This window comes from Nodosilinea sp. AN01ver1, assembly GCF_050565655.1.
In the GTDB taxonomy this organism is placed as follows: domain Bacteria; phylum Cyanobacteriota; class Cyanobacteriia; order Phormidesmidales; family Phormidesmidaceae; genus Nodosilinea.
Genome location: NZ_JBNXVS010000030.1, coordinates 1 through 57,671 on the forward strand (window position 1 = coordinate 1; position 57,671 = coordinate 57,671).

Genomic DNA, 57,671 nt, shown 5'->3' on the forward strand with positions numbered 1-57,671 from the left:
CGACTCAGGGTGGGTTTGGGGAACCGTAGCAGGGGATGGAGGAGAAAGATGCATAGAGCCTAAGGAAAAGATGAATCAGCCTGAAACTCTAGCATCTTCAGCCTTCCTTGAGAATGAAATGGCCCTGATTACCTTCTAAGAGCCAAAACCATCAAGAACTAAGCCACCCTTGTGCTTTAAGGTGGTTCCAGGCCATTACCAAATGCTGGCGCTTGAAGAGGTTTTTCTTACGATCGCTCCATTCCCGCACCCGCTCGATCGCCACCTCGCAATCGACAGCAGCTTGAGGATCTTCTTGGGCTACCCAGTGCAGGGTCGCCAGCATTTCCATGCCGTAGGGGGTTTCAAACCCTTCGATGAGCTGACTGACTCGTTCTAAATAGGGGTCAGCATTTTGGCCCTCAGCCAAGAAGCTTTGGGCCGCCTCATGTCCTGCGGGCAAAACCTGAATCTGGGCGCGATCGCTACCGTCACCGTAGCCATGAATGTAGTGACCTTCCATGCCTTGCAGGGCGTGACCTAGGTTATGGGCATAGGGGCCATAGTGAAAGCGCTGGTAGGCTAGGGTTTGCAGCGTGGGCTCTCCGGCCACTTTGAGAAAGTACGCCAGCTTTTGAATTTCGATGCGGCTGGCGCTATACCCCGGTAGCCCATAGAGTTCTAAGATCCGAATCAGGGAGGCTCTAAAGGCTGTCATGGGTGGCTTTGAGGTGGCGATCGCCATTGCTTCGACCGGGGGTGCCCCGGCAGGTTCAAACACAATTACCTCAATATGGGGCAGTGGTTTGAATGCCTCTAAAATCAGCGGTTTGACCTCGGCCCAGTCTAACCCTCCATTGCCGCAGCCCAGGGGGGGAATAGCAATCGATCGAATCTCCAACCGTTGGACTTCTTCTACTAAAGCGGCTAGCCCGGCTTTGATATCGTCAAGCTGGGAGGGTTGCCGCCAGTGGCGTTTGGTAGGGAAGTTGATGATATACCGGGGGTTCAGCAGCGAGTCGGTGGCGACGGTAAACATGCGGCCTGGCTCGACCTCATTGTTTTTGCACGCCTTTTGATACTGCTTAAAGTTGTCTGGAAACGCCCGCTTAAATTGCAGCGCCACTCCTTTGCCCATGACACCTACGCAGTTGACGGTGTTCACCAGGGCTTCTGTTTTTTCGTCTAGGAGGTTGCCACGCTTTAGCTTGAGCATTGTGCCGTCATATTGTTAGTTCAATTGTACTGAATAGAATGGTTAGGTTCAAGATCCTTCAGGGGTAGCCGAGCCGCCTGCATTTTACGTGTAATACCACTGGGGGCGCAGGCGGGCGGTCATCGTTTGCCCAAATTGTCGCAAAATTTGGTTCACCTCGGCCGCGATCGCATCATCCATCACCCCGATGCCGCGAATCAAGGGCCAGGGCACCGCTTGGTGTACCAAAAACTCGGCCTGGCGGCGGCGCTTGCGATCGCCGTCCTCATCGGTATCTCGCCAATACTTGGTTTGCATGATCTCCCAGTCGATGGCGGTGTCGATTTCGTTGAGGTCGTCGTAGAAGCTGGTGTAGCCCATGACGGCATGGCCATCGCTGAATACAAACCCTAGACCGGCCTCTGCGATCGCTTCGGCGGTGGTGACCAGGTGCAAGATAGACTGCTGGCCGCTGGTGTAGCCGGTGACGTTGCCAATGTGGATCGCCCCCAGCATGGGCGAGCGGGGGGCAAAGTAGAAGGGCACGTAGTCGTGCAGCACGCCGCCAGGGCCACAGGGCACTGTTTTGGAGTAACGCCTGTCTTGAATGTGCTCGTAGGCAATGGAGGTGTAGTCGGCCTCGCTGGCTTGCAGCCTATTTTTGGCCAGCAGGGTACCGGCCTGCACAATGGTGGCCAGGTTGCTGATGGGGGTAATGTGGTAAAGCCAAACAGGCATTCTACACAGGGCGGTGATGAGTGCTCCTTAGCGTAGCAATGGGTGGGGCCGGGCGATCGGGCTGGGGCCAGGGCTGTTAAGCAATACCGGCTAAGTCCGGGCAGTTTTTTTTCGCTTCGTACAATGGGATGAGCCATGGAGCCTAGCATGACCGAACCAAAACCCACCCGCCCTGCTGTGTTCATCGAGAAGATCTTTCCGGTGACGCTGCTGAATAAGCAGGTGTATTACGAGCATGGGGGCAACCCGTTTAAGGGGCTGCATCGGTGGTATTCGCGGAAGCCGCTGTCGTTTAGCCGGGCGAGTGTGTTGGGCTCGCTGCTGCCGGATACGGTAACGATGGAGGAGTTTGAGTATCTGCTGGGGCTAAACCGGCGGGTGGCGGGGCACCCGGACAGCACAACAAAGCTGTATAAGACGCCGCCGAGCCCGGAGCGGATTAAGCAGGTGCATGACCTGTGTGAGCAGACCTGGGGCACGCGCACGCCGACGGTGCTGGATGCGTTTGCGGGGGGTGGCAGCATACCGTTTGAGGCGGTGCGGTATGGGTTGAATGTGCTGGCGAGTGACCTGAACCCGGTGGCGGTGGTGACGATGAAGGCGGCGATGGAGTATCCGCTAAAGTTTGGGCCAGATTTGCAGCATGAGATTGACAAGTGGGTGAAGTGGGTTGGTGATGAGGCGGAAAAGCGGTTAGGGGAGTTTTTTCCGTCGCAGGAGGGGGAGACAGTTCAGAACTATTTGTGGGCGCATACGGTGGTGTGCCCGAGTTGTGATTCGGTGGTGCCGTTGAGTCCGAATTGGTGGTTAAGTAAGGCTAGTAATTATTCCGGAAAAGGACAAGTCCGCAAAGTTACAAGTGACTGGTATGCAGTAAAACCTGTTCCAAATCTAGAAAAGAAACGTGTTGATTTTGAGCTTGTAAAGGGGCGAAAGAATACTGCCAGTACAATTAAAACTCCTGAGGGAGATTTCAATCCTAATGACCATAACACAATTAACCGTGGCATAGGAAAGTGTCCCAACTGCAGCTACATTATAGAAACCGAATTATTTTATAAAGCTGCCGAGGAGAATACGTTAGGACACCAGCTATATGCTGTCTGTTTTCGCAAAGGCGAAGGAGGGTTTGAATTTAGAATCCCTCAAGAAAAAGATATTCTAGCCTTAAAAATTTCGGAATTAGAAATTCAAAGCAAAATTCAGAACAATAGCTCCACAAGATCTATACCGACTGAAGATATTCCTCCCGGCGAAAAGACAGAGCAAAATTACATTCGCACTTATGCAAAAAGCTGGGCTGGCATGTTCAATTCACGTCAGCTTTTAACCTTGACAACTTATGTTGAAATTCTCCATGAAGTAAAAGAGAAAATTGGGCTTGAGCTAGATTCTGCTACAGCAGATGCAATATTGACTTACTTGGCTTTCGCCCTAGATAGATGTATTGACTATAATTCAAGGCTTTCAGGCTGGCATTCAGGGCATCCCTCGGCTGACCGAGCCTCCAAAACACATGCCTTTAATCTCAATTGGAACTATCCAGAGATATCAGGTGATGGGGAATTATGGAGGTGGTGCTCAAAAGCAATCACCCCTCATTACACTACACTTTGCTCATTTTTAGGAATTAGTACTGGATTCGATAGCATTTTTGAATATGACCAACCCCATTCTAATGTAGTAAAGATTAATTTGTCGTCAGCCGATGCTCTAGTTCATATACCAAACGGTTCCCTTGATTGTGTTATAACCGATCCTCCTTATTATTCGTCTATTCATTATTCGGAATTGTCAGATTTCTTTTATGTTTGGCAAAAGCGGGTTCTAGGTGACATCTTCCCCGAACTCTACTTTTCCGAACTCACCGACAAAGACCGCGAAGCCGTTGCTAACCCTTCCCGTTTCCGCAACATGGGCGAGTCTGCCGAAGAACTCGCCAACCGCGACTACGAAGCCAAAATGGCTCTCGCCTTTGCCGAATACTTCCGCGTCCTCCGCGACGACGGCGTCATGACGGTCCAGTTCAACCACAAAGACTCCGGTGCCTGGGACGTGCTCGCCAAATCCCTCATCGACGCCGGCTTTGAAATCACCGCCAGTTGGGCCGTCAGCACCGAGAACCCGCAAAACCTGCACCAGGCCCAGAAAAACTCCGTCTCCAGCACCGTCCTCCTCGTCTGCCGCAAGCGCGACCCCAACGCCGGTTCCGCCTGGTGGGATGACCTGCGCCCCGAACTCGCCAACCTCGTCGAGCAACGCGCCCCCGAATTTGAAGCCAACGACATCGGCGGCATCGACCTCTACCTCAGCGCCTTTGGCCCTGCCCTCAACGTCTTCAGCCGCGCCTGGCCCGTGCTCGATAGCTCCGGTGTTGAAATGCGCCCCGAAGTCGCCTTTGGAGAAGCTCGTAAGGCGATCGCCAACTACCGCTTCCGCAAACTGCTCGAAGCCGACACCGCCGGGTTCGACCCCCTCACCCAGTGGTACATCCTCGCCTGGGATGCCTTCCGCGCCCGCGAGTTCCCCTTCGATGAAGCGCGACAGCTCGCCCTCGCCGTCGGCGGCTTCAACGTCCGCGACCTCGATAGAACCCATAAGCTGCTCGACTCCGCCAGCGGCACCTGCAAACTGCTCACCCCCCAGCAGCGCCTCAAAAAACGCGCCTTCTCCACCAACCCCGACGAGTTTACCGCGATCGCCCTCGTCGATGGCCTCCACGCCATCATCGCCCTCTACCTCGAAGAACAAAGCGTCGACCCCGTCCGCCGCTTCCTCAAAGCCACCGGCCTACTCAGCAATGACCTCTTCATGCGCGCCTGGGAAGTTGCTCTCAAAGCCATCCCCCACATCGGCGACGAGCGCAAACGCATGGTGGAAGAGAAAGCCCTAGCCGACCTATGGCTAGCGATGGACGAGATTCAGGCCAAGGTTCTCTACGTGCAGCCAGAGCTAGCGTTTGAAGAAGGCCAAATGGGGCTGTTTTAGAGAGTCATCTACCTATAGAGGTTGGTATAGCGATGAAAGAAGCCATTGTTTTTGTTTCAGGGTTTGATGCTCAATGTCAAAACTATTATCTCGATAACTATTTAAGCCAAGGGTTATTAAACCAACTCGAAGATATAGATATCAAGCTTCACCCTGAAGAGGTCAAAATTCCGGGGCAAACCGGCAAGCGGTTTTACTGTCAATTTGATGATACTGAAAAGACTATCGACATCTACGAAGTCTATTGGAATGATTTGGTCGATCGCTTAAGCGCAAAAAGCGCCACCCAAAAGTTTAGTCGGGGTATCAGCATGTTCTTTCACTGGTTTAGCCAGGGCTGGAAGATCATGAAGATATCACCCGTTTTCTTTATGCAGACCAGTACTATTTTGCTGTTGGTGCTGCTTTGGTACTATGGCATTGTTGTGCTGGTCTTAGCAGCCCTTGCAGAACAACCAGCGCTAGCTTCTGTTCCATTTTTACAAGGCCTTTTGGGGCAAATCTCTGGGTGGGCTACCACGGGCTGGGGCTGGCAGATTTGGCTAGTGGTTAGCGCTTTACTCGCCTTGTTGCCCGTGTCGATTAATCTCATCATCGACTTGACTGATTTCTTCGTTAGCTACCTTCAGAACGAGTCACATAAAGGCAAACCCCCGATCAGAGCACTCCTGCGCACTCGGGTTAAGCAGGCGGTAGATAACGTCGTTAGCGAAGGCTCCTACGATCGCGTTACTGTACTCGCCCATAGCCTGGGCGGGCTCATTGCCACAGACTTTATGGCTGACTACCGCGGTCAGCAGGGTAGACAGGTTCGCTACATCACCTGGGGTAGTGCCCTCGAAAGCTCTTCCTCCTCAACCGATTGGATAGAGTCAGAGATTAAGAAGTGCCTAGATAACCCTCACATTGAGAAATGGGAGGATTTTTACTCTAACCAAGACTGGTTCTGCTCTAAGGTACCCGTGCCTGGCAAAGAGCCCACCCCCAAACTGGTCTCTAAAGAGGTCTCCTTTAAAGTCTCTTTAGTTAAGCAGATCACCGGAGAGTCTCATATGGAGTACTTTTTCGACCCAAAGGTGCTCAGACACTTTGTCATGGGTTGAGCAAGCCACAGGCTTACGCGACGAATGAGGATTGAAGCTAGAGTTCACTAGGAATAAATACTATGGCGGGTACATCGGCTAAGGTTCCAAAATCAAAAAAGAAAAACTTTTCTAGCTTTAGCTACGCCGAAGCCTTCAAACAACTTCACTTAGACGACCTCATTCCTTGGGAGCTAGACGCGCCTCCACTAAAACCCAGCGCCTTCTTTCAAGAGCGGCTGCACCGCCTGGAGCAAACCTTTGACCTAGAAGGTTATGAGGAATCGAAAAAGCTGCTGATTGATGCCATTTGCGAAGAGGCGATCGCCAGCACCGAGCATCTCAAAATTTGGAAAGGGGCACAACTGGAAGGTGACACCACCGCAGGCTATGTCGATTATCTGATCGCCGAGCGGAAACGCTATCTAGACATTCCCCTACTGTGCATCATCGAAGCTAAAAAGGACGACTTTGAGAAAGGGTTAGCCCAATGCCTGGTAGAGGTGCAGGCCTGCCAGTGGCAAAATCGCCAATCGGGTCGCGAGATTGACGTTTACGGCATCGTCACCAATGGCCGAGCTTGGCAGTTCTACCGCATGAGTCCAGAGGGCATTGTCTACGAAACCCCCGTCTATTCCACTGGGGATATGGATCTGTTGCTGGGGCGACTCCGCTACATCTTTCAGCTGTGTGAGCAAAATCTGAGCTAGAAATGACGGTGACGTAAACGCATGGTGGAAGAGATGGATGAGATTCAGGCAAAGGTACTATACGTGCAGCCAGAGCTAACGTTTGAGGGGAGACAGCATTCTCTCGACTTAGATATTTAACTGAGAAAATTCGAAATTTATACTTGATCCATTACTCATTTACTTTATGAAGCAGGCATTCCTTGTGATAAGCGAAGACGAGCGAAAGGTCGTCAACGCTGATAAAGTTGACCACTCTGACTTTAGTCAAATTTTTCAGTGTATTCGTTGTAACGCAACAGTAACTTTGAGATCTGGCCATTATAGAGGAGGAAGTTGGATAGCACCTAGTTTTGTACATCCAGAAGGGGATTTAAAGGAATGTAGCTTAAGGGTTTCTATTGATCTGAAATCCGAAAATAAAGCGGACGCATTTGCCATTATTGGAAGGGGACAAAATAATAAGAAGCTAGAGAAAGCGTTTATTGATTTCTTTAAAGCTTGTATAAGATGCAATCCCTACTTGAAACCCAGCTTTCTCCCAAACTATACATTTTATCCAGAGGATAACGGTTTATACAGGGGTGATGCTTTACATCTTAAGCGTTATATAAACTATAACAAAGCTCCAGGTCGATCCCATGACCATCCAGAGCTTTTGCTTGACTCCTGTGTTGTCATACTAAAAAGTCTAAATTCTCAAAAATTCTTTCTTGACTCTGTTTCTGAGCTTCGAGAAAAACTCTTGCTAGAGAAATCTTTATCGGATCAGGCTCTAAGGGTAGCTGCTGCTCAAGGAGTCTCTGTAGAAGACTTTATAAAGAGCCATTGCAGTCGATTGTTAGGAATTACAAAGTATTTATGCAAAGGTTCCTCTGATTCACTGAGAAAACAGTTTTTTGAAATTGTAATTTGGGCTGACAGATACAATCTACCATTTCCTATCGACTTGATTCTGACTCAAAGAGATAAAGCAATTGGTGAATTGATGTCTCAATATCCTGGATTTCGGAAAGAAAGAAGTGATGAAGAGTTGCTGGATAGCAGACAGAAGTTTGTTCAAAAAATCAAGTCTTATGATTTTCAGATGCTTGCCAATATTCAATCGAATCCTCTTTATTTGAGGGACTCTTTTTCCGATTTCTATGAAGGAGTCCACTCGTCTAGAGGTGAATTTGTTTCTTTTGCCCTTCAAAAGACCTTTCAATCTATAAAAATGTATAACTGGCTATATCTACCGAATTTCTATGGATCTTGATTTTCTCATTCTCTGGAAGTTGAAGAACCACGATTTGGACCTGACTTTTAGTTCGTCGCTAGTATGTTGCAATCGCTAAAGAACTACGACTGGAAAATCAGCTACGCCAGCGACACCAGTAACCCTGTCGCCGACTTCTACATCCCCGCCCTCGAACGCACTACCCAGTACGATCGCAAATCCGGCTTCTTCAGCAGCGCCATCCTCAGCCAGGTCGCCGGGGGGCTGGGGGCATTCCTCCACAACGAGGGCCGCATCCGGCTGATCATGAGCTGCCACCTCAGCAAAACCGACCTCCAGGCCATCCAGCAGGGCTACACCCTCCGCGATGCTGTCGCCGCCCGCCTCGATGCCAACCTCACCCCACCCACCAACTTTGCCCAGCTCAAACGTCTCGAAATTCTCAGCTGGCTGATTCAGAGCGATCGCCTCGATATCCGCATCGCCATTCCCCTACGCCACGACGGGCAACCCCTCGACCCCGACGAAGCCATCAACACCCACTACATCTACCACGAGAAAGTCTGCCTCTTCACCGACGCCGATGGTAACCAGATCGCCACCACCGGCTCCAACAACGAGTCCAGCGGCGGCTGGAACTTCAACGTCGAATCGTTCCATGTCTTCTGCTCCTGGGAGGGCGATCGCGACCTGGCCCGTGTGCAAGAAGAAACCCTGCGGTTCGAGCAGCATTGGCACAATCAAATCCCCAGCGTTCGCGTGTTTGAGGTGCCCGAAGCCGTCAAGCGCAAGCTGATCCGCTACGCCCCGCCCCAAAAGCCCCTCTGGACAACCGACGACGAATTTAACCAGCGCCCCCTGACCAAGCAAGAGCGTGAGCAGTTAGCCATTACTGACCCAGAGCCTGCCAAGGAAGAAAAGCCAGAGGCCCAGATTGATGAGGCTACCCTGACAAGGGAACGGGAGATGTTTCGGGCGATCGCCAACATCCACCAAGACCCTGGCTGCCTGAGCGCCTGCCTCAGCTCCATCCCCATCCAGCCCTGGCCCCACCAAATCAAAATTCTTAAACGCGCCGCCGCCGAATTTCCCCGCAGCTTTCTGATTGCCGATGAAGTCGGCCTGGGCAAAACCATCGAGACCGGGCTGATCCTCCGTTACCTGCTGGTATCCCAAAAGGTCAAGCGCGTCCTGGTGCTGGCCCCCGCCAGCGTTCAGCCCCAGTGGCACGAAGAACTGCGCGAAAAATTCAACATCCATTTCTGGAGCTACACCCAAGGCGAATTCAAAGACCCCTACGGCCAGACTACCCAGCCCACCGGCAACCCCTGGAATACCCAAAACCTGATTCTCGCCTCTAGCCACCTGGTGCGACGCCAAGAGCGCATGCAAGAACTGCTCGATGCCGAACCTTGGGATCTAGTGGTGCTGGACGAGGCCCACCACGCCCGCCGAAAATCGCCCCAGGCCAGAAAAGACACCCCTAACCGCCTGCTGCAACTGCTGGAGCAGCTGCGCGACAAGACCAAAGCGCTGATTTTGCTGTCGGCCACCCCGATGCAAATTGACCCCATCGAAGTCTTTGACCTGCTGCATGTGCTGGGTCTAGAGGGCCACTGGGCCTACGGCGATACCTTCTGTGACTACTTTTCTTCCCTAGACAGCAAGCCCGATCGCCACCTGCTCAACTTCTGGCAAACGATGTCTGCCGACTACTTTGCCCATGGCGGCCAGCCCTGCCCCCGCCTCCAGCAGCACCTCCACCAGCAAGACCGGATGCTAGCCAGCCGAGTGGAAGATGCTTGGCGGGGGCGACTGAAAATAACCATCAACGATCGCCTCTTCCTGCAAGACGAGGCCTTTCTCGCCGCCTCCCTGCAATTCCTCTCCACCAACACTCCCCTCAAAGACATGATGTTCCGCCACACGCGGGACACCCTGCGGGAGTACTACCGCCTCGGCCTGCTGGAAAAAGATGTCCCCCGCCGCGAAGTCTGCGATAACGCCATCACCCTAGAACCCACTCGCGAAGCTGACCTCTACCGCCAGGTGAGCGACTACGTGCGCCACTTCTACCGCCTGGCCCAAAAAGAGCAGCGCAAAGCTTTGGGCTTCTTGATGACCCTCTACCGCAAACGGTTGACCAGCTCCTTCTACGCCATTCAGCAATCCCTCCAGCGACGGCTCGATTCTCTGATTACCCAGCAGGGCAGTGGCCTCACCGCCGATGACCTGGCGGAGCTAGACGATGCCGACGATGCGGTGATCGAAGGGCTAGAGGGCTACATGGAGCCCGTAGACCCCCGAGAAATTGAACACTTAGAAGCTCTGCTACGGCAGTTTGAGAACACCGGAGAAGACACCAAGCTGGCCCACTTCATCGCCACCCTGCGACAGGAGTTGGTGAATCGGGAAAGCGCGATCGCCTTTACCCAATACACCGACACCATGGACTTTCTGCGGGAGCAGCTGCGGGAACTCTACGGCAACCAGGTGGCTTGCTACTCCGGGCGCGGCGGCGAACTGTGGCACGATGGCCAGTGGGCGATCGTGCCCAAGGAGCTGATCAAAACCCGATTTCGCGATAGCGAGATCAAAATCCTGCTCTGTACCGAATCCGCCAGCGAGGGCCTCAACCTACAGACCTGCGGGGTGCTCTTCAACTACGACCTGCCCTGGAATCCCATGCGGGTGGAGCAGCGCATTGGCCGTATTGACCGCATTGGCCAGCGCTATCCCACCGTCACCATTCACAACTTCTACTACGACGGCACAGTAGAGGCGAAGGTGTACCGGAAATTGCGCGATCGCATTGGGGCCTTTGAATCTGTAGTCGGCAACCTCCAACCCATCCTGGCCCAGGTGCCCACGTTTATCGAACGGGCCACCATGAGCGCCGACCCCGAAGAAGAAGACGTGCTGCTGTCAGAATTCGACGCCGTCCTGGCGACTCCACCCCAGCGGCCAGCCCTCGATGACATGGTGAAGCGCGATGTGGAATCTGACCTGCAAGACATTCGGCGACCGTTGCCTCCCACTGCCCTTAACCCAGAGGCGATCGAAGAGACATTCACTCAATCGGTTCTCCTACAAAGGAAGGGAGTCCACTTTATACCCGTAGAACCTGGAATCTGGCGGATGAGTTGTGGCCAGTGGGCCAATACGGTGACCTTTCAGCCAGCCATCTTTGCCGACAAACCCTCTCTGCGACTAATGACCTGGGGAGATCCTCTCTTTCACCAACTCCTGACCCAGGTGCTCTAGGGACACTAACGTTATGTCCGCTGAAAATACTTCACCAGCATTTTCATCAACTCCCCAGGCTGACACCGCAGGGGCCTTTCAGGGGTAGGCGCTGGCATGAAATCAGTCCACTCGAAGATCTCAGCAAACCCACACAGATGCATCTGCTGAAGCATGGCCTGAATCGCCTCCCGAGACCCGATCGCCAAGAGCTTTACCGGCTCTCGGTCGGGCCTGGGGTAGTTGCTTAGCTTTTGCCTGATCTCAACACTGACCAAAAGGTCGTGCTCTGCACCGCCAACCTCCGATCCAACAAATCCCTGGGGAAGCAACATCGGTAACCTCCAGTTACATCGAGTCGTTGTCTAACATGCTAACGTTAGCATGTTAGACAACGTCCTGCACCTCATCCTCTGAAATGATGAGGATATGGGCAAAGCAGGCTACGTTCTTAAGCAAGTGCTGGAGCAGTACGGCATCACGCAGTATCGGTTCGCGGCGAATCTGGGGATTGACCGCACCAGTGTCCACCGCTGGTGCAGCGGCAAGATCGACCCCACAGGCGATACCATTCTGGAAATCGTCCGTGTTCTTAAAGTTATGAATCCAGAAGCCGCTGAGGCTTTCGCTGATCAGTACATCAACAGCGAACTCGACGAGTAATACTCCAACAGGATCAAGGTACTAACGGTCTATCCCCCTAGAGCGCGGTATGCTCCGCTGTGGCTGCCCTACCTGGAGTGCCTGAATCGCCTGCACTTGAGCCACCGTCCCTCGGGCATACTGCTCAATCGTCGGTGGGGCCACCCCCTGCAAATCTTGCTGAAAACGGGCATACGGCCCCTGGTGCAGTAGTGCCGCCACAGCCTCCCCCGATTCCCCAGCGCCCAGCGCCGCTGCCGTCACTTTCTGGTCGAGCTGAATCGCCGCCAGATCGCTGCTCACATAATCCCGGTAAAGATCGGGGTAGCTCTGGATTTTTCCCGTGACTGAGCAGGCATATTCCAGATATCGCTGCTGCTGAAGACTATCCACGGTCTTCTGGGCGTACTGAAGCAGCTTGGGCAGTGCTTCCTTCTTCTCATCCTCAGACAGACCCAAAATTTGCTGCTGAGTAAACGGCCCCTGGGCCAGCAGTTGAATTACCTGCCTCGGAGACTTGCCGGTCTGTAGTGCCGCTCTGGCCACCTCGCGATCTAGCCCCTGGGCAGACGTGGGGTTGTCGCTGTAGCGAGTGTAGAGGCTGTCGTAATCCTTAGCGTCCTTGAGCGAAGCCTTAGCCAACGCCAGGTACTGCTGGCGCATCAATCGTCCTTTCTCAGTTTCGGGCTCCTTCGGCAACAGAGGTTCACTCATAGGGCATCGGTGAACTCGTCGAGTAGGTCAGCTGGAGCAGCAACCGTCACTGGCTGCGCCAAAACGGATTCATTGATGGGCTCAGCCTGTAGATTCTCTGTCTCTGGGCCTCCCACCAGTTCAGTCGCGTCAGGCCGAGCCAGGCCCAACTCAAATTCCTCGCGCAGGTGTTGAATCTGAGCTTCCATTTGCCAAATCGATTGCTGAGCCAGGTCACGCAACTCGGCCTCAGAGTAATTGCCGGAGTGCCGGTAGGCGAAGGGTAGCCAGAAGGCACGGGTGGCGGTGGCCGCTTTCTCCTTGCCGTTGTAAGTGTCGTGGATCAGCCAGGAATAGGTGATGCCGTTGGGCGAGGTGCGATCGGGCTCAAAGATGAAGCGCACTCTGGGCTTATTTTTGGAAGAGCCGTCGGAGGATGACGCAGAAGGCCTTCTGGGCATAGTGGACGTCCTACTTGCTGTACTGATAACCGTCTCGACTGAAGCACCCCTGAGGAAATTGTAGCCTGGCATAGCGGAAACAATGCTGGCATTTTAGAGGCTACATCCGAAAGATTCTAGGCATGGCTGATTTGCTGCTGAAGTTAGCAGAGGACACCGTAGATATCGCTGCTGGCGGTTGCTATCACCTAGGCATCTGATCACCAGAATAAGTTAGGAAATATGCGATCAATAGCTCGACCTCTGAACGAACCGAGGCGTTGCAAGATGGGGCAGAAGCCGCCACTGTTGTATTGGAAGCCGCCCTAGCAAATGTGTTGGTTGACCTGCTGCTGGCAGACATCGAGCGAAAACGCTCCTTGTTACAGCAGCAGGGCATTGACGTTCAGATTACCAGGTGCAAGATGTGAGCCTCCCTATATCCAGAGATAATGAGGCTTATCTAGCGCTGGTTTGGGTGTAGTGGCTTGGTTACTTACACCCAAACCAACAGCTCAGTCGGTTAGCTAGGTTTTAGCTGTTTATCACAAGGGACTCTCGTCAAATCTCGGGCACCTGGAAACGTGCCAGGGTACCGGCGTAGTGCTTCATGATGATTTCTGGAGAGTTACCGACCCATTTGGCGACCTGCGACACACTGATCCCCTCCTCCAGGCAGTGAGTAATAAATGTGTGTCTAGCCTGGTAGGGCTTTCGATAGCGAATACCGAGTTCCTCCAGGACGGCTGACCACCCACGATTGCGAAAATTATGAAAATTCATAAACTGCCCCTCGGATGACGGAAAGACTAAGTCGCTTCGCTTCGCTTGGGACGGTCGGTGAGCGGTCAAGAGCTGCCGAAGCTGTTTATTGATAGGAAACTTCCTTTTCAGTTGCGTTTTGAGCCCATCCTTCAGCACTCGCCCCCGCACAGAATCCACCACAGCCTGATCAAAAATAATGTCATCGGTGGTGATGTGCTTCCATTGCAGACCCGCTGCTTCTGAGGGGCGACACCCGGTGCAGAACAAGAACCGAACTAAGGGCGTGTAGTAAGCGTAGTACTGATTGTTTTCAAAGCCACTGATAATGGCTTGACGTTCTGCACGGCTAAACGGGTCGATATCTGTCCTGTCATCCGAAGTTTTGGGAATCTTGATGTCTCCGGAAAGCCCTTCAAAGGGATTTTGATCGATCAAGTCATTGCGCTTGGCCCAGCGACAGCAGGATGACAACGCCTGAATAAACCGTTTCGCGGGATCAGGGTTGAGATGGGTCATAGCCCAATCAAAAATCTTCTGCGCATCCTTGAGCTGCTTATGGGGGCATCGCCCTAGGTGAGAGGTGTTGACGCAGTACCCATTCCGCCAAGTGCCAGGAGCAACCACGGGCTCCTTGACCTCACAGAATTTTTCCCAAAGCTCAGGAATAGATGGGGCCGTCAGTTTGATCTTCACTGGCTCGGCGGGCGCAGTCTTATACTTTGCCAGAGTGGTATCAAAGTTGCCGGAGAGGATGTCTAGCTGAATTTGGCTGGCCCTCTGCTGAGCCACCATTCGGCCTGTGGGAGTATCGGGGAGCCCCACGGAAAGATAATGACGCTCACCGCCATAACGAAATCGCAGTTGCAAACGGTCATGAGAAGCAATGACCTTCACAGTTCCTTTAGAAGCCTTACCAGAAGGCGTTTTCGGTGTTTCGGGCGAATGCATAACAGTACACCTGCTCTTAAACCCAATTTACACCCAAAGTTGCCTAAAAACGCCCAAGTGAAGGATATGTTTACACCCAAAACCAGTGCACCTTAGGTTATCTTTAGGGGGCTAATTCACCCTGAGACCCTCATCAATCAAGCATTCTAGCGTTTAAGCCGATGGCGGGATTTGAACCCGCGACCGCTCGATTACGAATCTAGCGTAAAAGCTATAAACAGAAGCTATTTCAAAGCCATAAAATTTTCGTTACCCCAAACCTACCCCAATTTTATGGCTAATCTTTGAACAAAGTTACGTTGTTTCAGCCAATTAGCGAGATGAGCAATTCATCCTGGATCGGATGGAAGCCCTGGAGATGATGGTGAGTACTCGAGTAATTATCGGGTGCTCATAGCACCACCTATGGCCATAGGGAAATTTTGTCCTTTGAGCAGGTGTAGGAGCCCACGGGGTTGCGCTGCTTTTGATCCAGCGCATCACGAGTTCCATGGTTGCAAAGCGCTCCCGTCAAAAAATCCGTTTTGACTATTGGTTGGGGAATTTGTCTGACTTGACTGAACTGCCCTCTGAGAAGTCTGCTCATCTGGAGGTATCTGGTATTCGGCAGGGCAATTCCCCTGCGGAGACAGTTACTGAACGGCGGCAGGTTCGCTCCAGAGTTAAACTGAAAGGGGCAAAGGTTCGGGCCGTAGACAGATTCTTTACGTAACAGTATTTAGGTTGGTACACCAAGTCCCGCTCGGAAGCTGTAGTTTTCCCGTGGTAAAGCTCCACTTCTGGACTTGGATGAGATTTATAACCAACATCAAGAACTACCCTAAACTTCAGCCTGAGGCAGGAATGGAGGGGTCAATTTTTTGTTCTAAGCAGCGGTCATAGATTCGGCGATAGTAGGGCAACAACTCATTTACTGTGGCTTCCGAGTCTTCAAGGGTTGGTAATAATTGCCGATGTAGCTCACAAATGTTCTCAATGATTTGCGGCTCGTCAATGTTTATGAGGCGTCTATTTTCCATGACGACAGACCCGTCGACGATTACCAGGTCTACAGAGCCGCCAGTTTCAGCATAGGTAAGCTGCCGCAGCGGATGGTTGAGCGGCACAAAGGACATGCGATCGCACCGATAGCCCACCAGATCGGCGCGGTAGCCCACCGCTATTTTGCCCAAGTCGCTACCGTGGCCAAAGGCTTTGGCCCCGCCAACGGTACCGCAGTGGAAGGCTTCTGCGGCTGAGACCCATTGCTCTGGCGGGTCGTGGGGTGATTTGTTGAGCAGGGCAGCGGCCTGGACCACGGAAAGCATGTTGACGCTGTCGCGGGAGCCGCAGCCATCGCTGGCCAGGGCTACGTTAACGTTGGATGCGAGAAATGAGCGCAGGGGCATCGACCCACTGCCCAGTTTGAGGTTAGACAGGGGGTTGTAAACGGCGCTAGCCCCCGAACGGCTGAGCGTTTCAATATCCTGAGGGGTCAGCCAGACGCAGTGCTGAAGGGCCAGACGCTCAGACAACACCCCTAAATCGTCTAAATAGTCGACCATGGAGCGCTGGTAGAACAGCTGGCCAGTCACTGCCTGCAATCGGGTTTCGAGTAGGTGGAGAATCATCGGTAGGTCGTAGGTCTCGGCCAGGTCGGCTAGTTCCTTTAAAAAGGAAGCGGTACAGCGCTGGGGGGCCGAAGGGGCAACCACATACCCGACCCGATTCTGACGCGGATGGCGAGTTTGGGCAAGGTGATGAGCAATCTCTAGCAGGCGATCGCGGTTGGGAGCCCCCTGGCGATCGAGAGCCTGGCGCTGGGCGGCGGGCATTTCCTCATCGAAGAAGGGCACCGCCCGGTAGAAGGGCAAATCGTAGAGGCTGACGCTGACTAAGGCCCGCAGGCCAATGTCGTCGTAGGCGCGAAACACCGCCTCAATGCAATCCATCGAGAGCTGGGGGGCTTGGTTCACATCGTCGACCACAAAGGTGGTGCCCGTTCGCAGGGCTTCGATCGCGCCAATCAGCGTGCGCAGGTAGACCTGGTCGGGGGTGAGGGCAGGCGGCGGCACCGGGGGGCGGACAAAATGCATCCACAGTTCTAGAGGCAAATTGTCGAAGCGACCCTTATGGAAATGCTCGTGGGAGTGAAAATGGCCGTTGATTAAACCGGGGGCTACGAGCCGCTGGGTGGCGTCTACCACTGCACAGTCGGGGGGATGGGCCAGATCTGGCCCCAAGGCAGTAATCACACCCTGCTCGATCAAAATATCGGTGTGGGGTAGCGCCGGGGCGTGGGCAGAGGGCAATACCAGGGCGTTTTTAATAATTAGGTTACCCGGAGACTGGATTGCAGCCATAAAGTGATTAAACGTCTAAACAACGGGGCGATCGCGGCGGTAGGGTTTGGCATAGGCGGGGCGATCGCAGGGGAGAAACTGGCCCCGCCCCGCTGTAGCGGTGAACTGCCCCTGCTGGTAGACCACCTCACCCCGCGAGAGCACCACCTCGGGCCAGGCTTGCAGGGTCATGCCAGCGTAGGGGGTGTAGTCGACGTTGTGGTGCAGATGGTCGTTGGTGAGGATGATCGACTGATCGGTATTCCAAATCACCACATCGGCATCGCTGCCAATGGCGATCGTGCCTTTGCGCGGATACAGCCCGTAGAGTTTGGCTGGGTTGGTGGCTGTGAGGGCCACAAAGGTATTGATATCAATCCGATCCTGCAACACGCCCTCAGAAAACAGCAGCGGCAGGCGGGTCTCGATGCCCGGTATGCCGTTGGGCACATACTTAAACGCCGCCTGGGTGCCCTGAATCTGTTTCCCCAGCGGGTCGGCGTAGCGAAAGGGGGCATGGTCAGAAGAAAACACCTGAAACACTCCATTTGCCAGCCCATCCCAGACAACCTGCTGGTTAGCTTTATCCCGAGGGGGAGGGCTGCAAATACATTTGGCTCCCTCAAAACCGTGCTCGCCACCCAAATCCTCCTCGGTGAGAAACAGGTACTGAGGGCAGGTTTCCCCGTAAATTCTGAGGCCACGATTTTGAGCCCACTGAATTTGCTCGATCGCCTCGGCCCCAGACACATGCACAATCAAAATCGGCACATCCACTAGCTCCGCCAGGGCGATCGCCCGGTGGGTGGCCTCTCGCTCGACCAGCATGGGCCGAGATGCCGCATGGTAACGGGGGGCTAGGCGGCCTAGGCGCTCTAGCTTCTGAACCATCCAGCCAATGCAGTCTGCATTTTCGGCATGGATCATGACGAAGGCTTGCTCTTGCCGGGCCAGGGCGAGCATATCGAGCACCTGGCGATCGTTGAGCTTGAGGTCGTCATAGGTCATGTAGATTTTGAAGGAGGTGTATCCCATCTGAATCAGCTGGGGCAGCTCGGTCTCTAAGACCTCCGGGGTGGGGTCTGACACAATCAGGTGAAAGGCATAGTCAATCACCGGCTTGCCGTCGGCCCGCTGGTGGTAATCGGCGACGGCATCTTTAAGCGATCCGCCTTTCATCTGGCAAGCGAAGGGAATTACTGTGGTAGTGCCCCCACAGGCCGCCGAGACGGTGCCGGTATAGAAATCATCGGCCATCACCGAGTTATCGGACATCGGCTGATCGAGGTGACAATGGGCGTCGACGCCGCCGGGCAAGACCCACTGCCCCGCCGCATCGATCACCCGATCGCCCTCTAGATAATCGGCCAGGGCAACAATGCGGCCATCCTTGATGCCTAAGTCGCATTGCATGATGTCTGTTGCCGTGACAACGGTGCCGCCGCGAATCACTAAATCCAGAGTCGTCATGTTCAAAATCCCTTCAGGGCGAGCTGGGTCATCCCCGATTTCATACTTTGCCAGATCTGCTCTAATTTTTATTTCAAGAGCCTTTCGAAAGCTTCCAGTCTTAATTTACTCATAGACTGTATACAAAAATAATGATAAGAGCTGTATAGACAGCTACGAAGTTCTGCGGCGTGATTTCCCCCGGACAGCCCCTGGACAGCGTTGCTTAGTTATGTTTTTTCAACCCGATTGGAGTCGTGATGAAACTAATATTGGTCAACAGCAACTCCACCCAAGCGGTGAGCGATCGCATGGTGGCGATCGCCCACACCGTTGCCGCCCCCGACACCACCATTACTGGCATTACCGCTCCAGGCCACGCGGTAATTCGCTCCCATTTTGAATTTGCCGAAGCCGCCGTGCAGACGGTTGAGGCCCTCAAAGCCCACCATTCTGGCCATGACGCCGCCATCATCGGCTGCTTTGGCGATCCGGGGCTGAAGGCGGCCCGTCACGAGCTAGCTATCCCCGTGGTTGGCATCGCTGAGGCGGCGATGTTGAGCGCCCACTTGCTGGGGGGCTACTACAGCATTGTCACCTTTGGCGCGCACAACGCCATGAATATCACCAACCTAGCCCGCGACTACGGGCTGCATACCCGGCTGGCCTCCGTGCGTATTGCCGACATCAGCTATGGGGCCATTTTGGCCGATCCTAACCAGGCGATCGCTGCCTGCCGAGCCGCCTGCCAGCAGGCCCTAGAGCAGGACAACGCCGACGTGCTGATTTTGGGCGGTGGGCCAGTCACCGGGCTCTCTACCCAGCTCGCCGCCGACTTGGGCGTGCCTGTGCTCGACGGCGTTGCCTGCGCCACCAAACTGGCTGAATCTTTGGTGGCCTGCGGCTACGCCACCAGCCGCCAAGGGCTGTACCAACCCTGCTAAACCGGCGGCGCTAACTGGCAGGCATCGCCCAATTGGACCATCACCCAATTGGCTACGGCCAAGAGGTGCCCATCGGCACCCCGCGCCCCCACTAGCTGAATTGCTAGGGGCAGTTGATTCTTAGCTCGCCCAACCGGAATACTCAGCGCTGGGACACCTAGCAAAGTCCATGGACCGCAGAACTTAAAGGAGCCAGTATTGTGCAACCCCACCGGGGCTGGCCCGGTGGTGACCGGGGTGATCAGGGCATCAAACTCAGTCCAAAGCGGCGCTAAGGCAATGCTGTAGCCAACCACGGCTTGCCGCGCCGCCCCGTAGGCCAGGCTGCCGTAGGCACGACCCCGCTCAATCACCTGTCGCAGCTGAGGAGACAGGGCTTCGCCGTGGCGATCGCAATCTGAGCCATGGTTGATCGCAGCGCCACAGGCCATCAGCACATCGATGGTGGCCAAGTACTCATCCCAGGTTGAGGGCATAGAGACGTCGGCTACGGTTGCCCCGGCCTGGGCCAGCGTCTCTAGGCTGTCGACCAGGGCAGCTTGGGCCTCTGCTTCTACCTCATGCCAGGCGGAGGTACGCACGAACCCTATCCGAGGCGGTCGCCCTAGCTGAAGCGGCTCGTTAGGCATCACTCCGCCCAAACAGTCTGGATCACGGCCATCCACACCCATCAGCACCGAACAGAGCAAGGCAATATCCGCCAGGCTGCGGGCAAACACCCCCACATGATCGAGATCGCGACAGACGGGCATAACGCCAAACCGAGAGAGGGTGCCAAAGCTGGGCTTAAACCCCAGCACCCCGCAGTAGGCCGCTGGTCGTAGTACTGACCCTCCGGTTTGGGTACCAATGGCGACCGGCACCATGCGATCGGCTACCGCTGCCGCCGAGCCACTAGAGCTACCGCCAGGAGTATGGTTCGGGTGATGAGGGTTTTGGGTTTTGCCAGCTCGAGCCAGGGCGTACTCGGTAGAAACCGTTTTGCCCATGATGATGGCCCCAGCGGCCCGCAGGCGTTCGACCACAGCGGCATCGTAGTTTAGCTGCTGGCCAGCATGAATGGAGGTACCCCAGCCGGTAGGCATATCTGCCGTAGCGAAGATGTCTTTGATCGCCACCGGAATGCCGTGGAGAGCGCCTAGGGGAGCACCAGCAGTTTGGGTGCGATCGCAGGCGATCGCCTGGTCAATCACCTGGGTAGCATCCAAATACTGCCAAGCTGCAACCCCCTTCTCCCGTTGACCAATCCGCTCTAGAAAGGCTTGGGCCAACTCCAGCGATGAAAACTCCGCCGCAGACAATCGAGCGATCGCTTCAGTCGCCGTCAGATGATAGATAGTCATAGGGCTAAAACTACTTGTAGGTCAGTGACATGACCATGCAAATGGCAGGTCTGTACTGTACAGCAAACCAGCTCCGCTTAGAATGACATTTGCAAACGCGGGATGTACCCATGGACGCTGATGAGCCAAATGATTTTGGGATGCATTTTTTTAATCAATTCATGAATTGTGCTTATAACAGGTCTCAATCTAGGCTGATATATCCCGGCCTAGTTCTAGCTCTAACAGCAGAAACAGGGCAGCTTTATTGACGACTTTAGAACCTAAGTTTCAGGTGCCAGGAACATTTCGCTGAGAGACAACGGGAAGATTTATACTGCACTGTACTCCTCTAGGGCATTTTGCTTAAGAACTCTGCTGCATAGGGAGGCTGGAAATATTTTGCTAATCGTATAAGCCTATACATTCCCCTCAAGATGATGGATGTATACAAGATGCATGGGCTTTAATTTAACACCAGTCAATTCTTTTTTGAAGCCCTAGGTGCAGTAGTCCTTTTTTTGAGCAAGGTATTGGTTCGACGTCTTGAAAGATGCCGCTCAGTGTTCTACTGAGCGCATACATCTTCCAGGAAATTTTCAAAGTCTACTTCATGAATGATGTATACATATCTCATGAAGTAGGCCACTCGAAGCTGCTTATTTGTTTGAGGTGATTCCCGTGGTATCGTCCATTATTCGAGGCAAATACATCATCTGTAAGGTGTTGAGCCGAACAGAGGCCGACGTCATTTGTGATGGGGCAATCTTTCAGCAAGATGGCCAGATTATTGACATTGGCACCTACGAAGAAATCTCAGCTAAATACGAGGCTGACGAACTTTTAGGGTCTTCCCAAGATGTGGTAATGCCTGGTTTTGTCAATAGCCATCACCACGTTGGGCTCACCCCCTTTCAGCTCGGTTCCCCCGACCATCCCCTTGAGCTTTGGTTTGCCAGTCGCATGGCGGCTCGCACGGTCGATCCCTACCTCGATACCCTGTATTCCGCCTTTGAAATGCTGGAATCAGGGATTACGACGGTTCAGCATATCCACGGCTGGCGTAAGGGGCCAGCCGCTAGCTGGCCAGCTATTACCGAAAAAATTCTCAAGGCCTACGAAGACATTGGCATGCGGGTCTCATACTGTTTTGCGGTGCGTGACCAAAACCGACTGGTCTATGAAGCTGACGAAGCCTTTGTCGAAAAATTGCCGCCCAGCATTGCCCCTGAAATTGGCGCTTACCTCAAAGACCAAGCGGTGCCAGTCCAAGACTATATGGATTTCTTTGACCATCTTTGGCAGCAGTGGAACAAAGGTGCTGAGGGCCGGGTGCGGATTCAAATGGCACCAGCTAACCTGCACTGGTGCTCTGACGATGCCCTCATGTTGCAAAAGGAGTATTCCGAGAAGTTTGGTGTGGGCATGCACATGCACCTGCTAGAAACGGCCTACCAAAAAGAATACGCCCACCGTCGTTCAGGCAAATCGGCTGTGCGCCACCTCTACGATCTAGGCTTTTTAGGCCCTCATCTAACCCTAGGTCACGGCGTTTGGCTGACCGAAGAAGATATTGAGCTCGTCAAAGAAACTGGCACCATGATCTGTCATAACGCCAGCTCTAACCTGCGATTACAGAGTGGTATTGCCCCCTTAAACCACTTTGCAAAGCACGGCGTCAAGGTGGGTATTGGTCTCGACGAAGCCGGGATCAACGACGACCGCGACATGCTTCAGGAGATGCGTCTGGTGCTAAAGCTCCACCGCGTTCCCGGCATGGATGAGTTGGTGCCAACCTCACCCCAGGTGTTTCAAATGGCCACCGAGCACGGTGCAGAAACTACCGGGTTTGCCGATTCGGTTGGCACCCTAGAGGTGGGTAAATCAGCCGATTTAGTCATGATGAACTGGCACCACATCGCCTATCCCTACCTCGATCAAGATGTCCCGGTTTTGGATGCTGTCATTCACCGCAGCCGTATGTCTGGGGTCGATATGGTGATGGTCAATGGTGAAGTTGTGCTGTCACAGGGTAAGTTTACTCGCATTGATAAGGAGGCCATTTTAGCCGAGCTAGCCGACTCCCTCAATGTCCCTCTTACCCCTGAGGAAGAACGGCGGCGAGAACTATCTAAGGAGGTCTTTCCCTACGTCAAGGGCTTTTATGATGGCTGGCTAAATCACTCGGGGTGTAACCCGTTCTACTGCCAAAATGCCCACCATTAGAGCCACAAAACTCCCTGCTGGGTCAATCCAGCAGAGCTATCCGAGAGCTAATTCTATCCATTGATTCACGTTTCAAGAGTTTCTGAGTAATTGTACAAAACTGGAGAGAACAATGTTTAACGGTGGACTTAATTTAGACAACCTATTTGCCGGACGCACCAGCCGCCGCCGGGTTTTGCAACAGGCTACGCTATTTGGGGTGTCAGCTGCGATCGCTGCCTGCGGTCGCCCTAGCCAGCAAGCCAGCCAATCAACGGGGATTAGAGAGGTCAAATTTACCCATGGTTTAGGCCTTTGCAATATGCCCTTGTTCTATTCCATCGAAACCGATCTCTTTAAAGATCGAAACGTCAAGGGCAGCCTGTCGATGACCATTGGGGCCGGAGATTCAGCGGTGCAGTTGGCCGCTGGTCAGGTCGAGATGGCTGTCACCCCCTATACCAATGCTTTGGCCGCCTACACCAACTCTCCCAGCTTCCAAATTGTGGCTGGTAGTGGTGTAGAAGGACTCATGCTGATCTCTAGCCCAGAGGTAAAAACCATTGCAGATTTAAGGGGCAAGAAATTGGGTACTGCCCAGGCCGATACCCTAGAGATTATGGCCTTTGACTATCTCAAAGCTAACAATCTCACCTATAACGATGTCGAAGTTGTTTACTTTGGTGACTCGTTTGAAACGACAGCTGCCATGGTTAATGGAGATATTGCAGCCTGTACATTAATTGAGCCCTATTCAACCTCTGTACTCAACCAGATTAATGGCAACCGATTAGGAGATGGTATCGATCTGTACGGTCAGGCTTACCCAGACTGTGTACTAGCAGCTAGAAAAGACTTCATTGAGCAAGAGCCTGAAGTTGTGAAGAACGTGATTAAAACGTTCTTTGAGGCGCAATACCTGATCGAGAATGACTTTACAAAAGCCGCCGAAGTCACCATGGGCAAATACTACAAAACCGAAATGGACAACCTGCTCACCGCCGCCCAAGCTCAACCTCCCGGTGTCGATATTCGCGACAAGCGCGATTTTATGTTTGAGCGCTCAGACAGCATGCTGGCCCTCAATTATATTTCCCAAGCTCCGGATGATGATTTCGTTAACTTCTCTTTGCTGGATGAGGTTATTCAAGAAAACCCAGAGCTTTGGGATCGCGTAAATGTAAAGTCACAGTCTGTATAAACAACCCATCGCAGATCGCCACCGAGTACGTTCAGCACAGATGTGGACTAGCTGTCCTCAACCTTGAGAAATAGAGCCATGAAAACACAGCTTCCTCTAGCTACAGTTGACGAGCCAACTATACAGGCCCAAGTCAGAAGTCGAAGAAAGAAAACAAGGGTAAAAACCCTGAAGCACTATGGCGAAAAAATTGGCTGGCTAGTGGCTTCGTTAACAACATTTGTACTGTTTTGGGAATCCCTAGCCTTTTTGGGGCTAATTGACACCGCTATCCTACCGCCGCCCCACCAGTTTTTAGGGGAGGTTACCAATCAAGAGCAGTTCTTTGATCGCCAGTTGGGTGCTACCCGCGTCGGTGGTAACTTCGTAGCTCTAACCGCAATCAGTGCTACCCTCAAGCGAGTTTTCGCTGGCATCTTTTTTGGTTTTATCGCAGCTTTCTCCTGCGGCTTATTCGCCTCTTACTTCAGGTTATTCGGCAAACTGACTCTGCCCACATTCACGCTTCTAGCCCCAATCTCCGCCACTGCCTGGATTCCTTTGGCTATTTTGCTATTTGGAGTCGGAGATGCCCCAGCCATTTTCATTGTATTTATTGGCATCTTCTTCTCTTTAACCTTAGCTACAGTAGACTGCATCAAAAATGTCGATCAACTGTACATTAACACTGGCCTGGTTTTAGGAGCTAGTCGATGGCAAATTATGCGCTTTATCGTTGTGCCAGCGATCATCCCAAGCTTGTTTGTAGTGCTAAGGATAAACTTTTTTGCGGCTTGGGCCTCGGTACTGGCTGCCGAAATGGTGGGTGTTAACACCGGGCTAGGGGCTATGGTAATGGTAGCTCGACAAATGTTTAATGTCAGACTGATGTTTTTAGGTATGACGCTAATTGGTCTAGTGGGCTATACCATTGACGTGTGCTTTGCCCAGGTGCAAAATCGGGTGCTTTGGTGGAAGGCGGCCACCAAAATCTAATTTCTATCAAGATTAGAACGTGTTGCAATAAGAGGGTATCCCTGTGGGCGAAATTTTAGTTAGAGATGTCAGCAAAATCTGGGGCATTGACACACCTGAGGAGGTTTTAACCCTAGATCGCGTTAGTCTTACCGTGCGGCCCGGAGAGTTTTTGGTCATTATTGGGCCAAGTGGCTGTGGCAAAAGTACGCTGCTCAACATGATGGCAGGCCTAGATACGCCTACTTCAGGCCTGGTTCTGCACAATGGCCAGTCTGTCGTTGGGCCTAGCCCAGATCGATCGCTGATTTTTCAACAGCCATCCCTACTGCCCTGGCAATCTTTAATTGACAATGTTGCCTTTGGGCTGACCCTGAAGGGCATGGGTCGGCGGGAGCGATATCAAAGAGCCCAGGAATTTTTGAGCCAGGTGGGGCTTCAAGGCTTTGCCCGCAAATATCCGCACCAGCTCTCTGGGGGTATGCAACAGCGGGCCAGCATTGCCAGAGCCCTTTGCTTGGGAACCGATATCTTGCTCATGGACGAACCGTTTGCGGCCCTAGATGTACAAACGCGATTTAAAATGCAGGAATTTTTGCTGGATATTTGGAAAGGCTCCGGCAAAACCGTTGTGTTTGTTACCCACCATATTGATGAGGCAATCTTCTTAGCTGACCGGGTAGTTATTTTGACCTCCCGGCCAGGTCGAATACTGGATACCGTTGACATTGATATGTCGCGCCCTCGAGATGTGGCCAGTGCTAGTTTTGAGCACCATCGCTCTCTGTTTATTGATCATTTGCGATCGGAGGTGACTAAAGCCTTTGAGCAGCAGGAGTTAGTGGAGATGTTCGACACCAGCATTAAGTAATGGTTTGAGTTTTTAGTTCATCTATAGACAGACAATGCTCAAAACGATTAGCCTTTGGCAAGATTTAGCCAGCTTAGTAAAGGGCACTAAAGGAACACCTGAAGACAGCAGTGCTGAAGATGCCGATTTTTGGCGCTATGTCGAACCGGCGGGTAAGGAGCCCGATCCGCTAAAGCGCAATGTTTTGCAGTGGCGCAGGTTAATTCTCTCTACCAAAGATGCTGTGTCTGTTTTTGCTGGTCAGCCAGTGCAGGTGATTGGCTATGTTGATCGGAGTAATCTGACTGAGCCCCGTCTGTTTAATTTAGTCAGGCCGGTGATTCGCTGTTGCTTGGATGACACTGTGCCCTTAGGCATCCCTGTTTTCTCACAGGATACCGAGCAACTAACGCTGGGTACGTGGTTGATGGTTACTGGTCTATTGATGCCACTGAAAATTAATCAGCGTGAGTCGCTGGTGGTTAAGCCTGACAGTATCAAATTAATTTGTAAACCAGAGAGGGCTTATATCAATGGTGTATTTTAGATCTCTAGCTTTTGATGGCTAGACAACCCCAAGTCCTGTTTGTTTATCCTCAATTTGGGTGCATCTCAGCTGTGTAACCTACCCTGCGGGAAGCGAGCTACACCCTACATTCCTTTCCCGAGGGGAGAGGAATTTTGAAATCCCCCAATCCTTCTCCTTTAGGAAGAAGGGTTGGGGGATGAGGGAGCCGACTTTGTAAAAGTGGGATTCACCCCTCAACTTTCAGGAGCAAATGCTGTTTTCTCTTATAAAATTCTGATTGAAATTGGGGATTGTCGAATTCAGCCTAGATACCAGCCATGACTTCACTAGTATTATTCGGTTTGGCAGCTATTCTAGGTACAGGAAGTAGCTTTTCTTCTGCCATCAATGGTCTGATTGGTCGTGAAATTGGTTTGGTCAAGGCGACTTTCCTATTCCTCAGTTTGGGAACGTTGTTTTCGGCTATTTTGGTCTATTTATTTGAGGATAATTTAGCTCTATCTGAACTAACTAGTATTTTTTTAAATCAACCATATTTACTAACACCAGGCTTTATCAATAGTATTTTCATCATTATCATCATCCGAGCCACGGCAATTGTTGGTACTACTTTGACCACAGCCTGTCTATTTAGTGGTCAGATGTTGATTAGTCTTTGGCTAGACCATGTAGGTTTTGCGGGGTTGAGGATGATTCCGATCACACCTGCACGAATAGCTGCGGTAGTTGTCTTGTTGATAGGGGTGACGTTGCTGAGCTTGTCTCATCAAGCTACTGCTGCTTCGGTAGTATCGATGCAAGTTCCTAGGCCGACTAAAAACCTTTTTAGAGCACAACCCAAAGCTTGTGCTGTTGTAGCAGTTTTAGGGGTTGGTGGCCTGCTAAGCGGCGCAAACTCTCTCAATGCGGCGCTGGGGCAAGAGGCTGGGGTATTCACCGCAACCTTACTTTTTCTGGGGCCGGGAGTATTTTTGCTGCCCCTATTCTCTATGGTGGCTAGCCCTCGAAGAGAAAACTGGGCTTTGAAGACTTGGCGACCAATTTATTTTATGCCTGGCATGATAAACGTTGTTTCAATTGCGGGGTCTGTATTTTTGATTCCGATCATTGGAGTGCAGGTGATGGTGAGCACCATGTTTACTGCAAAAGTCTTTACAGGCTTGTTTATCGATGGATTTGGCTGGTTTGGCTTGCCCCAATCTCCGATTACAAGACTGCGGTTTATTGCGGCATTGATGTTGAGTTTGGGAGTTTTTCTGTCATCGTTTTATGCTTAGTTTTATGTTTGGATTTTGGTTGAATGTAGATTTAGTTTGGCTCCCTATATTGTGTCTAAAAAATTCCCTAGCCGTGCCAAGGCAAATCATGATGACGGCCTCTACCAGGGTTATGGCTTTAAAGGAGTATGGCTCAAGCTGAATCAGATTCAAAGTACAAGGGCGTTTCAATACCCAGAGTTTCGCGGTGTCTGGACTACAGCGGTTTTGGCCGGATTGGCCAATTCCATCGAGCGCCTCAGCGTAGGCTGGTTTATTTTAGAGCAGACTAACTCTGTGCTGTTGACGGCGTTGTCGTTTGCTTTGCGCAATCTACCCAATTTGGTGTTTGGGCCATTGGGAGGTGCGGCTGCCGACAGCTTTAAGCGATCGCGTCTGCTCAGAATCACCCTGGGCAGCAAAGGCCTAATTTTAGCCTCAATGGCGCTGTTGCTAATGACTGGGCAATCGCCCGTAGGGCTGATGTTGTTCTTAGTCTTGCTTCTGGGTATTGGCTTTACCTTTGAAGTGCCCACCACTCAGGCCTTAATCACAGACAGCGTCCCCCCAGAGCTGACGGCCAACAGCATTGCGTTATATTCGGTTGGCACTCGGGCTATTAGTTTGGTGGGGGCAATTGTCAGTGGTGTTTTGCTGGAGCTGATCGGGGCACATGGGGCATTTTTAGTCGCCGCCGCTGCCCTAGGCTTCGGCAGCTTGGTCTTAAAAGATATTCAGCCCCAGACTGTTGCGATCGCGCTGCCCTGGCGGGCGGTGTTTAGAACCGCTGTGGAGGGGCTGATCGCCATGAGCCGTCTGCCTATCGTCCGCATTCTGTTAAGCTTGACGATTTTACTGGAAATTTTTGCCTACTCCTACCAATCGCTCCTGCCGTCTGTTGCTCGCGATGTGTTGAATGTCGGGGCAACGGGGCTAGGTACCCTGAGCTTTGGGGCTGGGATTGGGTCTTTGATCGGTTCGATTACCCTGTCGTGCTTGGGAGACATTCGCTGTAAGGGGATGGCGCTGCTGCTCGTCACCAGCACCTATGGGCTGTTCCTGGTCGCCTTTTCCCTATCCACCTGGTTTTCACTATCAGGGCTTTTAATTATCGGCGTGGGCGCAATGGCCTCGCTGTTTGATGCTCTGCAATGGATTACCCTGCAGCATTACGTTCCCAATGATATGAAGGGCCGCGTGATTGGGGGCTGGCTGTTTGCCACTGGGTTTGGCTGGCTAGGCCATGTGGTGTTGGGTGCTTTGGCAGAGCTATGGGGAGTGCAAACGGCTCTGGGGCTAAGCGGGGTTATCGTGGTGGTTCTAGGGGGTGGATTGATGGCGTTTTCGGCCCGATTGCGCCAGGCCTAACCGGGATTATTTATGATCCTAAAATTCAGATTTGATATTACAACCCTGCCATCGCTGGCCTAGGCCAGCGATGGCGAAAGCCCAGCTGTTCTTGTAAGAAATACGCAAACTGGAGCATCTGAGCTTCGGCCTGGGGCGGGCCCACTATTTGTATCCCAACAGGTAAACCAGACTGCGTCCAGCCACAGGGGATAGATACCACCGGCAACCCGGTCAGTGACAGGGTGTAGGTAATGGCTAGGTAATCAACTACGTTGCCCAGGGCGGTGCCGTTGATATCGAGTACTGCCGTTTGGGTACTGGGAAAGGGTAAAACGCTGGCGCTGGGCGTTAGCAAAATATCGTGTTGCTCAAAAAAATCTAGGAAATTGTTGAAGATTTTGCCCCGCTGGGCCTCAGCCTTTAAGTAATCGGCTGCCGTCACACCCTGACCCTGCTCAATTTCCCAGCGGAGGGTTTCGTTGAGCTGGTCACCATGGTTCTCTAACAACGACTGGTATTGATGAAAAACGATCGCCCCACGCAGGGTTTCAAAGGCAAATTTTGCCCCGCTACAATCGATCGTAGCGGGGCTAGTATGGGGGCAAACCTGGGCGATCGCTGCGATCACCTGCTCAAACACCTCCGCCACTTCGGTCGCAATCGGTGTCACTCCCAAATCTAAGCTGTAGCCAATACGGGTTTGAGGTCCGCCATCGCTTGAAAAGGTCGGTCGTGGCCAGGTCTGGGTGGCGATCGCCGTTGGATCGCGATAGTCGACTCCAGCCATGGCCGTGAGCATCAGGGCCGCATCTTCTACCGTGCGGGCCATCACTCCGTCAGTGACCAGCGATTCCCACGGCAGCGGTTTGGGCCAGCGGGGAATGCGCCCCTGGGAGGGTCGCAGCCCAACCAGACCGCAAAAGCTGGCCGGGGTGCGCACCGAGCCGCCCATATCGGTACCCTGGGCCAGGTAAGCCATGCCGCTGGCTACCGCCACCGCCGCTCCACCGCTGGAGTCACCACAGGTTTTAGCCTGATCGTGGGGGTTTACTGTGGTGCCCAGGATGGAATTGTGGGTGCCGGTACCCATCCCAAATTCAGGGGTGCTAGTTTTGCCGAGAATAATCGCCCCCGCCGCCCGCAGCCGGGCCACGCACAGATCGTCCTGAGTTGGGACATGATCGCGGTAGAGCAGAGACCCATAGGTGGTGCGCAACCCAGCGGTGGCCGTGAGGTCTTTGATGGCAATGGGCACGCCGTGCAGACAGCCTAGGGGCAGGCCCGCTTGCACCGCCCGGTCAGCCGCCCGGGCAGCCACTCTGGCCTGCTCTGGGGCTAGGGTAATAAAGGCCTTAAAGGTAGGGTCAAACCGGGAAATTTGCTCAAAACAGGCTTCTACAGCCTCTAGAGAACTGAGCCGCCGGGTGCGAATGGCCTGGGCTAACTCGGTGGCCGAGAGCTTGTGCATCTCCACTAGGGCAGATCGGCAAATAGGCTACCCCAGCCTTTTACCAAGGTGGTGTCTACGCCTGCAAGGCGCAGCGATTTCCAAACAGCAACGGTGACGGTATCAAAAATAGGAATGCCAATATCTTTTTCAAGCTCTGCCACTAACGGCGCAGCGCAGAGGTTGGTGCAAAACGTCGTGATCGCCTGAGGTTGAGCATGAGCCACCTGGTAGACCATGGCCGAAATTTTTTCGGCATCAACCTCAGCAAAGGAAAAGTTGACCTGCAAATTTAGGTGCTGCTCTGCAATGCACTGAAAGCCCTGCTGAGCAAAGTTGGTCGTAACTTTGGCTTGGACATCGTCGGTGTAGGGCGTAACGAGGCCAAACTGAGTGATATTGCGAGCCAAAAAAATCTCTTGGAGAGCCAGTACTGATGTTGTCGCTGGAATGCCGGTGGCAACAGTAATTTGGCGACAAAGCTCACGATCTTGCTCAATCCCTAGCCACCCGGCAGAAGTGCCATTCCAGGCAATGACATCGACCTTGGCATCAGCCAGTAGCTGAGCGGCCTCCAATAAAGCCGTGTTTTCAAACTGTTCTAAGGCTGACAAATTAAGGGAAATTTCTGTAACTCGAAACCGGCTAAAGTGAGCCGACACCCCCGGCAAACCAACCAGCATAGCCTGGGTAATGGGCTCTAGAACCGTGTTGGAAGAGGGAGTCAGCATACCCAGTCGAATGTGTTGGCCCATAGGTCGCAAGGTTATAGATTGTAATTTTTAGTAGGGGCAAACCCCGAATCGGACAGAAATTGATTTACTACGATCGCAGTTTTATTGCCTGGTATGAAAAACTGCGTATAATGTATACACTATTAATGACAAGAACTGTATCCCAGGCTACGCTTGCTCGCTTTGGATGATGACTTTAAGGTCCTCATGCCTGCCCCGGCTTGCTGATGTCAGTGGCTAAAGCCGTTCAGCTCACTAAGGAGAATATCCTTTGATTCTGTCTCAAAAAGCACCTAGCCGCAGTAGCTCACTCTACGAGCAAACTTACTTAGCCCTACGCTCCGCCATTTTGTCAGGAGACATCGCTGCCGATGAGCGACTGATTGAAACCCAGCTAGCTGACCAACTAGAGGTCAGCCGCACTCCCGTACGAGAAGCCATCCGTCGTTTGCAGCAAGAAAGCCTGATTCAAGTGGACTCTGACGGGGGGTTATATATTGTCAAACTCTCTTTAAAGGATGCGATCAAACTCTACGACTGCCGCATCGCCCTAGAGCGGCTGGCGGTTTTAGAAGCCTGTGAGCACGCTACCCCTCACCACCTGCAAAAAATTGAGCAAAACTTGGTTTTAGCTGAAGCCGCTGCTAAAGCGAGCCCATCAGCCCAGGGCAACCCAACCGTAGACAGCATTCGCCTGCTCGAACTGAGCTGCGAATTTCACCAGCTAATTGCCAAAAGCTCAGGAAATTCGTGGATTGTTTCGCTGCTAGATCAGATTTCTCAAAAAATTACGCTGATTCGCGTTCAGACCCTAAAAGGATTAGATCAGCTAATCGATATTGACACTGAGCATCGCCAGATTTATGAAGCGATCGCCCGGCGGGATAGCGCCGCCGCAGAGCAGCAAATGGTCAACCACTTAAGGTCCAGCCAGGCCAGAATTGTCGAAGTGTTTAAACAGGCTGAATTGGCGACACAAGCCTCCTTTAATAGCAGAACTAAGTGTCCTCGCTGTGGCTCCTTTGAAATTAGCCGCAATGGACGACGGGCAGGACGACAAAATTACCTCTGCAAGGCCTGTGGGCGGCAGTTTTTAGAGTATGGAATTTTTCCCAATGGATAGACCCAATGGACAGCTGGACTGATAGTTTAAGCCACTATCCCTATGGGTCAACGCGGCGGGTGGTACTGGGGTCTAGGCAAGCCGTCGCCACCAGCCAACCCCTAGCGGCCCAAGCGGGGATGGAAATGTTTTTAGCCGGGGGCAATGCGGTGGATGCGGCCCTGGCGATGGCGATCGCCCTCACGGTGCTCGAACCCACCTCCAATGGCATTGGGTCTGATGCCTTTGCCCTGGTGTGGGATGGTCAACTGCACGGTTTAAACGGAGCTGGCAAGAGTCCTCAAATCCTCACCCTAGACCAGGTAATTGCCCTCGGGCAGATGCCCCAGATCGGGTGGCTACCGGTGACTACGCCTGGGGCCGTCTCAACCTGGCGATCGCTCTGGGAACGCTGGGGTCAACTCCCCTTTGAGCAGCTGTTTGGCCCGGCTATTTACTACGCCGAGGCAGGGTTTCCGGTCGCTCCAGAAACCGCTCGGGCCTGGCAAAGCGCCGCCCCGCTATTCTTGGCCCAAACCGCCCCCGTCTTTGAGCCCTTGCAGCAGGTCTTCTTTAAAGGGGGTAGGGCTCCTCGGGCGGGGGAGATTTGGGCGAGCCCGTCCCATGGGGCTACCCTGCGGGAGATTGCCGCCACGGGCGGCGAGAGCTTTTATACCGGTGGGTTAGCTGAGCGCATGGCCACCTTTGCCGCTGAGACCGGCGGATTGCTCACCCAGGCCGATCTATCAACCCACCGGGCAGAATGGGTGCCCCCTATCCACACCACCTATCGGGATCTCACGGTCTGGGAAATGCCCCCCAGCGGGCAGGGGGTAGCTGCCTTAATGGGGCTAAATCTGCTCGAAGGTTTCGACTTGGCTCGCTATCCCCGCGATTCGGTGGAGAGCTACCACCAGCAAATTGAGGCGATGAAGCTGGCCTTTGCCGATGTGCAGGCCCATGTGGCGGATCCAGCCTGGATGACCATAACTCAGGCGCAGCTGTTAGACAAAGCCTACGCCGCCCAACGGCGGCAGCTGATCGGCGATCGCGCCCGCCTAGCTCGAACGGGTCTCACCCAGGGCGGCACTGTGTACATGGCCGCCGCTGATCAAGATTTAATGGTGTCGTTCATTCAGTCAAATTTTGAAGGGTTTGGCAGCGGCATTTTGGTACCGGGCACGGGCATCGCTCTGCAAAATCGAGGTCGGGGCTTTAGCTTGCAGCCGGGGCATCCCAACCAGGTTGGTCCCGGCAAGCGACCGTTTCACACGATCATTCCAGCCTTTTTGTCTCGCGGCGAAGAGCCCCTCGGGCCGATGGGGCTAATTGGCGGTCACATGCAACCCCAGGGCCACCTGCAAGTCGTAGTGAATCTCGAAGACTACGGTATGAACCCTCAAGCGGCCCTGGATGCTCCCCGTTGGCAGTTCTTAACCGGTCAAAAAATAGCCTTAGAACGGTCTTTGCCCCACGCTTTGGGGCTAGGACTGAGCGATCGCGGTCACAGCGTGCAGATTGGCCTGGAGAGCCGTCAGTTTGGCAAAGGGCAGCTGATTTTGCGCCATCAGGGCGTATTGATCGCCGCCTCTGATCCCAGAGCCGATGGCCTGGCGATCGCCCGCTGACCCTCGCTACTCACTCAGAAAGATAATAGCAAGGGTCAGGTCAGGCTTTACCCTTTTTCAATGCGGGTAAAGCGCTCAATGGGCAGCGGCTGAGCCATCGCCTTTTGGTAAATCGCTTCAATGGCAGGCAGCAGCCGTTCGGCCTGGCGATAGATTTCGGCTCGTTCCGCCTCATACTCCCTTAATAGGTCTTGTATTTCTGCCAGCAGGGCCGATTCATCGACGGTTAGCACCGTGCCATCGGCCACGACCAGCTTGCCATTAATAAAGACTTTGCCAATGGACTGACCATGCTCAGCATAGACCAGGTGAATTGGCAGATCCCCTCGGGGAATAAAGCTGGTGCTGTTGAGATCGTAAAGCACCAAGTAGGCTTTCATGCCCGGCGCGATCGCACCCACTTGGTCTTGCAGCAAGGCCGAGCGAGCACCGCCATAGGTAGCCCACTTCAGCACATCCTTAGCGCGAGGATAGCGAGAATAATCGGGATGGGTAACTGAATGCACCTGTCCGGCCATCTTTAGCACGTCAAACATATTAAATGAGTCGTTAGAGCTCATGCCGTCAGAGCCCAGGGCAATGTTGACCCCAGCATCCATTAGCTGACGGATGGGGGCAATGCCGCTGCACAGTCGGTGGTTGCTGACCACGTTATGAATCACCGTCGCTCCGGCCTCGGCAATGAGTTCGACATCGCGATCGGTCAGCCAGATTCCGTGGGCAATGGCGGTGCGATGGGTCAAAAAGCACTGCCGGCCTTGGCTACCGGGTCTCACATTGACACGGTACCTGCCGGGGGGCCGCTACGACGGGGCCCTCGGGGTGCTGGCAGGCATTGAAGTGGTCGCCACCCTGCACCAAGCGGGGCAGCGGCTCAACCACCCTATCGAGGTGATTGTCTTTACCGACGAAGAAGGGGAAATGATCGGCAGTAAAGCCATGGCGGGCACCCTGCATCTCGATAACCCCGAGCCCTTTCGGCGGCTGGACGGCACCGCTATTCAAACCTGCCTTCAGCGGATTGGCGGCGACTGGGATGCCCTCCCCACCGCCCAACGCACCGCCCAAGATTTGGCCGCTTACCTAGAACTCCATGTCGAACAGGGTGGCGTGCTGGAATCGGTACAGTGCCAAATCGGGGTCGTGCAGGGCATTGTCAGCCTGCACCGCTACCAGGTGGTGATCACCGGGCGGCCCAACCATGCGGGCACGACCCCCATGCCCCTGCGCCAGGATGTCCTCTACGCGGCATCGCTCCTGGTGGCCGCCGTCCACGATGTGGCGACCAATCCGCCGGGCGATCAGGTCGCCACAGTCGGTTATCTCACGGTACAACCCAACGCGGCTAACATCGTGCTGGGCCGGGTAGACCTCACCATTGACCTGCACGATCTATCCCTGGAGGTAATCAACAGAATGGTGAATCATCTCCAGCAGCGCATTCAGGCGATCACATCGGCGACCCACACGAAGATTCAGATGCAGCCCCAGTACGCCGTGGACCCTACGCTGGCCAGTGCCACGCTTCAAACGACCATTGCCGCCGTTTGCGACAGCCTTCAACTCAGCCATTACTCCATGTCCAGTCGGGCCATCCACGATGCCCAAGAAATTGGCCGTATTACTCCCATGGGGATGATTTTTGTGCCCAGCCAGGCTGGGGTTAGCCACGCCGAAGATGAATATACCTCGCCTGAGCAATGCAGCCAGGGAGCCAATGTGTTGCTCAACACGCTGCTGTAATTGGATGGCATCCTTTCGGTCTAAGCGAGAATCCATATTGAGACCAACAAGGGCTTCCGATTGGTTGAATCGTAAACTTTTGAGCCCAAAGACCAGAGATAAAACATATATCTACCCGGGCTTGGCCCTGACTCTCTATCAAGTGATATGAATCATAATGGGTCCAATCTTTTGAAAAGTAGGGTTTACATTCGCAATTTCTGGACGATGAGGCAGACTCAATACCAACACCCAAGAAAAGCTTAGTGTTAACGGCGAGATTTCTGCTGGTTGCTGAGCAGACTTTTTTGATAGGTTTCGATCGCCTGCAAGTGTGCTGTTGGGTTGCCTCGATTGTGCAGCCAGTCTTGAATCAGCTCTAGGTTGTAACGCACGCAGCGGCTGTTGATTCGCACCCAGTGGATGCCCTCAATCCAGTCGCCCTGAAGGCGGTATTTCTTCAGCGTTGAGCCGCTGAGGTCGAGCCGTTCTGAAGCCGTTCGCTTATTGACAAAAAGAAGCATGGCACCCAACTCCTGGGTTAACGACAGGGCCAAAGCCCGAAACAGAGTTGGTAGAGCGTTGTGGTGCAGCCCTGACTAATAGGGCAGGTTGCACTGTCCTGATGCTGTCATTCTAGGGGAGCCAGGAAAAGCCAGACTGATATACAGCTGATTAATTTACAGTACTTATTGATTATTCAGCATGAATAATCATCCTATGGGAATTCTTCCCTAGCCCTCAACAGGAGCGCTAGGGAGGGAATGGAGATGCAGAATCACCACCCAGCCGCTATCCCTGGATGAGATTTCCTTTATTCATTGAGGATGTTTCCGAGGTCGCCAAGCTCGTCGCCATCCATCGCTACCCCTTGCTCGATATCCATTGGTGCGGGGGCAGGGGTAGAAGGTGCGATCACCCCGCCCCCTCTGACGACAATCACCAACTCCTCCAGGATGGCTTCCAGGCGAGTGGTATTGCTCAGTGGGGCCGGAACACCACCATCGGATAGGACGGGATTAGCGATGTGATAGCGATCGCACAGATCAGCAATCTGCTTTACCAACCGCTCCACACAGTGCCGCGCCATGTCCTGAATTTCCGAGACCGATAGTTCGCCGTGGAACTCCTCAGCCAGGGGACGGTAAAACGCCATCATGGCATCCATCCCTTGCTGTCGGCCCTGACGCCCGGTGAAGTGCGGATTGTTCAGCAGATAATTCAGCACCACTGCTGTCGCTGCCGGGAACTGGGCGTTGTAGATGAACTTGACCCGATCCGGATGCGGGTGACTATTTTGACTCATGCCCTCACCCCCAATCGATTGACATCGCCAAGCAGCGCCTGGAACAGGCCAAAGCCGTCCGTCATCCGCATTGGCAATGAGGGCAGTTCCACTGCTTCCGGCAGCTGGGCGTTGACCAGTTGGGATAACGCCTCCTGGTGCTCCCAGGCAAAGGATAGACGAGGGACAAACCCCCGCTCCTCAAAGAACTGCCGCAACGGTTCTCGCATCAGATAAGCCGCTCCACCCGCCAGCACCACATCGCCCTTACCGGTGGCTAGACTTGGCAACAAGTGATCGGTGAAGTGGGATTCCAAACTGGCCAGATATGCCGCTTCCACCTGGGCGATCGCTGCCGAGAAATCAACTGTCGTTCCCTTTGCCACCGAATACTGCTGAGCTTGACGAGTTTCCAAAGCCCTTAGCAGCACGTCGTATTCCGTTACTGACACCCCTGCCGCATTCGCCGCTTTTTCAAACGACTCCCAGAAGCCCGGAAACTTTGAGGTCGATTTGGCCGAGTTCAACGTCCCCGTTTCAAAAGCCAGTTGGGTGCCGTTGCGGTGCCCCAGCATTTCAATCCAGGTGGTGCGCTGGGCGATGGACACCCCAGTCTGCTGAAGCTGAGCTTTGCGCTGGACGTAAATACCGTAGCCCTCAGGCCGGAAGCTGAGGGTCAGATTGACCCGATACTCTGCTGCGTCTTGAAACCGAAAACCTTCCCCCAGAGCCATCAATCGAGATGAGATCTGCTGACGGGTTACCAATTCATTGATGGGTAGCAGCACCCAGACTACGGCATCAAAGCGACTGGGCAGCCCCTCGGTTTTAGCGATCGCCCCCAGCGCCCCTATGATCCGATCGGGAGCCTTCAGGCTTTTGTCCTCCTTAAAGCTGTTGTAGTCGAGAAACCGCTGAGCGGCCTTACCCACAAACGTCAATACGTCACCATTGCGGTACCACGCACAATCTTGCGGACGACCTCCAGGGTTGCTCGACTCCATCCCAGCGGCCTCGCGTTGGGCTACTTCCGCCTCCATCCACAGGGCGTGAGTTTGGCCCTGGCGCAGCTTGTAGAAGAACTTGCCGCCTGACTTACCTAAGTCGCAGGCCAATAAAAGCGTCGGAGCATGAGAATTCATAGGAAAACCTCTTAATCACTGACCTAATTATCAGCATTAACTCAGCTAAATCCGTGCAACTTCGTGAAACTTTGTGAAATACGTTGTGAGTGTGCTAGAGAAACGTGACCTTTCGGGATTGATGCTACAAATGCTGATTGAATGGAATATAATTTGGTGTATCAGGATGCTGCGCCCCTATCGGGGGCTTCGCGGAGGGGCCACACAGTACGCCAAGGTTTTGGCAAAACCCGGGCAACGGCTCTCCCCACAGGGTTTCTACCGTTTTTGAAGACGCTGCCGCTTTCGCCCCAGGGTGGCGTCGTATTTTTAACTTCGTTTCTCCATGCTTTCCACAAGCAACCTCTCTGCCGCTCAAGCAGAGACCTACTACACCCACGAGGACTACTACTCGGCGGAAGAAGCGGCTCACCCGACAAAGTGGGTGGGGAAAGGGGCTGCGTCGTTGGGGTTGGCTGGAATCGTCAATCAGCAAGAGTTCAGCCAGATGCTCTCGGGGCAGGCTCCCGATGGGCGATCGCTGGCAGGGAAAGTAATTGATCCAGAAAAGCGGCGGGCGGCAACCGATTTCACCTTTAGTGCGCCGAAAAGTGTCAGCATTGCGGCGCTGGTGCAGCAAGACGAGCGAGTGCTGGAGGCTCATCATCAGGCGGTGGCCAAGGCACTATCGGTGTTGGAAGAGCGCTATGCCCAGACGCGAGTCTCCACAGAAGCCGGGCGGACAAAGCTGACGATGGGGAATATTGCGGCGGCGGTGTTTACCCATTCCACCAGTCGGGAGGCGGAGCCGCAGTTGCACAGCCATTGTGTGGTCATGAATGCGACGCAGTTGGCCGATGGACGGTGGTTTAGCTTGAGTAATGAGGCGGCGATCGCTAACCAAAAGTTCCTGGGCCAGATTTACCAAAATGAACTGGCCGTAGCCCTGAGGCAGCACGGCTACCAGATTGAACCCAAAGCCCACGGGCAGTTCGAATTGGCAGGGTACTCGCCGGAGTTGCTGAAGGCATTCTCGACAAGGCGACAGCAGATCCTAAAGCTGATCGAGGAATGGGAGGCGACAGGGTCTGAGAACAACCGGGCGATGCGAGAGACGGCGACGCTGGTATCTCGAAAGCGGAAGCCCAAGGAGGTGGACGAGGGGCTGTTGCAGCGGGGGTGGAATGCCCTGATTCAGTTGAAGGGGCTGGAACTGCCGGAGTTGCCTGAGGGATACCCATTTCTCTCACAAGCCGCACCATCAGCCCAAAAGGTAATTGACGCCGCGATCCAACATTGCGGGGAGCGGGAGTCGGTTTTTCGGCGGACGACGCTGGAGCGGTTTGTGTTTGAGCATGAACTGGGAGTGCAGGGGTTTGAGTCGATTGAGGAGGCGATCGCCCTCAGCCCTGAACTGATCCGAGTCGCCGACGGCAAGTTCACCACCCAGACGGCACTCCACCTCGAACTCAATACCATTCGTTTGATGCAGCAGGGACGGGGGCAGGCGGGTACGATTGTCCCCAGCGGTACCCAGGTAGGGAACCTGGTGAGCCATTCCCTAAACTCGGAGCAGCAAAATGCGGTGGAGATGGCGGTGACCACACCGGATGCGGTGATGGCGTGGCAGGGAGTGGCTGGGGCAGGCAAGACGTATGCCCTGAGTGTGTTGAAAGAACTAGCCCAAGGGCAGGGATACGATATCCGAGGATTGGCCCCCAGCGCTGAAGCAGCTCATGTCTTGGGGGAATCGTTGAGGATTAAAACCACTACGGTTGCTGGACTATTGGTTTCCCAACCTTTGGATAAACCGCCCCCATCAACACTCTGGATTGTGGATGAGGCGGGGCTGTTAAGCATGAAGGATGCCCATGCCCTATTGCGGCAGGCAGCGTTGGAACAAGCCAGGGTATTGCTGGTCGGCGATACCCGACAGCTTTCCGCAGTGGAGGCAGGTAATCCCTTCAAGAGTTTGCAGGCGGGGGGAATGACGACGGCTTATCTGGAGACCCATCGGCGGCAGCAGAATGGGGTACTGCGATCGGCTGTGGAGCTGGTGGCTCAGGGGCAGGTCAGTGAAGGCATTGAGCTATTGGCCCAAGCGGGCTACGTCAAAGAAGAGGCTCAAGCTCAGTCGAGGATTCAGCAGGTGGCCACCGATTACCTTGCACTGACGGTAGAGGAGCGGGAGGCCTCGCTGGTGCTGGCAGGGACGAATGTGGAACGGTTGGCTCTGACTCAGGCGATGCGATCGGGGTTACAGGATGAGGGGGCTTTGGGCGCGGACGGCTTTGTGATGCAGAGCTTGCGACGAAAGGACTGGACTACGGCTCAGGCCAGTTACCTCAGGGCTTATTCCGTGGGGGATGTGCTGGTGCCGGTTCAGGACTATCGGAAGCAGGGGTTGATCCGAGGGGAGCAGTACCGGGTGGTGTGGTGGCGGTGAACGCCGAGACTCAGCGGGTGGTGGTGGAGACGCCGAGTGGATCGATGTTGTCGATTAATCCGGCAGCATGCCCTCGTAAAACGGTGTACACAACGCAAGCGATTCCGATCGCGGTGGGCGATCGCCTCAAATGGACGCGCAATAACTCCAAAGCCGGAATCCGCAATGGACAGGGCTTTGTGGTGACGGGGCTGGAGGCCGATGGGACAGCCATGATTCAGGATGGGGCTGGGCAGACCACCAGCATCAACCTCAGCGGGAATCAGTATGTGGACTACGCCTGGGTGAACACCACCTACAGCAGCCAGGGCAAAACAGCAGAGCGGGTGCTGGCGCTGCTGGGCGAAACGACGAATCGAGAAGCCTTTTATGTGGCGATTTCCAGAGCCAAGCGGGCGTTGACGCTGTACACCACCAGCCAGGCTGATTTGGTGCGCCTGGCCCAGGTGTCGCGGGACAAGGAGAACGTCAGTGACTACGTGTCATTAACTCAACAGGTGATGACCTATGGACAGCATGAACAGCGGGAACAACGGCAACCAGAACTCATCCCCAGCTTTGACCCCGGAGCCGTGGGAGAGCGTATTGGCCAGCGTGTTGCAGAGCAGCTTAGAGCCGCTGCGGGCCGAGATTTGCGTGAATACGCAGCGGGTGTTGCACCTCGAAGACCACGTCCAGACCTTGGGCGAGGAGTTGGCGATGTGGCCGCAGCACTGGAACCAGAGCTTGGAGTGCTTGGTCGCGCAATTGCAGCGTATCGTCAGCGACGAGACCTCGTCCGATGCGCAGGCGACCTTGCAGGAGCAGTTACGGCTGTTAATTGCGGCCTTGAGCAGTTGGAACGGGCAGCTCAAGACCGAACTGGCTTTGCGGCAGCAGTTGATCGCGTCGTTAGAGCGGTTGGAAGACAGAATCGATGGCAGCAAAAGACTCAGCGGCCTGAAGACATCGGTGTCGGAGAAGCGCCAATACTTATAGAAGCTAATGCTGGCACTGGGGAAGAAATTCAGAGTCCATCTTCACCTTCTGCAAATTTAACCAGAGAACGGTATTCCCAGATGTGGCAGCGGTATTTTGGGGAGGTCAGTTGTTCTAACCCGGCTGAGTTGGACTTTAAAGTTGGGCGTCGAGCGTTTGAAGCCGGGGTTAGTCAAAAAGAGATTGCCCTGATGCTAGCGGCGGGTAGTCCGACCGTGAAGCACATGATGCAGGAGCAGAGAAAAGCGCAAGCGATACAGTATGTTAACCAGGTGGCTGGGCTCAGTTGCCAGAAACTACAACAGCGCGTACAGCCGAAAGTGAATTGTAATCACCAAATAGGACTTGGGGATTAGACGTTAAATCCCCAAGCCGGAATTTGTTAACCATTGCTTAAGAATTTGGATCGAATTAGGAACAAAGCTGGGTCTTAACGGAGGGCAATTACTAAAATCCTACTTTTTGCAACCATGGTACTATGACTCAAGATAGGGGGCCTTACACTTTCTATTTTTTATTTGCTACAAATTAAAGAGCCTCCGAAAACTTTGGAGGCTCTTTATCGAAGCTTTTATCCAGGTAAGGAATCAAAATTGCTGTCTTAGTTTGCTTATAATACTAAAGCAAGCAATTTTTCCTCGTGTCACAATAAAACTAAACAAGTTCCCAGTTATAGGTCAGTTCATACAAAGCATTTGTCCTTGAAAACTGCGTTTTAAATGGAGGAGACGTTTTTGAATTACCATCAAATAGTGTTGTATTCGAAGGTAAGCTAATACTCGCAATTACTGGGTCAAAGATATCATCGTCTAAAGAGTCGAATACCCAAGCTGTGAAAGCTCCTAATGCGGCCCCAACGATCGAACCAATTATCGTTCCTCCTACGAGCCCGCTAGCTTCAGCGGCAAAGCCAGTGGCGGTTCCTGCGGCTGTAATGCCTGCAGCGATTGCGGCTGTCAACAATTCCTTTACATATTCTTCCAAAATACCCCAAAGTTGTTGGAGAAACTCGATGAATCCCCCGTCGAGATCTTTCTCAGCAGCTGCCAGGGTCACAGTAAAGATCCGTGGCCATATACCACTGCGATTCAGGTCAAAGCCAACAAATCGCTTAGCGGGTTTGAACGAATATGTTTGCTGGATCTTAAAGGAACTAACATAAGATTCTGTCACTCGGATCTCTTGACCAGTACTGTCAATGCCCATCCCCCCAATGCTGATTTCGTTATCGAACCAATCCGAAATTTCTCCATCAACGGGATCAATACACTTCAACTTCAGTAGATTAAGGCGAAATTCATTGTGCTTAGTCGATGATGCAGGAGAGGAAGTTTTTGATTCTCCTGAGGAAATAGGCATAAATGCAGTGATACCAGCATCTTCTAACAACTGGTAAACCAACAAATCATCCTTGTTTTTTAGGTGTTGCAAGGTCTTATTTGAAAGTTTCACTTGTGGTGATAAATCTATGCGATTTTCTTGCCAAGATCTGGAGGGGATAGAGTAAGGAGCAAAGGAGGATTGTGGGAAACGATTTACTGGCCTCGGTAGGTTTATCCTGGATGGAGTTTCAGGCAGGTTTCTTCCTGAAGGGTTGGCAACCGGCAATGTGCTGGTTTGGAGGTTACTCAGAATAGCTGTCGAGGCTTTCCCTAGCCTGGTAAGCTGTCGCTGGCTAATAGACTTGGAAGTTTTGAGGAAGTTTAGAGATACTGCTTCAATCGATGTCAGGTTTGTTGGCGTTGCTGAGGTAACAGGATTCTCCAGATAAGCTGCAGCTTTATAAAAGCCCAGCTTGGCTTTATTCAAGGCCTCATCTTTGATAGCTTCAAACTCTGGACTGAAGGTTGATGGGCTTTGGAGGATGACAATTGGTTTCATGGTGGTTTCCCTAAATAATTGAAGGAATTTGAGGGTTTACAAATTCACTGTCTCCATTCCTGCTGCCCACAAGCATCAATCTGCTCTGTTCACCGAAAGTCCTCTAAAATCAAGAACACACGACCTCGGGGATAACGCTCGGCTTGGGGGATTCCCCGAAGTTCCTCTGAAATTGAGGGGCATCTATGGCGCGACCAAACTATGGACCACAGGCGAAGAAGCGGGCGAAGCGGTTGTTTGAGGCTCTAATTGCCTTTGCCAACTTTGACCTGGATGATGCCGATACCATTCCCATGCGGGTGAACTGGCAGACCGACAAGCGCCTGGTGGTGCAGGCCAAGGTGCGTTTTCTGCAAGAGTTAACGTCCAAAGACCGTTACGAAGGAGCTCTGACGGGGGAGCAAATTAAGGAAGCCTTGAAGCGGTTAGAGGACTTTATGGAGGTGCTCGAGGATAACCGCGCCGCCACCCAAGGGGCCGAGGACTGGCATTTTACCCTCAACCTCTGGTATCGCAGGCAGGAGATGGAGGCAAACCTGCGACAGTTTGAGGTTGAGTGGGAGGAACGCCGCCCCCTGAAATCAAAGCTGGCTACCAAGGATGAGCTTCAGGCAGATGAGGCCAATGCGGGAGCGATTCCCCAGGGAGAGCCGCCTCAAAAGTCGCGACAGGAGTGGGGTGAAGCTCTGGATGTGTCTACCTTCTACGGTCGGGAAGATGAGCTGGCCCAGCTGAGGGAGTGGGTAATCCGGGATCGGTGCCGATTGATCACCCTGGTGGGCATGGGAGGGATTGGTAAAACGGTGCTGTCTGTCAGGCTGGGGGAACAGGTTCAGAACGAGTTTGAGGTTTTAGTCTGGCGATCGCTGCGAAATGCACCGCCAGTAGAGGAGTTGTTACGGGATGTCATTGGGGTTTTGGCTGACCAGCAAGTGGGGGAGATGCCCGAATCCCTGGATGCTCAAATCTTGTGCTTGGTTGATTATCTGCGCGAGGCTCGCTGTCTGCTGATTCTGGATAATGCGGAATCCTTGCTGTGCGGAGAACAGCGGACAGGACAGTTTCGCCCAGGGTATGAGGGGTATGGTCAGCTTTTTAGAAGCGTGGGGGAAACCCGGCATCAGAGTTGTATGGTACTGACCAGTCGTGAGAAGTTCAAAAGCCTGAGTACGAAGGAAGGCCCTGATTTGCCGATGCGATCGCTGCGACTGACAGGGTTGCCCCAATCGGCAGGGCAGGCGGTGTTGGGGGAGAAGGGCTTTGCTGTTTCGGCTGCAGCCAGTCAGGCTCTGGTGGCTCACTATGGGGGCAATCCCCTGGCGCTGAAGATTGTGGCGACCACGATTCAGGAGTTGTTTGGTGGTGACGCAGCTTTATTTTTGCAGCAGGGAACGGTGATTTTTGGGGATATCGCTGACTTGCTGGAGCAGCAGTTCAGTCGCCTTTCTGCGCTGGAAAAGCAGGTGATGTACTGGCTGGCGATTCAGCGGGAGTGGATGTCACTTGCAGAGTTGCAGCAAGATATGGTGCCGTCAGTGAAAGTGCGATCGCTGCTGGAGGCACTGGAATCTCTGCAACTGCGGTCACTGGTAGAGAAAAATACATCTGCTCAGGGGAGACCTGTTAGCTTTACGCAGCAGCCTGTGGTGATGGAGTATGCGACCGACCGATTCATTGAGCAAATGCATGATGAAATTACCCAGGGAAATCTGGCGCTGTTTAACAGCCATGCATTAGTGAAAGCCCAGGCGAAGGATTACTTGAGAACGACTCAAATTCGCTTGATTCTCCGGCCCCTGATCGATAGGCTCATGAGCCAACTCGGAAGCCAGGAAGGGGTTTGCCAGAGGCTCCACCAGGTGTTAGCAATCTTACGGGCTCAGCCACCCCGACAGGCGGGGTATGGGGCAGGAAATTTGCTCAATATACTGGGACAGCTGCAACTTCCGATTAGTAACTTCGATTTTTCAAACCTGGCTGTTTGGCAGGCTTACTTGGGGGGAGTCAATCTGTGTCATGCCAATTTTGCCGATACCGATCTATCCCGATCTGTTTTTACCCAGACGCTGGGTAGCCTTTTCGCTGCTACATTCAGCCCTGACGGACACTGGTTAGCAACTGGAATTGATGACGAAATTTGTATCTGGCAGGTGGATGAGTATCGACCCAGTTTGACCTTGAAGGGCCATTCAGGGTGGGTGCAGTCATTAGCGTTTAGCCCCGATGGAAGCTGGCTTGCCAGTGGCAGTCATGATCAAACGGTACGACTGTGGGATGTGGAGACAGGGCAATGCCTTAAGACACTTCGGAGACATCAAAATACAGTCCAGTCGGTGGGTTTTAGTCCGGATGGGCAGATGTTGGCCAGTGGCAGTGTTGACCAGACGATTTGCCTGTGGGACGTGGCACAACATTCTTGCCTACAGGTGCTGCAGGGGCATCAGGGACAGGTGATGTTCTGTACATTTGATGCCGAGGGATATTTGATCAGTAGTGGAGACGATGGGACGGTAAGACGCTGGGATGCCCAGTCAGGGATATGCCTGCAAACCTATCCCATTTCAGTGAATTGGATACTTACAATCGCCCTCAGCCCCGATGGCAAGACTCTGGTAACTGGCAGCGATCGCACCACCGTCAGGTTCTGGGATTTGGAAACAGGAGACTGCACAAAAACGCTGGACTATACCAGTGAAGTGTGGTCTGTAGCGTTTAGTCCCGATGGCAAAACGATGGCAACCGCTAGTGAAGACCAGACCATTCGACTCTGGGATGTCGAGACGGGTCGTTGTTTGCAGGTCTATCAAGCCCACGCTCAGCGGGTTTGGCTGGTGGCGTTTCGCCCAGATGGACACATGCTAATCAGCATTAGCGATGACCAGACGATGAAGTTCTGGGATGTTGCGACGGGGCAGTGTGTGCGATCGCTCGATGGATACAGTAATTCGGTGCTGGCGATCGCCCTTAGCCCAGACGGGAAGGTGCTGGCCAGTAGTGGGGAGGATCAGCAGATTCGGCTCTGGAATTTGGAAACGGGGGACTATTTCAGGAATTTGCGGGGCCACACCAAGTTGGTGTCAGCGATCGCCTTTGTCCCTCAGCCTGAAGAGGCGTTAACCCTGGTTAGCGGCAGTGATGATCAGACCCTTAAGCTTTGGGATGCTCTAACCGGGGAATGTTTACGGACTTTGCGAGGCCATGAAGGCTGGATTTACAGTGTCGATGCGAGTCCCGATGGGAAACTGCTGGTAAGTGGGGGAGAGGACCCGGTGGTGAGAATTTGGGATGCGCAGACAGGGGAGTGTTTGCAAACGTTACAGGGGCATACCCACCCGGTGAAGGGAGTAGCATTTAGCCCTGATGGAACGCACATTGCCAGTGGCAGTGATGATCACACGGTCAGAATGTGGGATAGGAAAACGGGGGAGTGTTTGCAAACGTTGCAGGGGCATGAGGGGTTTGTGTTAGCGGTGGCGTTTAGCCCCTGTGGTCGCTGGCTTGCCAGTGGGAGTGGTGATCAGACTGTCCGGTTATGGGATCTGGAAACAGGGGAGGGTTTGCAAACCTTGCGGGGGCATACCCATCGGGTAAGGGCGATCGCCTTCAGTTCCCAGGGTAACTGGTTAGTCAGTGGCAGTGATGACCAGGCCATTAAACTGTGGGATGTGAATAGCGGGGAATGTCTCAACACATTGCAGGGACATTCCGAAACGGTTTGGTCCGTGGTCGTTCACCCTTCTGGAAGCCTGATTATTAGCGGGGGAGAGGATGAGCTGATTAAAGTGTGGCGTGTTGATACGGGGGAGTGCCTGAAAACGTTGCGGGTGGCTCGCCCTTATGAAGGCATGAACATTAGCGGGGTAGTGGGGTTGACGGCAACTCAACGGGCAACGCTGAAGGCGTTGGGGGCAGTAGAGTTGGATTAAAAGGTGTTAATCATGTTGAGCGGCAGAAGAGGGAAGTGTCTTTAACGGGCTCGGATCGCCCTGGCAGATGAAGGCACCCCAGTAGTATGGGTTAGGATATTTTTTCTTCATGTCTAACTGTGCTCCTCGCAAGGCCTCTGCACGGGGTTGACCTGCCAGGATGCGCTTGTAAAAGTCTTCCATCAGTTCCTGGGTTTGCTTGTCGGGCACTTTCCAGAGGCTCATGACCAGAGTTTTGGCACCTGCTAGAACGAAGGAACGACGCAGACCAAATACACCTTCTCCAGGCTGGACTTCACCTAAAGCAGTTTCGCAGGCAGAAAGAACAACCATTTCAGTGCCCATCAAATTCATAGCCGTTACATCTTCAGCAGTAAGAATAGCGTCTTCAGCATCTTCGGGTAAGATACCGTTTTTTAGCCAAGTATTGGCTCCAGCGAGAGCTAGCCCTGTGCGAAGTAATGGATTGTTTAACCCAATACCAAGCCCAGATAAACGCTCATAAAAAATTTCATTGCCATCGCGATCAACAGGTATGAATCCATTTAATGCAAGTGTGCCCAACGCCTCATTAAAAGACTGAGTTGTACCAAGATGATTCAGATATGGTTCATCTAGAAAGAAATTACTTTGTGTTTTTTTCACAAAAAAGCCATGAGTTGCAATATGCAAAATTTTAGGTGAACGACAAGCCTTGAGACGTAATTCTCGAACATCAGACCCTAACCAAGGTTTAACATTCAGGAGTTTAGCGATCTGTTTGCCCTCAGTACTAGTACCCTTCAATCTTTCGAAATACATTCCTTTGTAAAAGTCGCGAGAGATTTGGCTATAGCGATTAGAGCGATTTGCGTTTTCAACCGCCATAAACTCTTTTGATTCAGACGATGGAGTAGAGCCCAAGATACTACCCTCAAGGTCAAAATCCGGATCGGCGGCGACTATAGGAAGGGTTGGTTCACTAGAAGGAGCGTTGAAGCGAAGAAAATCACGTCCAGTGCTGAGGTAGCTAATAGTGTAGTGGTCAATGAGGAGTTGTCCACAATCAGTGGGAAGCACTTCAAAGGGAATCAGGGTTAAGTCACCATCAGGAGCAAGGAATAGGTGCTTGCAGTTGCCAATGGCGGGGAGAAGTGGATCAAAGATTTTAGCTCTCAGCTCAAGACCATTATGAATAAGAGGAGAAGAGAGAGGTATTTCGGCACGTGCGTGACGTTCGGCGGCTTCTTGCCCATAATTAACTAGAGTTTTATTGCTTTCTTCTCGATCATGAGTAATAAATACTCTGAAAGTTTTAATCATTTGGTCAATTAAATCAGCTTCACCTAAATCAACCAACTGTATTGGTTCAACCTTGTTAAGAGAAAGTATAAAAACAGCATAATGTTCTGTATATCTCTGGTTTTGCCCCTTTTCCGAAATCGCTTTAAAGTCATGAAATCTAAAGCGCATGAATTCAAGCAGCGTAGAGTTATGGGGCAATGATGCAGAAATCTCGCTTAAGCTTACTGAACGCAACTTCTGAGTAACATCCATTTCAGGAATCTGCCGTGTCAATTCCGCCTCAATTTGATCTTTTTTCTGATTCCACCTCTCCAGTTTTTTCTGATGTGCCGAAATGCCTTCTTCATCTAATCCGGAGAGAACTTTTTGTCCTATCAAATTACGTAATTGGATCAATTGATTTAATCGAGATTTAAGATGTGGATATCGCTCTGCCAGAAAGATGTTTTGTTGAACTACCAATACTTCAATTCCAATTGCTTTTCTTCTTAAAACTAGCTCGAAGCCAAATTCTAGCTTCGAGAGCGATCGTGGAAAATATAGGATTAGAAAAGAAATGAAGAAGTCAAGATTACATTTTATTTGCTGAAGATATGACGTTCGTGAATCTTCAGAGTTAAAAGAAAAGATATGCCCAATTGATTCATCGAGAATACTCTCTGATGATTTCATAAAAGAAAAAGCCTCATCAATATTGCCTGTCGCGACATGAGCATCGGCCATTAGAAATAGAATAAGAGAAATATCGGGATGCTTCTCGCCAAAATACTTCTTGTAGAGCTTAAGAGATTCAGAACAACATTTTTTCGCACTCTCATAATCCCCCAATAAATAATTAGTTATGGCTAAGGAATGTAATGCTTTGGCAGCAAAACTAGACTCTTCGTTCATAGCATGAATTTGGAGAGATTCTTCGAGGAGCGCTTTTGCTACATCAGGTCTACCAGTCACCCTGCAAAGCCCTGCCAAGTTAAAAAGACTACCATATAAGCCAATAGAATTGGGTTTGATTTTTTTATAAATATCTATAGCTTTAAAGTAAAAGTATAGTGATCGATCAAAATCCCCCACCGACAAATCAGCATAGTCAGACCCAAGTTCTTTTGAAATGTCTAAACCAAGTTCATAAAGCATTCTTGACTCATCAAATCCTCCTATTGTTTTATAAATTAATCCAAGCTGATCATACAAGGAGGCTATTTCTAGGCTTTCTTTCTTTGAAGACGGGTAAGCTCCTAAAACCGTGTGATAAATCTCTTTTACCTCATTAAAGAGCCTTTCAGCTTTGACAAAATCGCCCATCTTAAGATGAATCATTCCTAGACCCATTAAACTGTTGGAAATCAACCAAAAAGAAGGATGAGCTATTGCATTAGGTTCATCATATTGATCATAATGTTGAGATATAGTTTTTTTTAATTCGTGTATGTCTACTTCAAAGTGGTATTTTAGAGATTTCAGAGAACTTTCATAAAAATCTACTGCTTTCTTATAGTCGCCTACTTCAAAATATATATGAGCTAAATTACTGAAGAGGGCTGCTTTATCGAGACAATCATTATCCATAAAATCTTTTGATTGATAGAAATCGTCAATTGAATTTAGGCAACCCCTCGCCTTCTCAAGCTTGCCTAATCTGGCATATAAATTTGCTAAAATAACAGTGTCTCCAGCAATTTTGAATTCATTCTTGACTTGCATTTGGTTTCTCAGTTCAAGCACCTCCCGGCAAAGAGGCAATGCCTGTCTATAATCATTTCTCGAATAATAGAGCTTAACCAGTTTCTCTAGAAGGTCAGCAACTTCTAATTCCTTACCTTGTATTTTTTGATATGCTTCCAACGCCTCATGGTAAAGAGAGATGGCGTTTGTGGAGTCTCCAATCTTTTCGTGCAAAAATGCTAGATTACTAAGACTAAGAGCAACGCTCAGGCTTGTATCTCCCTGAAGCCTACGCCAAATATCTGAGGCTTGTTGAAGAGGAGGTATTGCTTCAGCAAAGTTTTCCTTTGCGCTGTACAAAGTTGATAATTGATCAAGACAAGCTGCAACCGCGAGATGCACTTCTCCAAATGCATTCCGACAAATATCTAACGCTTCTAAGAATATTTTTTCAGCTCTGTCGTAATTCTCTATCTCGCGGTAAAACTCCGCCAGTTGAATCAAATCACCAGCAAATTCTGGGCTTCTCGACCCTAAGATATTACTCCTGATTTCAGTTAGTTCTAATAAAAAAGGTTCTGCTTTAATTGTTTCACCGATTTCTTTATAGAATAATATGAGGTTCTTCAAAGATTGAATGGCGTGGGGATGATTCTCCCCTAAAACATCGCGCCGAACTTTTAGGACCTCTTGATAACATATTTCTGCAGAAGAAAAGTCTTCTATTGTTCGGTATAGCCATGCCATTTTGTCCAAACTAAATATATTTAGAGAGAGACTAATTTCATAGTATTGCTCCAGTCTGTCCTCCCAAATCTGCTTAGTGAATTGATTAATACTTGCAGCAAGTTGAATTGCCCTTTCGATTTCCCCGTTTTGATAAAGTTCTAGAATTTCGTGGTCTAATTGAGAGATAGTTCTTTGTGGATCAGACAGATCAAAGGCATTCAAGTTAAAATTGTTCATATCATCCATCCTTGCAGAATTGTTAGGTTGAGTGTTGATATAGATAAGTCTTTAACGGACCTGGATCGCCCTGACAAATAAAGGCACCCCAGTAGAGCGGGTCTGGATACTTTCTCTTCATTTCTAACTGTGCTCCTCGCAATGCCTCTGCACGGGGTTGCCCTGCCAGGATGCGCTTGTAAAAGTCTTCCATCAGTTCCTGGGTTTGTTTGTCGGGCACTTTCCAGAGGCTCATGACCAAGGTTTTGGCACCTGCCAGAATGAAGGAGCGACGCAGTCCAAAGACGCCTTCTCCGGTTTGCACTTCGCCTAAACCTGTTTCGCAGGCGGAAAGAACCACCATCTCGGTACTTAGTAAGTCCATAGCGGTTACGTCTTCAGCGGTGAGGATGGCGTCTTCGGCGTCTTCGGGAATGGTGCCGTCTTTTAGCCAGGTGTTGGCTCCAGCGAGGGCAAGCCCTGAACGCAGGAGGGGATTTTCGATGTGAGCAGCGGATAGGCGTCCGATGGAGCCTTCGGGTGAGATGTCCATCAGGCCCATTGCGCCTAGTTTGTCTTCGTTGGGGTCTTGCTTCTGGTTTTCAAGGAAGAAGCCGTGGGTGGCAATGTGCAGAATTTGGGGAGATTGGCAGGCTTTGAGGGGTGTTTCTCGAACCTCGGCTCCTAACAGGGGGTTGACGCCGAGGAGCTGAGCGATGCGTTCGCCTTCGGTGCGAGTGCCCTGCAATCGGCCAAAGTGGATGCCCCGGTCGAAGTCGCGAGAGATGCGGCTGTGGGAAATGGAACGGTCTGAGTTACCAATAGCAGTAGGATCTTCCGGTTCAGGGGATGGTTCAGTAATTGGAGCACTACCTTCAAGGTCAAAGTCTGGGTCAGCGGCAACGATAGGTGGAGTAGGTTCCCCTGTGGAGGGGGCACCAAAGCGGAGAACGTCGCGCCCGGTGCTGAGGTAGCTGATAGTGTAGTGATCGATGAGGCGATGCCCGTCATCGGTAGGGAGCACCTCGAAAGGTAAGCGGCTGAGGTCGCCATCGGGAGCAATGAAGAGGCGCTTGCAATTGCCAATGGCAGGGAGAAGCGGATCAAAAATTTTGGCTCTCAGCTCATGACCATTGTCAACGAGAGGAGAAGAAACGGGAGTTTCAGGACGGGCAAGTCGCTTAGCGGCTTCTTGGGCATCATTAACTAGGGTCCTATTGCTTTCTTCTTGTTCACGAGTGATCAACGTTCTAAAGGTCTTAATCATTTGATTAATGGGCTCAGCTTCACCCAAATTGATCAAGCGTATTTGCTCAGGTTCACCAGCATGTAGAACAAAAGCAACATACCGCGATGGTTCCCACTGCTTTTCGCCTCGTGCTGGAACTGCTTTGAAAGAATAATTGTGAAAATACACAAATTCGACTAGAACGGAGTTTGTAGGCAGGGAGCTGGCGACATTATTGCAATCTGCTAACTGAATTTTCTTAGCTAAATTCATCTCAGGGATTTGACGAACCAATGCTGATTCCAACTGCTCCTTTTGTTGTTGCCATTCTGCCAAATGCTGTTGATACGATTGATTATCCTGAAAGCGAGGTCCATCAATTATCTTCTGGCTTATTTGTTTTGTTAAATCAATAAGTGCTGAGAACTTAGCTTCGAGATTAGGGTAACGATTAGTCCAAAGAGCATTCAATTGAATTGCTAATGATTCAGCTCCAACTGACTTCCTGCGTAACAGCAAATTCAAACCCAATTGTATTTTTAAGCAATCGTCAGGAAAGTACTGAAGAAGAAATGACAAAAACAGGGAATGAGTTCTTTTCTCTTTTTGCACATATGCCATTCGTGTCATTTCTGAGCTAAACGAGAAAACTTCTCCAATCACCCAATCTCTAATTTCTATCGCCTTACAAAAGTTATCGACTGCCTTTTCTTTGTTTCCAAGGGAAATAGACAATAGAGCTATCTGCTGGAGGTTTGTAGCAACCTCAGGATGATTGCTTCCCATCGTTTTTAAACGATATTTAAGAGCTTTTGAACAACAGCGGTAAGCTTTTCTGTAATGTCCAGATGCATGATAAGTTTCTGCTAAACCGGTGAGGGTGCTAGCAACATCGGGATGCTGTTCTCCAAATATGTCTCTACTTAACTCATAGGCTAAATTATAATGGGTTGTAGCCTGTTTATAATTATCTTGAACATAATACAAAGCTCCTAGATTGTGGTGGATATCTGCAACAGTTCTGTGGTTTTTTCCAAAGAGCTTTGTGTTTATGTAAAGCGATTTTTTATACGCTAATTCTGCTTCTGAGTCTCTTCCCATCAAGCAATATAATACAGCTAAATTATTGAGGCTGCTTGCAACGTCAGGATGCTCCTGTCCTAACGTATCGCAGCGGATTTCAAGAGACTTTAAGTAACGAATTTCCGCTTCAGCATAGTTTCTAGTTACTTGGTACATATAGGCTAAGCTATGAAGGTCATGAGCTACCTTAGGATGTTTTTCTCCAAGTGTCTTGAGATCGATTGTAAGAGCTTTTTTATAATAAGAATCTGCGACATTGTATCCACCCATAGCTTGATATAATGTTCCTAGGTTATGGTATGCAGTTGCGATATCAGGATGAGCTTCTCCTAGAACAGCAAGAGCAATTTCAAGTGATTTTTGATAATGATACTCGGCAATATTGTATTTGCCTATAGCTTGGTATAGCGCACCTAAATTGTGATGGCTAGTTGCAATGTCAGGGTGTTTCTCGTCTAGCAACTTATAGCGAATTTTAAGAGCCTTTTGATGGTGTAGTTCTGATTTACAATAATTACCTGTTTTATAGTACATCCATGCTAAATTATTAAGAGTTGCTGCGAGGGAAACTGTTTCCTTGTTCGGTAATCTTTCCTTAATCTTAATGGCTCTCTGAAAAAGAATTTCTGCTTCTTTATACTTGCCTATTTCTTGGTATAACCAAGCTAAGTTATTAAGACTAGTTGCAAATTTTGGGTCTGCTTCTCCTAGGGTTTCAGCATCAATATCTAAAGCTTCTTGATAGAGATTCTCGGCCTCCTCATACTTGCCTATTGCTTGATATAGTCCGGCTAAACCATTAAGACTAGTTGCAAATTTTGGGTCTGCTTCTCCTAGGGTTTTAGCATCAATATCTAAAGCTTCTTGATAGAGATTCTCGGCCTCCTCATACTTGCCTATTGCTTGATATAGTCCGGCTAAACCATTAAGGATAGTTGAAACATCAGGATCTTCATTGACTTGGGCTTTCCTATAAATATCAAGAGCTTTTTGATAAAATAGCTCCGCATCTTGATACTTACCTGTTGATCGATAAAGTTGAGCTAAGGTATAAAGACTTTTTGCAACATCAAAATGATCATCTCCTTGATTTTTCAGGCGAATGTTAAGAACCTGCTTCAATAGTGCCTCTTCATCTTCATACTGACCCATATCCTGGTATAAATTTGCCAAACCATTGAGGCTAATGGCAACTTGAAGATGATCATCGCCTAAAAGTTTCCGATCGATCTCTAGAACCTTTTGATAATAAAATTTTGCTGTTAAATATTGGTATTTAGCTCGATATGATTCTGCCAACCCGCTGCTACTAAAAGCAGTAAGTTTAAGAGCAAACTCTGGATTATTTCCTGAGATATAACTGGCAATATGCTGTAGCTCACTGCAAAGCTCTATGACCTGTTCATACTTTTTCTGTTCCCAGGATTCGATTGACTTCTTCTCAAGAAAATTAATTCTTTCTTTTGTTTCTGGATTAATCATTTCTAGCTTCTCCAGCTAATGATGAAAATACCAACGATTTTTCATCAAGATTTGTTCAAAAGGAAATTCCTAACCATTCCCTAATTGCTTTTCTTCCCTTGGGATGTGAAAAATATTGGAAATGATTACAGGGCAAGGGTATTACCTTTAGCTTGTTCTCTGGATATCCACCCCTACGCACTGTCCTTAAACTCGACAGCCCCACCGCCACATCATTCTGCTCACCAAAAATTGCATCCAGCGACGTATCCAGCACCTTCTGTGCCAACCGATTCAACCGCTTATACCCTGCCTCATCCACCAAATTCTCACCCGCCAAAACCAGATAAGGTACATTCGACGGCTCTTCCAGGCTGTTCAACTGCTTCAAAATCTCCGAATCTACCGCCAAATCCTGCAGCCCTACCCCCTGCTCCAGAATTTGCTCCAGCACCTTCTGCGCCAACCCCACAGGCGGCACCAGCGAAGCCGAATTCAGCAGCATATTCGCCAAAAACAGCAAACCCCGTCCACTGGTCGCCAGCGTCGAACCCATATTTGGTGGCCCCGCCATCACCAGCCGATCGACAAACTCATACCCACCCGACAGCTCAATCATCGAGCGGCACACCAGGCTACCCATACTGTGGGCAAACACATCCAGCGTAATGCCATCCTCAGATCCAAACCCGCACTGCTGCTTCAGCGCCAGCGCCAGCCTTTCCCCGTTTTCCTGAATGCCCGTGCCAAACGTCTCATAGTCCCAGGTCAAGAAATGGTCGTAGGGCACCACCTCTTGCTGCAAAAACTGAGCTGGTCCCTGAATCATCCAACCCGTATCCGACGTAAAGCCATGGACAAACAGCGCTACCCGCTGCCCCGATTGAAATTGCCTGCGGTCTACGTCGTGGTAAACCGCCTTGCCATCCACCAACTCTGCCCGGTGCAACCCGGTCAGCTGTGTGTACCGTCCCATCTTCTTGTAGAGGAACAGCCGCAGCGTTCGCAGCAATCCCCGTTTCGTGGGCTGTCCGTCTCCTTCCGGGATTACGGCGGCTGGCAGCTCAACCAGGTTCACCCGGTTACTCCCCGGCACCCCATAGCCCGCCAGCAGATAATCTTCACCATCGAAAATCACCGGCAAATACTCCGCCCCTTCCTCTCCCGCAGCTCCTTGAATCTCCAGCCCTAAAGGATTGCTCGGCGTAATGCTCCGCCGCGAGGCATCATCCAGGTCAAAGGCAATCACCAACTGGGATGGCCCCACACTGCGAACCCCAACCCGCTCCAGCGGTTGGAATAGCTCACCAAAGGCTGCCAACCCCGGCGGCGGTTCCAGCATTGGATCGCCCTCTGCCCCCCGTGTGCCCTGGGTCACGGTGGTAACAATCACCTCGCCCGTAAAACCTTTAGGCTTCACCAGGGTCAGCCCATCTCCCAGATCAATGCGATCGGCTGACTTCTCTAAAGTCACAGCGGCATTCTTACGGACGGTCGTCCAGGGTACAAGCACAGTCGTCCAATCGTCTTGAGGTAAGACTCGCTGCTTACGGACACCACGATCACCAATGCGGTCCAGCAGAGTTTGCATTAGAACGTCCAGAGCAGATTTTGGGGTTGCTTTTTTCGTCTGCCCTCGGTTTAAATCTGGAATATCCAGCCCGCTTTGCTCTAACCCAGATAAATTACTGGGCGAGGTCGCCGCTATGACCAGAACATAGTCATGGCTAGAATCCCACTTGCCTTCGTCGTCCAGATAAATTTCCAGACGGCTGCCTCCGGTGGAAGGCTGTACAACAAGCTTCTGTTCTGGCGCAAGTGCTTTCTCTAGCCCATCCTCTGGATAAAGCCGCTGAATGCTGTAGTCAGCGCTCATCACAAAAACGTGGGGGTAGACATTGCGGGGAGAGGTATTTTCAACCTCCACCACATAGAGGTTTTTGTCAGGATTCTCAGAGTCAAAGATAAGGCTGATTTCTCCACCCGCTCCGATTGCCCCTTCCGGTAGTAGAGCCTCTCGTTTTGTTTTAGTGGGGGTCTTGCTGCCATCTGATACAGCGTCTACCTTTTCCGGTGTTGAGAATGCTGGCTGAAGGCGCACTTTGATATTGCCTTCCAAAACCGACCCGCTCTCCTCATTCTTCAGTCCTAACAGAGTTTGGAAGCGAGCAATATTTTCCAGAGCGTAGCTGACCTTAGCCACATCGCCATCTCCCCAGGCAACCGGCTCTACCAGTAACTCTTCCTGAAAATTGCGAATGAAGTACTGACCATCCACCGCAACCATATGCAATTTGGCATCCCTGGCAGGTTCCTCTAATACCCGATAATGGGGCGACTCCAAAGAGCTACGTAGACGGGCGATCGCCGCTTGATTTTCCGCTCCCTCCTCAGCCCACAGGCTAACGGTTTGAGGAATAGACACATAAGCCCGTTCTGTCACCACACCCCGAGCAATCACCCCTTTGAGAGACTTAGAGGCAAGCTGGCTGGCTCCTGCTGGGTTCCCAAGAGTCAATGCTTCTCGTTTTACTTTAGTCGGTGTTTTTGTCCCGTCTGATTCCGATTGAAGGGGTTCAGACGCGATTTGGCTGGCTCCTTCTGGGCTGCCAAAAGTCTCTTCTGCCCAGCGACTAACATGGGCCACAAAAGCATCCTGGTTCTCAGCTTCTATGCTGGCTTTGGAGAACGTCGCCTGGGCAGAAGTCACTTCAACCATCGCTAAAGGCTGCTTAG

Annotated in this window: 39 protein-coding genes (1 of these 39 running past the window's edge); 20 read left to right on the forward strand and 19 right to left on the reverse strand. The window is 51.8% G+C overall.

Annotation, left to right across the window (positions count from 1 at the left end):
* Nucleotides 1-151: 151 nt before the first annotated feature.
* Entirely contained in the window at nt 152-1,195 is a 1,044-nt protein-coding gene (darG, locus tag ACQ4N7_RS20010; protein ID WP_430713253.1) for a type II toxin-antitoxin system antitoxin DNA ADP-ribosyl glycohydrolase DarG, read from the reverse strand.
* 84 nt (nt 1,196-1,279) lie between these two features.
* Nucleotides 1,280-1,912: a type II toxin-antitoxin system toxin DNA ADP-ribosyl transferase DarT gene (gene darT, locus ACQ4N7_RS20015; protein WP_430713254.1), complete on the reverse strand. Its 633-nt coding sequence runs from the start codon at nt 1,910-1,912 to the stop codon at nt 1,280-1,282.
* A 147-nt stretch (nt 1,913-2,059) separates the two neighbouring features.
* On the opposite strand from darT, the gene ACQ4N7_RS20020 reads away from it, so the two are divergent.
* The 5 genes from ACQ4N7_RS20020 (at nt 2,060) to ACQ4N7_RS20040 (ending at nt 11,154) form a co-directional block, all read left to right on the forward strand.
* Nucleotides 2,060-4,900, forward strand: coding sequence for a DUF1156 domain-containing protein (locus ACQ4N7_RS20020; protein ID WP_430713255.1), 2,841 nt, complete (start codon nt 2,060-2,062; stop codon nt 4,898-4,900).
* Between the two features lie 32 nt (nt 4,901-4,932).
* The gene (locus ACQ4N7_RS20025) at nt 4,933-6,003 is read left to right on the forward strand and encodes a hypothetical protein (RefSeq protein WP_430713256.1); all 1,071 of its coding nucleotides are present in this window, start codon (nt 4,933-4,935) and stop codon (nt 6,001-6,003) included.
* 62 nt (nt 6,004-6,065) lie between these two features.
* Nucleotides 6,066-6,692, forward strand: coding sequence for a hypothetical protein (locus ACQ4N7_RS20030; RefSeq protein WP_430713257.1), 627 nt, complete (start codon nt 6,066-6,068; stop codon nt 6,690-6,692).
* Between the two features lie 166 nt (nt 6,693-6,858).
* Nucleotides 6,859-7,929: a hypothetical protein gene (locus ACQ4N7_RS20035; protein ID WP_430713258.1), complete on the forward strand. Its 1,071-nt coding sequence runs from the start codon at nt 6,859-6,861 to the stop codon at nt 7,927-7,929.
* A 63-nt stretch (nt 7,930-7,992) separates the two neighbouring features.
* On the forward strand, nt 7,993-11,154 hold the full coding sequence (locus ACQ4N7_RS20040; RefSeq protein ID WP_430713259.1) for an SNF2-related protein: 3,162 nt from the start codon (nt 7,993-7,995) through the stop codon (nt 11,152-11,154).
* Between the two features lie 11 nt (nt 11,155-11,165).
* Here ACQ4N7_RS20040 and ACQ4N7_RS20045 read toward each other — a convergent pair whose 3' ends face one another.
* Complete coding sequence (locus ACQ4N7_RS20045; protein ID WP_430713260.1) at nt 11,166-11,468, reverse strand: hypothetical protein; 303 nt, start codon at nt 11,466-11,468, stop codon at nt 11,166-11,168.
* A gap of 94 nt (nt 11,469-11,562) precedes the next feature.
* Here ACQ4N7_RS20045 and ACQ4N7_RS20050 point away from each other — a divergent pair, with 94 nt between their 5' ends.
* Nucleotides 11,563-11,796: a helix-turn-helix domain-containing protein gene (locus tag ACQ4N7_RS20050; RefSeq protein ID WP_430713261.1), complete on the forward strand. Its 234-nt coding sequence runs from the start codon at nt 11,563-11,565 to the stop codon at nt 11,794-11,796.
* Between the two features lie 21 nt (nt 11,797-11,817).
* Here ACQ4N7_RS20050 and ACQ4N7_RS20055 read toward each other — a convergent pair whose 3' ends face one another.
* From ACQ4N7_RS20055 to hydA, 5 genes are all read right to left on the reverse strand, one after another.
* Nucleotides 11,818-12,489, reverse strand: a complete 672-nt coding sequence (locus tag ACQ4N7_RS20055) for a hypothetical protein (protein WP_430713262.1) — start codon at nt 12,487-12,489, stop codon at nt 11,818-11,820.
* Entirely contained in the window at nt 12,486-12,929 is a 444-nt protein-coding gene (locus ACQ4N7_RS20060) for a hypothetical protein (RefSeq protein ID WP_430713263.1), read from the reverse strand. The genes ACQ4N7_RS20055 and ACQ4N7_RS20060 overlap by 4 nt, the downstream gene beginning before the upstream one ends.
* Before the next feature lie 540 nt (nt 12,930-13,469).
* Nucleotides 13,470-14,621 carry a tyrosine-type recombinase/integrase gene (locus ACQ4N7_RS20065; protein ID WP_430713264.1) on the reverse strand — a complete coding sequence of 384 codons (1,152 nt, stop codon included), beginning with the start codon at nt 14,619-14,621 and terminating at the stop codon, nt 13,470-13,472.
* 827 nt (nt 14,622-15,448) lie between these two features.
* Entirely contained in the window at nt 15,449-16,963 is a 1,515-nt protein-coding gene (locus ACQ4N7_RS20070) for an amidohydrolase family protein (RefSeq protein ID WP_430713265.1), read from the reverse strand.
* A 15-nt stretch (nt 16,964-16,978) separates the two neighbouring features.
* On the reverse strand, nt 16,979-18,412 hold the full coding sequence (hydA, locus tag ACQ4N7_RS20075; RefSeq protein WP_430713266.1) for a dihydropyrimidinase: 1,434 nt from the start codon (nt 18,410-18,412) through the stop codon (nt 16,979-16,981).
* Nucleotides 18,413-18,651: 239 nt separating this feature from the next.
* Here hydA and ACQ4N7_RS20080 point away from each other — a divergent pair, with 239 nt between their 5' ends.
* Nucleotides 18,652-19,335 carry an aspartate/glutamate racemase family protein gene (locus tag ACQ4N7_RS20080; protein WP_430713267.1) on the forward strand — a complete coding sequence of 228 codons (684 nt, stop codon included), beginning with the start codon at nt 18,652-18,654 and terminating at the stop codon, nt 19,333-19,335.
* Here the strand turns inward: ACQ4N7_RS20080 and ACQ4N7_RS20085 are convergent.
* A complete protein-coding gene (locus ACQ4N7_RS20085; protein WP_430713268.1) occupies nt 19,332-20,678 on the reverse strand; it encodes an amidase in 1,347 nt (448 codons plus the stop codon). The genes ACQ4N7_RS20080 and ACQ4N7_RS20085 overlap by 4 nt on opposite strands.
* A gap of 660 nt (nt 20,679-21,338) precedes the next feature.
* Here ACQ4N7_RS20085 and ACQ4N7_RS20090 point away from each other — a divergent pair.
* From ACQ4N7_RS20090 to ACQ4N7_RS20120, 7 genes are all read left to right on the forward strand, one after another.
* The gene (locus tag ACQ4N7_RS20090; RefSeq protein ID WP_430713269.1) at nt 21,339-22,883 is read left to right on the forward strand and encodes an amidohydrolase family protein; all 1,545 of its coding nucleotides are present in this window, start codon (nt 21,339-21,341) and stop codon (nt 22,881-22,883) included.
* Nucleotides 22,884-22,995: 112 nt separating this feature from the next.
* Complete coding sequence (locus tag ACQ4N7_RS20095; RefSeq protein ID WP_430713270.1) at nt 22,996-24,063, forward strand: ABC transporter substrate-binding protein; 1,068 nt, start codon at nt 22,996-22,998, stop codon at nt 24,061-24,063.
* 78 nt (nt 24,064-24,141) lie between these two features.
* On the forward strand, nt 24,142-25,038 hold the full coding sequence (locus ACQ4N7_RS20100) for an ABC transporter permease (protein WP_430713271.1): 897 nt from the start codon (nt 24,142-24,144) through the stop codon (nt 25,036-25,038).
* Between the two features lie 43 nt (nt 25,039-25,081).
* The gene (locus ACQ4N7_RS20105; protein WP_430713272.1) at nt 25,082-25,888 is read left to right on the forward strand and encodes an ABC transporter ATP-binding protein; all 807 of its coding nucleotides are present in this window, start codon (nt 25,082-25,084) and stop codon (nt 25,886-25,888) included.
* A 34-nt stretch (nt 25,889-25,922) separates the two neighbouring features.
* The gene (locus ACQ4N7_RS20110; protein WP_430713273.1) at nt 25,923-26,414 is read left to right on the forward strand and encodes a TIGR03943 family putative permease subunit; all 492 of its coding nucleotides are present in this window, start codon (nt 25,923-25,925) and stop codon (nt 26,412-26,414) included.
* A gap of 299 nt (nt 26,415-26,713) precedes the next feature.
* Nucleotides 26,714-27,673 carry a DMT family transporter gene (locus ACQ4N7_RS20115; RefSeq protein WP_430713274.1) on the forward strand — a complete coding sequence of 320 codons (960 nt, stop codon included), beginning with the start codon at nt 26,714-26,716 and terminating at the stop codon, nt 27,671-27,673.
* A 36-nt stretch (nt 27,674-27,709) separates the two neighbouring features.
* Entirely contained in the window at nt 27,710-29,020 is a 1,311-nt protein-coding gene (locus ACQ4N7_RS20120; protein ID WP_430713275.1) for an MFS transporter, read from the forward strand.
* A 37-nt stretch (nt 29,021-29,057) separates the two neighbouring features.
* On the opposite strand, the gene ACQ4N7_RS20125 is transcribed toward ACQ4N7_RS20120, so the two are convergent.
* Together ACQ4N7_RS20125 and ACQ4N7_RS20130 are read right to left on the reverse strand one after the other, a co-directional pair.
* A complete protein-coding gene (locus tag ACQ4N7_RS20125) occupies nt 29,058-30,470 on the reverse strand; it encodes an amidase (RefSeq protein ID WP_430713276.1) in 1,413 nt (470 codons plus the stop codon).
* Nucleotides 30,471-30,475: 5 nt separating this feature from the next.
* Nucleotides 30,476-31,204, reverse strand: a complete 729-nt coding sequence (locus tag ACQ4N7_RS20130; RefSeq protein WP_430713277.1) for a maleate cis-trans isomerase family protein — start codon at nt 31,202-31,204, stop codon at nt 30,476-30,478.
* A gap of 250 nt (nt 31,205-31,454) precedes the next feature.
* Here ACQ4N7_RS20130 and ACQ4N7_RS20135 point away from each other — a divergent pair, with 250 nt between their 5' ends.
* A complete protein-coding gene (locus ACQ4N7_RS20135) occupies nt 31,455-32,306 on the forward strand; it encodes an FCD domain-containing protein (protein ID WP_430713278.1) in 852 nt (283 codons plus the stop codon).
* A 5-nt stretch (nt 32,307-32,311) separates the two neighbouring features.
* Entirely contained in the window at nt 32,312-33,913 is a 1,602-nt protein-coding gene (locus tag ACQ4N7_RS20140) for a gamma-glutamyltransferase family protein (RefSeq protein WP_430713279.1), read from the forward strand.
* Between the two features lie 47 nt (nt 33,914-33,960).
* On the opposite strand, the gene ACQ4N7_RS20145 is transcribed toward ACQ4N7_RS20140, so the two are convergent.
* Entirely contained in the window at nt 33,961-34,656 is a 696-nt protein-coding gene (locus ACQ4N7_RS20145; protein WP_430713280.1) for an amidohydrolase family protein, read from the reverse strand.
* Nucleotides 34,657-34,690: 34 nt separating this feature from the next.
* Between ACQ4N7_RS20145 and ACQ4N7_RS20150 the strand changes: the two genes are divergently transcribed.
* A complete protein-coding gene (locus ACQ4N7_RS20150) occupies nt 34,691-35,656 on the forward strand; it encodes a Zn-dependent hydrolase (RefSeq protein ID WP_430713281.1) in 966 nt (321 codons plus the stop codon).
* A 248-nt stretch (nt 35,657-35,904) separates the two neighbouring features.
* Here ACQ4N7_RS20150 and ACQ4N7_RS20155 read toward each other — a convergent pair whose 3' ends face one another.
* The 3 genes from ACQ4N7_RS20155 to ACQ4N7_RS20165 all read right to left on the reverse strand — a co-directional run bounded on the left by ACQ4N7_RS20155 (nt 35,905) and on the right by ACQ4N7_RS20165 (nt 38,062).
* Nucleotides 35,905-36,159 (reverse strand): hypothetical protein, encoded by a 255-nt coding sequence (locus tag ACQ4N7_RS20155; RefSeq protein ID WP_430713282.1) that lies wholly within the window; start codon nt 36,157-36,159, stop codon nt 35,905-35,907.
* A gap of 290 nt (nt 36,160-36,449) precedes the next feature.
* Nucleotides 36,450-36,941: a hypothetical protein gene (locus tag ACQ4N7_RS20160; protein ID WP_430713283.1), complete on the reverse strand. Its 492-nt coding sequence runs from the start codon at nt 36,939-36,941 to the stop codon at nt 36,450-36,452.
* Nucleotides 36,938-38,062, reverse strand: coding sequence for a hypothetical protein (locus ACQ4N7_RS20165; RefSeq protein ID WP_430713284.1), 1,125 nt, complete (start codon nt 38,060-38,062; stop codon nt 36,938-36,940). The genes ACQ4N7_RS20160 and ACQ4N7_RS20165 overlap by 4 nt, the downstream gene beginning before the upstream one ends.
* A gap of 325 nt (nt 38,063-38,387) precedes the next feature.
* Here ACQ4N7_RS20165 and mobF point away from each other — a divergent pair, with 325 nt between their 5' ends.
* Nucleotides 38,388-40,487, forward strand: a complete 2,100-nt coding sequence (mobF, locus tag ACQ4N7_RS20170; protein ID WP_430713285.1) for a MobF family relaxase — start codon at nt 38,388-38,390, stop codon at nt 40,485-40,487.
* The gene (locus tag ACQ4N7_RS20175) at nt 40,484-41,821 is read left to right on the forward strand and encodes a hypothetical protein (RefSeq protein WP_430713286.1); all 1,338 of its coding nucleotides are present in this window, start codon (nt 40,484-40,486) and stop codon (nt 41,819-41,821) included. Before mobF ends, ACQ4N7_RS20175 begins: the two co-directional genes overlap by 4 nt.
* Nucleotides 41,822-42,119: 298 nt before the next feature.
* Here the strand turns inward: ACQ4N7_RS20175 and ACQ4N7_RS20180 are convergent, their stop codons facing one another.
* Nucleotides 42,120-43,346, reverse strand: a complete 1,227-nt coding sequence (locus ACQ4N7_RS20180) for a hypothetical protein (RefSeq protein WP_430713287.1) — start codon at nt 43,344-43,346, stop codon at nt 42,120-42,122.
* 185 nt (nt 43,347-43,531) lie between these two features.
* Here ACQ4N7_RS20180 and ACQ4N7_RS20185 point away from each other — a divergent pair, with 185 nt between their 5' ends.
* Nucleotides 43,532-47,272 (forward strand): beta-propeller domain-containing protein, encoded by a 3,741-nt coding sequence (locus tag ACQ4N7_RS20185; RefSeq protein WP_430713288.1) that lies wholly within the window; start codon nt 43,532-43,534, stop codon nt 47,270-47,272.
* Between the two features lie 6 nt (nt 47,273-47,278).
* Here the strand turns inward: ACQ4N7_RS20185 and ACQ4N7_RS20190 are convergent, their stop codons facing one another.
* The 3 genes in view from ACQ4N7_RS20190 to ACQ4N7_RS20200 are tightly spaced (at most 55 nt apart) and all read right to left on the reverse strand, a layout consistent with a single transcriptional unit that may run on beyond the window.
* Nucleotides 47,279-51,184 (reverse strand): CHAT domain-containing protein, encoded by a 3,906-nt coding sequence (locus ACQ4N7_RS20190; RefSeq protein ID WP_430713289.1) that lies wholly within the window; start codon nt 51,182-51,184, stop codon nt 47,279-47,281.
* A 22-nt stretch (nt 51,185-51,206) separates the two neighbouring features.
* Nucleotides 51,207-54,956: a CHAT domain-containing tetratricopeptide repeat protein gene (locus ACQ4N7_RS20195; protein WP_430713290.1), complete on the reverse strand. Its 3,750-nt coding sequence runs from the start codon at nt 54,954-54,956 to the stop codon at nt 51,207-51,209.
* A gap of 55 nt (nt 54,957-55,011) precedes the next feature.
* A protein-coding gene (locus ACQ4N7_RS20200) for a caspase family protein (RefSeq protein WP_430713291.1) crosses the window boundary here: on the reverse strand, nt 55,012-57,671 show its 3' portion. The gene runs 994 nt beyond the window's last position; only the last 2,660 of its 3,654 coding nucleotides appear in the window; its start codon lies off the right edge, out of view — the gene reads right to left on this strand; it ends in the stop codon at nt 55,012-55,014.

Excerpts from the sequence above, each read along its gene's own strand:
- darG (WP_430713253.1), bottom strand. The coding sequence starts at position 1,195 with ATGCTCAAGCTAAAGCGTGGCAACCTCCTAGACGAAAAAACAGAAGCC.
- darT (WP_430713254.1), bottom strand. The coding sequence starts at position 1,912 with ATGCCTGTTTGGCTTTACCACATTACCCCCATCAGCAACCTGGCCACC.
- ACQ4N7_RS20020 (WP_430713255.1), top strand. The coding sequence starts at position 2,060 with ATGACCGAACCAAAACCCACCCGCCCTGCTGTGTTCATCGAGAAGATC.
- ACQ4N7_RS20025 (WP_430713256.1), top strand. The coding sequence starts at position 4,933 with ATGAAAGAAGCCATTGTTTTTGTTTCAGGGTTTGATGCTCAATGTCAA.
- ACQ4N7_RS20030 (WP_430713257.1), top strand. The coding sequence starts at position 6,066 with ATGGCGGGTACATCGGCTAAGGTTCCAAAATCAAAAAAGAAAAACTTT.
- ACQ4N7_RS20035 (WP_430713258.1), top strand. The coding sequence starts at position 6,859 with ATGAAGCAGGCATTCCTTGTGATAAGCGAAGACGAGCGAAAGGTCGTC.
- ACQ4N7_RS20040 (WP_430713259.1), top strand. The coding sequence starts at position 7,993 with ATGTTGCAATCGCTAAAGAACTACGACTGGAAAATCAGCTACGCCAGC.
- ACQ4N7_RS20045 (WP_430713260.1), bottom strand. The coding sequence starts at position 11,468 with ATGTTGCTTCCCCAGGGATTTGTTGGATCGGAGGTTGGCGGTGCAGAG.
- ACQ4N7_RS20050 (WP_430713261.1), top strand. The coding sequence starts at position 11,563 with ATGGGCAAAGCAGGCTACGTTCTTAAGCAAGTGCTGGAGCAGTACGGC.
- ACQ4N7_RS20055 (WP_430713262.1), bottom strand. The coding sequence starts at position 12,489 with ATGAGTGAACCTCTGTTGCCGAAGGAGCCCGAAACTGAGAAAGGACGA.
- ACQ4N7_RS20060 (WP_430713263.1), bottom strand. The coding sequence starts at position 12,929 with ATGCCCAGAAGGCCTTCTGCGTCATCCTCCGACGGCTCTTCCAAAAAT.
- ACQ4N7_RS20065 (WP_430713264.1), bottom strand. The coding sequence starts at position 14,621 with ATGCATTCGCCCGAAACACCGAAAACGCCTTCTGGTAAGGCTTCTAAA.
- ACQ4N7_RS20070 (WP_430713265.1), bottom strand. The coding sequence starts at position 16,963 with ATGGCTGCAATCCAGTCTCCGGGTAACCTAATTATTAAAAACGCCCTG.
- hydA (WP_430713266.1), bottom strand. The coding sequence starts at position 18,412 with ATGACGACTCTGGATTTAGTGATTCGCGGCGGCACCGTTGTCACGGCA.
- ACQ4N7_RS20080 (WP_430713267.1), top strand. The coding sequence starts at position 18,652 with ATGAAACTAATATTGGTCAACAGCAACTCCACCCAAGCGGTGAGCGAT.
- ACQ4N7_RS20085 (WP_430713268.1), bottom strand. The coding sequence starts at position 20,678 with ATGACTATCTATCATCTGACGGCGACTGAAGCGATCGCTCGATTGTCT.
- ACQ4N7_RS20095 (WP_430713270.1), top strand. The coding sequence starts at position 22,996 with ATGTTTAACGGTGGACTTAATTTAGACAACCTATTTGCCGGACGCACC.
- ACQ4N7_RS20100 (WP_430713271.1), top strand. The coding sequence starts at position 24,142 with ATGAAAACACAGCTTCCTCTAGCTACAGTTGACGAGCCAACTATACAG.
- ACQ4N7_RS20110 (WP_430713273.1), top strand. The coding sequence starts at position 25,923 with ATGCTCAAAACGATTAGCCTTTGGCAAGATTTAGCCAGCTTAGTAAAG.
- ACQ4N7_RS20115 (WP_430713274.1), top strand. The coding sequence starts at position 26,714 with ATGACTTCACTAGTATTATTCGGTTTGGCAGCTATTCTAGGTACAGGA.
- ACQ4N7_RS20125 (WP_430713276.1), bottom strand. The coding sequence starts at position 30,470 with ATGCACAAGCTCTCGGCCACCGAGTTAGCCCAGGCCATTCGCACCCGG.
- ACQ4N7_RS20130 (WP_430713277.1), bottom strand. The coding sequence starts at position 31,204 with ATGGGCCAACACATTCGACTGGGTATGCTGACTCCCTCTTCCAACACG.
- ACQ4N7_RS20140 (WP_430713279.1), top strand. The coding sequence starts at position 32,312 with ATGGACAGCTGGACTGATAGTTTAAGCCACTATCCCTATGGGTCAACG.
- ACQ4N7_RS20155 (WP_430713282.1), bottom strand. The coding sequence starts at position 36,159 with ATGCTTCTTTTTGTCAATAAGCGAACGGCTTCAGAACGGCTCGACCTC.
- ACQ4N7_RS20160 (WP_430713283.1), bottom strand. The coding sequence starts at position 36,941 with ATGAGTCAAAATAGTCACCCGCATCCGGATCGGGTCAAGTTCATCTAC.
- ACQ4N7_RS20165 (WP_430713284.1), bottom strand. The coding sequence starts at position 38,062 with ATGAATTCTCATGCTCCGACGCTTTTATTGGCCTGCGACTTAGGTAAG.
- mobF (WP_430713285.1), top strand. The coding sequence starts at position 38,388 with ATGCTTTCCACAAGCAACCTCTCTGCCGCTCAAGCAGAGACCTACTAC.
- ACQ4N7_RS20180 (WP_430713287.1), bottom strand. The coding sequence starts at position 43,346 with ATGAAACCAATTGTCATCCTCCAAAGCCCATCAACCTTCAGTCCAGAG.
- ACQ4N7_RS20185 (WP_430713288.1), top strand. The coding sequence starts at position 43,532 with ATGGCGCGACCAAACTATGGACCACAGGCGAAGAAGCGGGCGAAGCGG.
- ACQ4N7_RS20190 (WP_430713289.1), bottom strand. The coding sequence starts at position 51,184 with ATGAACAATTTTAACTTGAATGCCTTTGATCTGTCTGATCCACAAAGA.
- ACQ4N7_RS20195 (WP_430713290.1), bottom strand. The coding sequence starts at position 54,956 with ATGATTAATCCAGAAACAAAAGAAAGAATTAATTTTCTTGAGAAGAAG.